The following is a 57,129-nucleotide window of genomic DNA, read 5'->3' as shown; positions in this document are numbered from 1 at the left end:
AGAGCAGATCCCTTTTGACCTGAATGATCTTTATCTCGATTTTCAGGCCGTTACATCGGGTGAAAAAAAGGCGAAAAGGGCAGAGGTCATGGTTGTGGCCACCAAGAAGAAGGTGGTCAACGATCTTGAGGCGGCCATTGGAGAAGGGGGGCTTTCCCTGGCTGTGGTCGATGTCGATGCCTTTGCTCTGAGCAATTGTTTCGGATTCAATTACCCCGAATACTCCGAACCCACCTATTTGTTAGACATAGGAGGAGCCCAGAGTATTCTCGGTGTGTATGAGCCGGGACATCCCTTTTATTTTCGGGAAATAGATTTTGGAGGACAGCAGATTACCCGGGTCATTGCTCGGTACCTCGACATCCCCATGAGCGAGGCCGAAGCGGTCAAGTTCAAGGGGGCGACGAGCCTTCCTCCCGACCAAAGTACGGATATCCAATCATCCATCCAGGAGGCATGCCGTAATTGGTGTAGGGAAATCAAACGGATGGAACACTTCTACCAGACATCCACCTCTATTTCGAGTATACCCAAACAGCTTTTTGTCTCGGGCGGAGCAAGCCTGTTGCCGGGAGTGCCGGAATTGCTTGGAGAGGGGCTGGGTATCACAGTCAGCTATCTCAACCCCTGGCGCAAGATCGAGGTGGATACCAACCAGTTCGATAGCCGCTATACCGAGGCCCTCGGACCCCAGTTCGTCGTGTCCACCGGATTGGCTTTGCGGGGTGGGGCATGATCACTATCAACCTTCTGCCCCAGAAGCGGCGGGCTAAAATTTCCAGGATCCACCTGGAGCTTTTCTGGTCAGGGACGTTTCTCGTCTGTCTTCTTGTGGGCATGGGCATTGGGTATTATTTCATACATTCCCATGTCGATTCCCTGCAGGCGACCAAGAAACAGCGTCAGTCCGTAAAAAGCAGACTCCTCGTACAGGCGGGCAGGGTCAATACGCTCAAGAAGGAGTTAAAGGAGCTGGAGGTAAAGATCTCCGCCATACGGGTGATCCGGATCCATCAGGGGTTGCCGGTCAGGTATGTGGACGAGATCGTTTCGCGTATGCCCAAAGAGAAGATATGGCTCGAGGCCTTCAGTCTCAATGGGCAGGGGAAAATGGAAATGAAGGGAGTGGCTTTGGATAACCAGGCTTTTGCCTCCTATGCCGACGGGCTCCGCCAATCGCCCTTCATCGCCCGGGTAACTACACGCCGGACCAAGCTGCGTACGGTCCAGGGTCTCGGTCTTATAGAATTCCAGTGTGCCGTATCGGGTCGGTCTCCCGGATCTGGGGAGGGGAACGATGAATAGATCCGCGTTGACCCAAAAGCTCGAGCAATTGACGGTCCTGCAAAAGATACTCATCCTGGCAGGACTGGTCATTCTTTTGGGGGGCGGCTATTGGTATTTTTTTCTCAGTCCCCAACTCGAGACCGTTGTCAAACTCCATAAGGATATCGGTAAGATAAATACCCAGATCGATAAGTACAGGGCTATTTCTCTACAATTGCCAAAACTCCGGAAGGAGGTCGGGGCCAAGAAGACCGAATTCCTTTTTGCCCAGACCCTGCTTCCCAAGGATGCCCAGGCCCTCGAGCGTTTGCTGGCCTCTTTTGAGATGCTCGCCCAGGAGATCGGGGTTGGGTTCATGGCCTTCACGCCAGGAAAGGAAACCGTTGGTGATCTTTATGCCTCACGCAGCGTGGGGTTGCGCATCCAAGGGACCTTCCATGATCTGATGCGTTTTTTCGACAAGCTTTCCCGCCTGGATAGACTTGTCCAGTTACAATCACTCCGTCTACAACCCACGGGTAAACAGGTCGGGAGTAGCTCGGCCCTTCTCTCCGCGGATAGCCGGCTGGTGGTGTTCAGGGCGTTGACACAGAAGGAGATGCGGGCAAAGGAAGCCACAAAGGGAAAAAAAGGCAAAAAGTGACGGACGGGTTGGGCTGGAATATATACATGCCGTGCTTTGCAAGGACATTCTACAGGGGCATAGGGAAGTCATGACCAAGACCAGATATCTGGGAAGTATGGTATGTTCGATAATGGCCATGTTATTCCTCACGTATGGATTGCCGGTGACTGGATATGCCGCGTCTACCGGACAGGATCCGGGATCCGGCGATGACCAATCGGCATCCAAGCCGGACTGGATGCTTCCCCCATCGTACCGCTACGATCCCAGCAGCACATCCGACCCCTTTGTCCCGTTCATCCGCAAGGAAGAACCAATCACCCTCAAGCCGGAAAAGCGGGAGCCCGGTCAACCACTGACCCCCTTGCAAAAGATCGAGGTCACCCAGCTCAAGGCTATTGGCATACTGTGGTATCCCGAGGGAACCAAGGAGACACTGGCCATGGTCCAACTTCCTGACGGCAAGGGGTTTGTTCTCCACAAGGGCATGCGGATCGGCAGGCATAACGGGATTGTCGACGAGATTACCCCGGAAGCGATTATCGTCAAGGAACGCGGGGTGGATATCCTTGGCAGAAAAAAGACCAGGGATGTACTCATTAAGCTCCATACTCAAAAAGGGGATCGCAATGATTGATAAACGGCGGAAGGGCTGGATAGTTTCCCTCTATGTTCTGCTTTTCGCTGTTGGCGCGGCGATGATGGGCTGTGGCAGTGTGCAGAACAAGCATGGGGTCTCCAGGAATGTTCGTCCCCAACAAACACCTCCCGAACAGACTGATCCCGGGGTACCGGCAGTGCCCCCGGTCCGGGCCGATGCATGGACCGATGGTGGTAAGACCTATATCCGCATCCCCGTTTCCTCTGGTACGGAGGCCGTCCCTTCATTGGATGGTACCCTGTTTTCTCTTTCTTTTTCCCCTCCCGTGCCCCAACTCTTGGACCCGGATGGACAACTGGGGGTTGTTCGAGAATGGGACGGACACAGGGACCAAACGGGAAACATAGACCGGGTGGATATGGAGCTCGACAAGCGGGTCCAATTTCTCATTTCCCGTCCCTCGCCAGAATCGCTGCTGGTCACGCTGGTCCCCAGGAAGATCCAGACCGCCCCTGCTGTTCAGGCCCTGACGGACGGGAATATCCAAGGGATCGATTTTGCCAGGAACAGGGCGGGCAATCTGTTCATCACTCTGGATGTTGCTCCCGGGGTACGTTTTGTCCCCCAAGATGGGAAACCCGGTAGCATGGTCTTTTTTCTTGCCAACGGGAAACTCCCCGCTCGTTTGGCTCGACTTTACCGCCTCGGGAAGTTTTCCACGGTCATTGATTCGGTTCTGTTCCGTAATGTGGACGATGGGGTCATGATGACAATGCTCACCGCCGAACGGGTGCCCTTCCAATTGGATACCGGCAAGAACCGGATGGCCCTGCAGTTCTTGACCCGGGAAATAGACCGTACAAAAAGGGATGAGGAGCTAAAATTGGCCGCCCGGCCCGAAGCCGCTCCCACGCAAAAAAAGGAAATGGCCGAGGAAGAATCCGGCTTGCTGGAGATGAATACGCTGTTTCCAGGCATGAAAAAGGAATATTCAGGGCAGAAGATCTCCATCAATCTTCAGGACGCCGATGTGGAACTCGTGCTCCGGCTCATTGCCCAGGTCAGTGGGCACAATTTGATTATCGATGATAACGTCAAGGGAACGATCTCCTTGAAACTCCAGGATATTCCTTGGGACCAGGCCCTGGATCTCGTCCTGCTCCAGAAGGGGCTCGGGATGGTCGTCAAGGGCAATATCATGCGTATAGCCACGACCAAACAATTGGAGGACGAACGGAATCAGTTGCGCCGCGCCAGGGAAGCGGCCCTGCAGGCCCGGGAGAGTTTGACGAATCTTGAACCCCTACAGACGAGGTACTTGCAGATCAACTACAGCACGGCCGCGGAGATAGAGCCAAAAATCCGTGAATTTCTTTCTTCCCGGGGCAAGATATCCCAGGACGCCAGGACGAATATGCTCATCATCCGCGATGCAGGTTCCCAGTTGGACAAGATCGGAGCGGTGATTGAAAAGTTGGACCGGCCGGAACGGCAGGTCCTTATCGAGGCCAGGATCGTCTATGCCACGGATAATTTCCAGCGCAGCCTGGGTATCAACTGGTCGGGAGCCTACAACCACAACGATCCGACTTCCAGGTACAGCCGTTCCTTCAATGTGAGCGGGGTTGCCTTGCCCGCGAGTGTCGGGGGAATGGATGCCGGTGTGGAATTTGCCAAAATGGCCGGTCTGGATCTGTTCACCCTGGACGCCAAACTCAGGCTGGGAGAACTCAAGAATGATGCCAAGACCATTTCTTCCCCCAGAGTGGTCACCCTGAACAACAACCGGGCCGAAATCAAGCAGGGGACAAAAATAGCCACCCAGGCGGAATCCGAAAGCGGCGGAACGACCACGGAGTACAAGGACGCTATTCTTTCTCTGTCCGTCCAGCCCCAGATAACCCCGGACGATAAGCTCATCCTTGATCTGGACATCAGTGACGACGCTCCTGTCGGGAGTGGGGCAAATACGGATATTTCAACCCGTTCCACCAAGACCAAGATGATCGTCAGCGACAACGAGACCATCGTTATCGGTGGGGTACAAAAATCCACCGAGAGCAAGGCCGAGGACCGTATACCCGGCTTGGCGTCCATTCCGGGCATGGGCTGGTTGTTCAAGAACCGGAGTAACCAGACCCAAAAGGAAGAGTTGTTGATTTTTATCCGTCCCAAAATTCTCAAATGACGGCGATGATCAAAGGACGCGGCATCCGCTCCCCTTAGAAGGACCATGTGCGGGGGGATTTCTATACACTGCAGACCGAGCATTGATCCATGCAACTCAAATGTAACGCACTCAAAGATTTTTCCTCCATCTGGAAAGAGGATTTTCTGGGCCAAAAGGGCTTTTTGCTCCCCGGACCCAAGTCCTACATCATGGGGGAAACCCTGCAGGTGGATGTACTTGTCAAGGGAGAACAATGGGGGAGTGTCGAGGTCATTCCCGTCTGGCACAATCTTTACGGGGTGGAATCGGATCTCGTACCCCGGGGGATTTTTCTGCGTATCGTCAAGAGCGACCAAACATTCGAGCGGAAACTCGCCGGATTGAGCTAGCCGGCAAGCGTATCTGTCTCCCGTGTCCACCCATATCCGTCATTCCGGATATGGGTTTCCTTGTTCTGCGTCTGGAACATACTTTGCTTTTGACGCATTTTTCCATCGTGCAGCAGCATGCGGAGGGAAGACGTCCACGGGGGATGTCCTGCACCAAACCAATGTCAAACGAGGAACCAACGAAAAATGAGTAAAAACGTCATCCGTTCCGATATCAGGGATTTTGAACCCTATGTGGCAGGCCGGTCCATTGAAGAAATCAAGAAACTCTACAAATTGACCTCGGTCATCAAAATGGCCAGTAACGAGAACCCGTTGGGGGTATCCCCGGTTGTTCAGGAGGTCATCAGTAAACATGCCGATCTGGTTTTCAGATACGCGCAGGCCGGTAACCCGGTCCTCCGTGCGGCCCTTGCGGAGTATTTGGGGGTCCCTGTTGGATGCATCGTCTGCGGGAACGGTTCCGACGAGATCATCGATCTGCTTATCCGCGTCGTGGTGCGTCCCGGAAAGGACAATGTCGTCGCCTTTGATCCCTGTTTCAGCATGTACAAGGTGCAATCGAAACTATGTGGGGCCGGATTCAGGCAGGTCCCCCTGCACCACGATTTTTCCTTCCCCTGGGATGGGATGCTCAGGATCATGGACGAGAAGACAAGACTCGTCTTTGTGACCAATCCGGACAATCCTTCCGGATACGCGGTCCCGGCACCGGAGATCCTGGATTTTGCCAAACGCATGCCGAAAGACAGTCTCTTGGTGGTTGATGAGGCGTACATCGATTTTGCGGATCCCCTGTCAACCTACTCCATGCTCCCGTCATTCGATCCGGGTGGAAAGATCATTCTTTTGCGGACCTTTTCCAAGCTGTTCGGTCTCGCCGGACTCCGCCTCGGTTATGGGGTCCTGCCCAGGGACGTGGCGGATTATCTCATGCGTACCCGCCCCCCCTTTAGCGTGAATATCCTGGCCGAAAAGGCGGGAATAGCCGCAGTGGGGGACCGGCCGTTCATCGATGCGACCCGGTCTACCGTTTGTAAGGGCAAGGCCGAGCTGACCAAGGGGATGGAAACATGCGGATGTACGGTGTACCCCTCACAGGCCAATTTTCTTCTTGTCAAACCGCCCATGGACCCGAGCGTATTATGCGACGCACTGCTCAAACAGGGGATCATTGTTCGGCCCCTTGGGAGTTATGGCCTGGATGATTGTTTCCGGGTTTCTGTGGGCAATGCCGAAGAGAATCGGATTTTTCTTCAGGCTCTCGAGGAGGTCATCCATGGACATTGAAACACCGGGCCAGGTGTTCGTGGTCACCCTCGACGGACCGGCCGGTGTGGGCAAGACCACCCAGGCACGTGGTGTGGCCGAGCAACTCGGTGTCGCCTATCTGGACACTGGGGCCATGTACCGCAGCGTAGCCTGGATCCTTGGCCATGGATCGTGGGACTGGGCGGATGAAACATTGGCCCAAGGGTTGGCCGGGATGCGTTTTTCCATCGAGGGTGCGGGCGCGGCGACCACCCTCTTTGTCAATGACAATAGGGTCGGCCGGGAGATCCGGACGGAAGCCGTGGGACTGTGGGCCTCCCATGTGGCCCAACTGCCTCTGGTCCGCAACCGTCTGACCGAGGTACAGCGATTCCTGGGCCAGAGCGTCTCTTTGGTGGCCGAAGGCCGGGACATGGGCACGGTGGTTTTCCCGAGCGCCCGGTTCAAGTTTTTTCTGGACGCTTCTCCCGAGGTTAGGGCCAAACGGCGGTGGCTCCAGCTTCAGGATGCGGGAATGACCGAGGATCTTGAGGAATTGACCCGGCGAATGCGCATCCGGGACGAGCAGGATAGAAACCGGGCCATAGCCCCCCTTAGACCTGCGGATGACGCGGTGATCATAGATACGGGGGTTCTTGGTCCCGAAGGGGTTCTCGAACGGATCATTCGGCATATTGACCAAAAGAGACCGCATGGATGACAGGTGGACGGGAAGGGGATGCACACGTCATCCCGGACGAGATCCGGGATCTCAAAGACGTTGGCTATGGCCTGACCCTGTTGCCGCTCTCGTGCCGCCCAAGACCCCGGCCCTCGCCGGAATGGCGGTGGAAGCTGATACCTGTGTATCAATACAAGCAAAAGAGGAAAGCCCGTGTTCCTTGTGGACCACCACAAAGAACACGGGCTTTTTGTATGACGAAAGACGGTCCGTGATTATCGATCGTCCGTTTTTTCCTCGACCAGGGGTTTGTGGCGGCTCAAATCGTACAACCCCCTGATGGGAAAGGGGAGGGGATAATTGGGAATCTTGTCCAATTGTATGGTGCCGATGGTCTTGCCCTGGGCGAAGGAGGAAAGGGGGGCCAGCCCTTGTGGAATGGGGAATCCGAGTGGGGCCGCAGTGATTTTTGTCAATCTGGATTCGTACCGTTCGGAAAGATAGGTGATGACCTGATCCCGTTCTTTCTCGGTAAAGGCCTCAAGAAGAACCTTTTTGCTCCCCTGTGGATCGATCGCCCCACCGTCTTTGCGTTCTATGGATCCACCTAGAAGATTTTTCCAGTCATACGTATCCATTTCATCATCGGACCATGCCGAGCGATAAAGGTGGACCTCCACATCGCGCCGTCCCTTGAACGAACGGATGACCATGGAGAGAACATATCCCCGGTCCACAGGAAGGGGCTGGTTCGGCTCGATCATATCTATCTGCATGGTGGATCTCCTGTATTGTTTGTCGTAGGGGGGGCTTTCAGCGGATCGGGCACGATCCCGATGACGTTGGGAATGGGCCATAGCCTCTGGTTGATGGTTCCTATGAGGGGGTTTTGGTATTGTCCCATCCAAGAACGTTGTGCCCCTGAGAGGTTGAGGTGCATGGCCGCCTCCGGGCCGCCTTCAACATACATAGCGTTGAACAGGCCGACGGGCAAGTCGAGTATGGCCTCGTTGAACGTGTGTACGGAGATAGGCGTTTGGCAATGCATGAAAAGCACCTTGCCATCCATGTCCATACCCACGGCCGCTATGCTGTGTACTTTGTCATTCTCCGGCCAGAGATTTTTTTGTTCGGCGCTGACCAGACGGAAATTTTGCACGACCGTGTCGTATTTGCGGATCAGGACCCGCCAATCCTGCAGGGCGCGGTCGACAATCTGGATCGTGGGCAGGGCCGGGTCTTTGGGATCGAAGACCAAAAAGGCACCGAAGCGTGGATTGATGTACCCGTTGTTCACCAGCCCACGGGTTTTCATGTAGCCGGTACTCTGTCGGCGGTCTTCCCGGTACATGCTTGCGTTGATCGCCAGGACCAACCCCTTTTCCTCACACCACTTTTTCAGTGTGGCGATTTTTTGGTGCGATGTGCCCTGGGTGATCAACCTGAAGCTGAAATATTCAGGATCGATCCGTATAAAAGAAACCGACCCGTCTTCCGGAATGGATGGGGGGAGGGCGAACGTCTGCTCCTCGATTCCGGGAAGGATCGTTTCCCATGCGTAAATCGGTGGGGCGGATAGGAGGATGACGAGGGCCAATGCTGCCCAACAGACCGGTCCAAGAGTCCAAACAAACAGCGGTTTTTTTCTCGGTGTGCAACGTTGGGGAATCATTGTGCCTCGATGCCGAGCCGGCGCATGTGGAGGGTCCGTTCTTGGGGCGAAAAACAGAAGGAGTGCCTGGGTGCGCATCCCCGCTGTTTGAGGTGGTCCTGGTAAAGCTGGTGGTAGCTGGCACCAACGGCCAGACAAGGATCCAAACCAAGGAGGGATGCAACCCGGCGGATATCTTCCGGCGGCCCTTCTATCTCGGCGAATGTCCCGAAACAGAGGATGTCCAGACAGACCTTGCAGCCCTTGACCAACCATTTGGAACGGAATTTTTCATAGGCAAGGGTCTGGCAGAATCCCAGGCCGTCCAGAATCTGTACGATGACCGCAGCGTCGCTGATCCGGCATTCAAGTTCTTCGAGCTGTTTGATCCCTTCGGTGTGGACCAGATCGGCCAGAGGACGTTTCAGTGTCAGTTTGGCCGTGTTGGCCTGCCTGACCCTGAGCAGTATGCCAGCGTTGCGTAGGGTGGCTTGGGCAGTATCAAGGACCCTGTTCCGTTCGAAATACCACGGCGCAACGTGACACCCCAGGCCGTTCAGGCGTCCGGTCAGTCCGGGAAGATCGTTGATCAGGAATTTGGATTCGGATTCGATGCTCATGGGGATTTATTCAACGTTCTTGGATAATGTGCCTTTTTCGTAGACCGATTAACAATCGGTTGCAAGTCTGCAAAACTGGGGGCTCGGCGGGGCGGCGGCCCCGTCTTTGGTGCGGCCCCGTTCATTCTTTCCTCCTTGTCTTTTGCCCTGACTGAGTATAAAAAACCCTTTTTTTTAGTGAGGAAAATATGGAAATTTTCAAAAATAGATACAGAAGAGAGGCTGTTGAGGTCGTTTGTCCCATTTGTAAACACTCCCAGATCGTCTATCTTCCGGAGGAGGAGATGCCCCGGTGTCCCCGGTGTAAGAAAAAGATGATCGTCAAGGAAGTGCTTACCGAAGGAAAGTATTGAGACCTGAGGGGTACTCTTTGGCACGGTGACCACCCGGTGGCACCGTGCCACATAAGCTGATGGCAATAGTTGTACGCGGGTGTCCGCGGTCAATGGTCATAAACATAACTGTTCCCTCAATCAATGGAGGAAGATCGTAATGTGGAAAAGAATTTCATGGCTTGTACTCGGTGTTTGCTTGTTTGTCGTCCCCGTGTCCGCCTTGGCCCAGACTTCGGCCCTGGATGCGATCCAGAAGAGTGGACAGCTACGGGTGGGTTTTGATTCGGGATACATCCCATTTGAAATGACGTCCAAAAAGGGCCGGTTCATCGGTTTTGACATAGATCTCGCCAAGGCCATGGCCAAGGCCATGAAGGTCAAGTTCGTCCCCGTGAACACCGATTTCGACGGGATCATCCCCGCGCTGCTGACCAATAAATTCGATATTATCATCAGCGGGATGACCGCCACCCAGGAGCGGAATCTCCAGATCAATTTTGCCGATCCCTATTTTTACGCCGGCCAGGCCGTGCTCATGAATAGCAAATATGCCGGTACGATCACTTCGTACAGGCAATTCAATGATCCCAAGTACAAGGTAGTGTCCAAACTCGGGACCACCGGTGAGATGGCGGTCAAACGACTACTCCCCAAGGCCGAGTACAAAAGTTTCGAGAAAGAGGCCGATGCCGCTCTCGAGGTCATGAACGGCAATGCCGACGCCTATGTCTATGATTATCCGGTTCTTAAGCAGATCATGCACAAGCAGGGTTCTAACAATATCGTCATGCTTGAGGAGCGTTTCACCTACGAGCCTCTCGCCTTTGGCATCAAACGCGGTGATCCCGATTTTTTGAACTGGCTGAACAATTTTATGCGCCAGGTCAGAAACGATGGGACCTATGACCGGATTTTCAAAAGATGGTTTGAAAGCAAGGCGTGGTATAAACAGGTCCAGTAACCCCGGAGTGGTTTCTCTCCGTTGGGCGTACCATGGATCCGGGGATGGGGCGTTCGTGCCCCATCCCTGCATCTGTTTGAGAGTGAAAACACAATCCCCATGATGATCAGGTGGTATCAATGACGGCATTTTCCGGACTCGATCGTCCCCATGGTCGGGCGTACCGTTATGGCTGGACGGGCGTTTTTCTCGTTCTACTCGTGGCAGGATGCTGGCTTTTGTATCTTGCCTCGGAATCCGTGGACTACACGTGGCGCTGGTACAGGGTGCCGCAGTATTTTTATTTTACCGAAACGATCGATGTCCGTTCTGGAATCGAGGGAGAAGTTTCCTCGATCACCCAAAAGGGCAACGACCTGACCATTGACGTCCAGGGCACCGATGGTTTCCAGGCCTACAGTCTTCCGGGGGGGGAATCCCTGATGTACGAGGGGGACTTCGTGGCCATAGGGGATGTACTCGGAACGTACCAGAAGGGGAGTCCCGGTATCTTGCTTACGGGGCTGTGGATGACCCTGAAGGTCAGTTTTCTCGCCATCATTTTGGGTATTGTTGTCGGGTTGTTGACCGGCCTTGCCCGGATCTCGGAAAACCCCGCCCTGCGTTGGTCGGCCATCACCTACATTGAATTGATCCGTGGGTCTCCGCTCCTGGTCCAGATCTTTCTTTGGTATTTTGTCATGGGGACCCTGATAAACACCCTGCTCGCTCAGCACGGGATTCCCCAGATCCCTTCCCTCTGGTTCGGGGTCCTCTCTCTGGCACTTTTTGCCGGCGCCTATATCGCAGAAATCGTCCGGGCCGGCATACAATCGGTCCACCATGGCCAGATGGAGGCCGCCCGTTCGTTGGGGATGGACTATGTCCAGGCCATGCGCAAGGTTATCCTGCCCCAGGCCTTCAAGAGGATCCTTCCACCCCTGGCCGGTCAGTTCATCAGTTTGATCAAGGATTCCTCCCTCTTGGGGGTCATTGCCATCAGGGAGTTGACCAAGGCGACCAGAGAGACGGTCTCCACGTCGCTCCAGCCCTTTGAGCTGTGGATCGTGTGTGCGATCTTGTATCTCATCTTGACCTTCACTCTGTCCATGTTTGTCCAATATCTCGAGCGTAAGGCGGTGTAAGATATGATCCATATCAAGGACTTGAACAAGTATTTCTACATTCCCCAGGAGATCCACGCTTTGCGGGATGTGGGCGCACACATCCACGAGGGGGAGGTCGTTGTGGTCATAGGCCCCTCGGGCTCGGGCAAGAGCACCTTTTTGCGCTGCCTCAACCGCCTCGAGTATCCTCAGTCAGGGAGTATCCTTGTCGATGGAGTGGATATCCTGGACAATAGGTGCAATATCAATCAGATCCGGGCCGAGGTAGGTATGGTCTTCCAATCCTTTAATCTTTTTCCGCACAGGACCGTTCTGGACAATCTGACCATGGCCCAGATCACGGTACGCAAGCGGAGCCGCAATCGGGCCGAGGAAAAGGCCATGGAACTCCTGGAAAAGGTCGGTATCGCGGAGAAATCCGATACCAAGCCGGACCAATTGTCAGGAGGACAGCAGCAGCGAGTGGCCATCGCCCGTTCCCTGTGCATGGACCCCAAGGTCATGCTTTTTGATGAACCCACGTCAGCCCTTGACCCTGAGATGGTCGGGGAGGTTCTGGACGTGATGAAGGCCTTGGCCAAGTCCGGAATGACCATGGTCGTGGTCACCCACGAGATGGGATTCGCCCGTGAGGTGGCCGACAGGGTTATTTTTATGGACGAGGGCAGTATCGTGGAGGAGGGGACCCCGGAGCATTTTTTCTCGGCCCCTGAAAACGACCGCGCCAAGGATTTTTTGCGGCAAATACTCTAATCCTAAGGGAACAGCCCATATGCGTTGAGCCGTTGTACAATCTGCCCGACCGTCCCGTTTTTTAGGGGAGGGTCGGGTTTTTTGCAAAGAGGGAGGCAGCCATGAAAAGCAGGATCCATGAACGTCTGGCAAAGTCCATTGAGGCCAAGAACCACGAAGCCAGGCACCTGGCCCTTGCCGAAATAAAAGAGCTGAAAAAGGATCTCCAGGAGATCGAAAAGGTACTCACCGGCAAAAAAAAGCGTTCGGATATAGCCCTGATGGACATTCCGTGCGGTGCCTTCGAGGTTTACAAAAACGCGGCCCAGATTTTCCAGAACCTGGACATGCTCGATGCCCTCCAGCAGGGACGCGAAGAAGCCAAGGTCATTGACTATCTTGATCGCCGGGGAGCCCGTTTGCTCAAAAAGCCGGAGGGCTGGCACTGGTTTTCCCCACAGGGCGAGATGGTTTTCCTGGCGGATGCCGACGAACCCCTGGCCGCGGGCGAAAAGCTCAAGTCCATTGTGGCAAGAAAACCAAAACAGGCAGGCGGGACGACCAAAAGCAAGACGCCTCGGCAGTCAGGGGGCGGTCCAAAGTCCGGGAGCGCAAAGACATCCTGAATGGGGGGACGGACAGATTGTCCGGAGCTTGTGCATAAAAGAACGATGTTTGTTCTTCCTCGATCTTGATCTATGCACGTATATCTTTTTATCCATGGAAAGTGTATCTAAAGTTTGACGTTTTTGTATATTTCAGGGTAGGAGCATCACCGTAAGAGTGCAATCAGGAGGTAGGACAAAACAAGGCCGATCTGCGAGAAGGATTCGTGGATCCATTACCTGGACCTATATTCAGAGATGTGTAGGAGGGAGAAGAAATGAAACGATTGGCTACGATGTTGCTGTGCTCGGCATTATTCGTTCTCGGTGCCGGGCAGATAGGGTTTGCCCAGGAGGAGGTCATCAGACTTGGTGTGGCGGGTGCCCATAGTGGCGACCTGGCTTCCTATGGCCTGCCAAGTCTCAATGCCGCCAAACTGGTGGCCAAGAAGTACAACGCCAAGGGTGGGGTGCTCGGCAAGAAGGTCGTGGTCATCGCCCAGGACGACCAGTGCAAGCCCGAGTTCGCCACCAATGCCGCGACCAAGCTGATTACCGACGGCGTCGATGTCGTTATGGGACATATCTGCAGTGGGGCGACCAAGGCCGCACTGGGTATCTACAACGATGCCAAGATCGTTGCCATGTCGCCTTCCGCAACAAATCCGCCCCTGACCCAGAGTGGCGACTATCCCAATTTTTTTAGAACCATAGCCTCGGACGACAACCAGGCCCGCGTGGAAACCGACTATGTCCTGAACGTTCTCGGTGCCAAGAAGATCGCCATCATCCATGACAAGGGCGACTACGGCAAGGGGTTCGCCACCTTTGTCAAACAGTTTATCGAGGAGAGCGGCAGGGCCGAGGTGGTCCTTTTCGAGGGGGTCACCCCCGGTGCGGTCGACTATTCCGCCGTTGTCCAGAAAATGAGACGCTCCCGTCCCGACGCCGTTGTTTTTGGCGGGTACCATCCAGAGGCTTCCAAGATCGTCTCCACTATGCGTAAAAAGCGGATCAAGAGCCCCTTTCTTTCCGAGGACGGGGTCAAGGACGAGACCTTCATCAAGGTGGCCGGCAAATATGCCGAGGGTGTCTATGCCACGGGTAACAAGGACGTCTCCAACAATCCCTTGTACAAGGAGGCCGTCGACGAGCATAAGGCCGAGTTCGGGTCGGATCCTGGAGCCTTTTTTCCCCAGGCCTATGCCGCATGCGTGGCATTGCTGAACGCCATCGAAACGGCCGGCTCCACGGACTACGGGGCCATCAAGAAGGCCCTGCAGACCTCATATGTCGAGACCCCTATTGGAAGGATCAAGTTCGACCAGCGCGGGGACGCGGAAGGGGTCGGCTTTTCAGTGTACCAGGTCAAAGACGGCACGTTTGTCGAGGTGACCAAGTAACATCTGAACATTCGTAGGTGCAAACCAATACGGGACGAACCGGGTTCGTCCCGTATTTTGGCATTCATACCACAGAGATCGCACACGGAAGAGATGTTTTTTCCGTATACGACTCCCCAAGACAACACGACCGGTACTTATGGACTATTTTTGGGCACTCTTTTTCGGTGGGCTTACCAGGGGGAGCATCTACGCCCTGATAGCTCTGGGCTATACCATGGTCTACGGCATTATAGAGCTGATCAATTTCGCCCATGGCGAAATATATATGATTGGCGCCTTTACCGGGCTCATTGTGGCCGGTGTCCTTGCCATGGCCGGATTCAGCGGACCGTCACTCCTTGTCTTGGCCGTTCTCGTTGCTGCCTTTTATGCGGCGGCCTATGGGTTCACCATCGAGAAGATCGCCTATAAGCCACTCCGCGGTGCAACCCGGTTGGCTCCCCTGATCAGTGCCATCGGGATGTCCATTTTCCTACAGAACTATGTCCTTTTGGCCCAGACTTCCGACTTTTTGCCCTTCCCGAGCCTGATACCCGAATTCGCCTTTATGGAACCCTATATCTGGTATCTGGGATCCTCGGATCTGGTAATCATCCTGACAACCATCGTGGTCATGATCGGTCTGACCTTCTTGATCAAATTCACCAAGATCGGCAAGGCGATGCGTGCCACGGCCCAGAACAAGAAAATGGCTATGCTTACGGGCGTGAACGTGGACCGGGTCATCTCCATGACCTTTATTATCGGCTCGGGGCTCGCCGCTACCGGCGGTGTCCTCATTGCCACACATATCGGTCAGATCAACTTCTACATAGGGTTCATCGCCGGGATCAAGGCGTTCACCGCAGCGGTTCTCGGAGGGATCGGCAGCATTCCCGGTGCCGTTTTGGGCAGTCTGGTGCTCGGGTGGACGGAAAGTTTCGCTACCGGGTATATCTCCAGTGACTACGAGGACGTGTTCGCCTTCTGTCTCTTGGTACTGATCCTGATCTTTAGACCGGCCGGTATTCTCGGGCGATCCACAACCCAGAAAGTCTGATGCGGCCTCACCGTCAAATCCTGAAGGAAGAAGTATGTCCGGTTTGAAAAAATCTCTGCTTGCAGCACTTTGGTTCATGTTCCTGACCTTTCCCCTCATGGTCATTCGGGTGGATACGATTGAGAAGACCATCCAGTGGCGTTGGATCAATCTGCTCTATGTCGGCATCGGGGGATTTGTCCTCTCGTTTGCCTGGCGGTTCATGATGGCCCGCAAAGAGTCCGGTGAGGCTTCCGCTGCCGATGGGCAGGGCAAGGAAACCTGGACCCGGCGTATTCTCACCGATCCGAAGATCTTCCGCCCGGCCATGTGCGCCCTGTTTGTTCTTGGAGTGGTCTTTCCCTTTATCGTGGATACCTACCAGACCAACATCATGATTTCGGCCCTCATCTACGTCGTTCTCGGGCTTGGTCTGAACATCGTCGTCGGTCTGGCCGGACTCCTGGACCTCGGGTACGTGGCCTTTTATGCGGTTGGGGCCTATTCCTACGCATTGCTCAACTACCATTTCGGTCTTGGTTTTTGGGCCGTACTGCCCCTGGGGGCCTGCTTCGGGGCCCTGTTCGGCATCGTTCTCGGTTTCCCTGTCCTGCGTCTGCGTGGTGACTATCTGGCCATCGTCACCCTCGGTTTTGGGGAAATCATCAGACTTGTCCTTGAGAACTGGAATGCATTTTCCTTTGGGCCCAGCGGGATCGCCAATATTCCCCGGCCCGGATTCTTTGGTGTGGACCTGACTATGCATTCTGCAACCCTGTATATCTATTACATAATGATAGGTATGGCCGTCTTTACCATCTTCGTGGTCAACCGCCTGCAGAATTCCCGTATCGGTCGGGCCTGGCTGGCCCTGCGTGAAGACGAGATCGCGTGCCAGGCCATGGGCATTGATCGGACCAAAACCAAGTTGACCGCTTTTGCCCTGGGTGCAACGTGGGCGGGTATGGTCGGTGTGGTTTTCGCGGCCAAGACCACATTCATCAATCCGGCCAGTTTCACCTTCATGGAATCGGCGATTATCCTTTCCGTTGTTGTTCTCGGCGGCATGGGGTCGATTGTCGGTGTCATGCTGGCCGCACTCATTCTCATTCTGTTGCCCGAATACCTGCGCGCCTTTTCCGAGTACCGGATGCTCATTTTTGGCGCATCCATGGTTCTGATGATGGTGTTCAGACCCCAGGGGCTCATTGCCAATGTGCGCAAGAAATATGCGTACAAACATTCGTGAATTCTTGACTTTTCAGATACACATGGACCCGGTTGGATGGGCTGGCATGCAACTTTATAATTAGGGATGGAAGAATGTAAGAAATTTTAGAAATTGTATACCCGCATCCCCGGGTTTTCGGATCTCTAAAATCTCTAAAATTTCTCAACTCTCTACAATCTCTAAAATTTCTAAATCTACCCGTATGAGCACTCAATCATATCCTTTACTCGACGTAACCGATCTCACCATGGATTTCGGCGGCTTGCGCGCCCTAAACAGCGTGGATCTCGCTGTGGGATCCGGGGAGATCGTCGCCCTGATCGGCCCCAACGGTGCCGGGAAAACCACGTTTTTCAACTGCATCACCGGGATCTATAGCCCCACGCAAGGGGATATCCATGTCTCGCGCAACGGGGTGGACCGTCGGCGTATCAACGGGATGAAACCGAACAAGGTTACAGAACTGGGCATGGCCCGGACCTTCCAAAATATTCGCCTTTTCCCGAACATGACTGTTTTGGAAAATGTCATTGTCGGCCGTCATTGCAGGACCTCTGCGGGAATTCTGGGCGCTGTTCTGCGGAACAAAAAGACCCGCAGGGAGGAGAAGGATACGGTTGACAGGAGTTACGAACTCCTGGAAAAGGTCGGCCTCCAGAAGGTTGCCGATGAGCTGGCTAAGAATCTGCCCTATGGTGCCCAGCGACGGTTGGAGATCGCCCGGGCCATGGCCACAGACCCCTTTTTGCTCCTGCTCGATGAGCCTGCCGCCGGAATGAATCCCCAGGAAACGGCCGCACTCGGAGAATTGGTTCTGCGGATCAGGGATCAGGAACGGATAGCCGTTCTTCTCATCGAGCATGACATGAAAGTGGTCATGAGTCTGTCCGATAGAGTATATGTCGTTGAGTATGGCCAGGGGATTGCCGCCGGTACTCCCAAAGAGGTGAGCAAGGACCCCAACGTGATCAAGGCGTATCTCGGGGAGGAACACGATGCTTAAGATCGAGGGGATCAATACATTTTACGGAAATATCCAGGCCCTCAAAGACGTGAGCATCGATATCGCCGAAGGGGAGATCATCACCCTTATCGGCGCTAACGGTGCCGGCAAGACCACAACCCTCATGTCCGTATGCGGCGTTGTCCCCCCCCGGTCCGGACAGATCCTGTTCAACGGGAGTCCCATACACAAGCTTTCGCCCGACCGCATCGTCCCTCTGGGGATCTGCCAGGTGCCTGAAGGACGTCTCATTTTCCCATACATGACGGTCATGGAAAATCTGGATATGGGGGCGTACCTCCGTAAGGACAAGGTGGGCGTGAAAAAAGATCTCGAGTATGTCTTTGAGCTTTTCCCTATCCTCTCCCAGCGTAAGAACCAGGCAGGCGGGACCCTGAGTGGAGGCGAGCAGCAGATGCTGGCCATTTCCCGGGCCCTGATGGCCCGGCCCAAATTGATGCTTTTGGATGAGCCTTCGTTGGGACTGGCCCCCCTGGTCATCAAACAGATCTTCAACATTGTTGAAAAGATCAATACCGAGAGCAACACCACCGTCTTTCTGGTCGAGCAGAACGCCAATCAGGCCCTCAAGGTCGCCCATCGGGGGTATGTCATGGAGAACGGTGCGATCACCCTGACGGATACCGCCCCTTCCCTGATGAACAATGAAGACGTGAAACGGGCCTATCTCGGACTCTAGACGCGAACCCGCCGTCTATTCTGTTTGTAGAATCCAAACCTCTGGAGGATTTGAATGTTTTTCAGATCCGTTGTCCCAGAGGTTTTTCATAATATGTTCCAAAGCCCACGGAGAATGTGACATGGAAAAGATCGTTGGAAGAGGACTCACCTTTGATGATGTCCTGCTCGTTCCAAATTATTCCGAAGTGCTTCCAGACCAGGTCAACCTGGCCTCCTATCTGACCCCCTCTCTTAAATTGAATATTCCCCTCATCAGCGCGGCCATGGACACTGTCACGGAGTCGCGTATGGCCATCTCCCTCGCCCGTGCCGGCGGGGTCGGCGTTGTCCACAAGAATATGTCCATCGAAGGACAGCGTCTGGAGGTGGAAAAGGTCAAGAAGTCCGAGAGCGGGATGATCGTCGATCCCATTGTCGTTCATCCCGATGACAAGGTCGGGCGGGTTCTCGATCTGATGGCGGAGTACCGTATCTCCGGGCTTCCTGTCGTCAGTGACGGCCAGCTCGTGGGGATTATCACCAACCGGGACGTCCGTTTCGTGACCGACGGGGCCATTAGGGTCAAGGAGGTCATGACCAGCGACAATCTGGTCACCGTCCCGGTCGGTATCACCCAAATAGAGGCCAAGAGACTCTTGCACAAAAACCGGATCGAGAAACTTTTGGTCGTGGATGGGGAGAATAAGCTCAAAGGGCTTTTGACCATCAAGGATATCGAAAAGGTCCGTAAGTATCCCAACGCCTGCAAGGACGACCTCGGGCGTCTGCGGGTCGGTGCCGCCATCGGGGTCGGGAGTGACCGGGACGACAGGGCGGCCGCCCTGATTGAGGCCGGAGTCGATGTTTTGATCCTGGACTCGGCACATGGCCATTCTGCAAATATACTCAAGTCCATAGAGAGCATCAAGACGAAATATCCTGATTGTCAGCTCGTGGGTGGAAATATTGCCACCAGGGACGGGGCCAAGGCGTTGATGGATGCGGGCGTGGATACCGTCAAGGTGGGGATCGGCCCCGGGTCCATTTGCACCACCCGTATGGTCGCTGGTGTGGGGGTGCCACAGATTACAGCTATCATGGATGCCGTTGAGGTCTGCCATGCCAACGGCAAGAGGGTCATTGCCGATGGTGGGATCAAGTTTTCCGGGGATCTGGTCAAGGCTATGGCCGCCGGCGCCGATTCCGTGATGATGGGAAGTTTGCTTGCCGGGACTGACGAAAGCCCGGGAGAGACCATCTTATACCAGGGACGTCGGTACAAGATCTATCGTGGCATGGGATCCATCGACGCCATGCGCGAAGGGAGCAGTGACCGCTATTTCCAGGATAATAAGGAATCGCATAAGCTGGTTCCCGAAGGGATCGTCGGTCGCGTTCCCTACAAAGGGTCGGTGATCGACAATATCGAGCAGATGCTCGGTGGGCTCAGGTCCGGAATGGGGTATCTCGGGGCCCAGACCGTTGCCGATCTCCACAACAAGTCCCGGTTCGTGCGCATTTCACCGGCAGGATTGCGGGAAAGCCATGTCCATGACGTGATCATCACCAAGGAAGCTCCCAATTACAGGACCGAATCATATTGATCTGCAAGCATCCACAGAAAACGGGGCTTTCCATGTAGGTTGTAATTCAGAGATAATCCAAGATATTGGAGGATTCCAGATGGTGAAGAGTTCTTTGCCAGTCGCCTTTACGTTCCTAACGGTCTACAATGTCTTGGATCCAGCATTCTGGTTTTCACAGGGTACCCCCGGGCAGTTCACTGACGTACAGGGCGCACCCTCCTGTGTACTACGTATACCAACAAGACACGGCTCTTTGGCCGCAATCAAAGGACATTAAGGTATGGAACGACCAGATACCGTCATCATACTGGATTTCGGTTCCCAGTACACGCAGCTCATCGCACGCAGGGTCCGTGAGGCCGGGGTATACTCGGAGATCCACCCGTGCACCATGGATCCGGACAAGATCCGTGATCTCGATCCGCAGGCGATCATTCTCTCCGGGGGACCGTCATCCGTGACCGACCCCGGTTCTCCGGGCATAGATCCGGAGATATTCACTTGGGGGATTCCCGTCCTGGGCATATGCTACGGCATGCAGCTCACGGCCAAACTGCTCGGTGGGGAGGTTGCTCCCGCCAAGGACCGGGAGTATGGACGGTCCGAGATTGAATTCTGCGGGGCCTCTCCGTTGTGGGAAAATCTCAATTCCGGAAAGAAACTCAAGGTCTGGATGTCCCATGGGGACAAGGTCCTCTCGCCACCGTCCGGATTTGCCGTCGTCGGAAAGACGGAGACGGTCGACGTGGCGGCCATGGCGGACGAAAAACGGGGTATCTATTGTCTCCAATTCCATCCCGAGGTCATGCATACCGAGCAGGGGGAGACCATCCTGGGGAATTTTCTCTTCCACATTGCCGGGCTCAAGGCCGGATGGTCCATGGCCTCTTTTGTGGACAGCGTCATCCCGGCACTGCGCGCCCAGGTAGGGGACGCCCAGGTGGTCTGCGGGCTGAGCGGAGGGATCGACTCCACGGTTGTAGCCGCCTTGCTCCATCAGGCCATCGGCAAACGCCTCCACTGTATTTTTGTGGACAATGGGTTGCTCCGTAAGAACGAGGCCGAGGAGGTCATTGGTTTCTTGCGCGAGCATTTCGATCTCAACCTGATCCATGTCAAGGCGGCAGATCTTTTCTTGAGTCGGCTCGACGGGGTCAGCGATCCGGAAGAAAAACGTAAGATCATCGGACACACCTTTATCGAGGTTTTCGACAAGGAGGCCAAGGCCCTCCCCGGGGTGTCTTTTCTCGCCCAGGGCACGTTGTACCCCGATGTCATTGAGAGCGAATCTTTCAAGGGCCCCTCGGCGGTCATCAAGAGCCATCACAACGTGGGCGGATTGCCCGAAAAGATGAGCCTCGCCCTGGTCGAACCCCTGCGGGAACTCTTCAAGGACGAGGTCCGCAAGGTCGCCCAGCAGCTTGGCATGCCCGATTCCATTGTCTGGCGGCATCCCTTTCCCGGTCCCGGCCTGGCCATTCGGATCATCGGCGAGATCACCAAAGAGCGGCTCGATATGCTCAAAGAAGCGGACAAGATCGTTACCTCGGAGCTCAAGGCCACCAATTGGTACTACAAGGTCTGGCAGGGGTTTGCCGTGCTGCTCCCCCTGAAGACCGTCGGGGTCATGGGCGATGAACGGACTTACGAGAGTGTGGTCGCCCTCCGCATCGTAGACAGTGTTGATGCCATGACAGCGGATTGGACGAGGGTTCCCTCCGAGGTCCTGGCCCGCATTTCCAACCGGATCATCAATGAGGTCCATGGGGTCAACCGGGTGGTCCTGGACATCTCCTCCAAGCCGCCGAGCACGATCGAATGGGAGTAGAAATCCTCCCAGGAAGGACTGGTTTTTTGACCGGTAATTTTGTACACACCAAAGCCGCAGGAGGTGTTGCATGTTCCACAGGGCGCAAGCACACGGCCTGCGGCTTTTTGATTGTGCGTCAAGGTACACACGCTAGGCCGTGTGGCAGGAAACCCTCCACCTCAGCAATGGTATAGACATGTTTGGAATAGGTACCACTGAAATTCTCATTATTCTGGTCGTGGCCCTCATCGTTATCGGTCCCAAAAAGCTGCCCGAGGTGGCCAGGACCCTGGGTAAGGCCCTCGGGGAATTCAAGAAGATGAGTTCGGATGTCAAGCGGACTATCGATCTGGAGGCCGAGCGGGCCGAGGAACAGGACAAGACCAGCAAGGCAGAAAAAGAATTGTTTTCCAAAAAAAAGGACCGGGCTGAAGAAACCGGGGGACCTGAGCCCGAGATCGTGGAGGAAGGCAAGGACGACGGGCAGTCCAAGACACCCTCGGGATCGGCCGGTATGCCCGGCAAGGAGGCCTGATCCGCCATGGCAGAAGAAAACACCGCAACGACAACGCCCGGATCGGACTCTGCCGGTGACGAGATGACTTTTACCGGCCATCTCGGAGAGTTCAGAAAGCGTCTCGTCCATTGTGCTATCGCATCCGTCGTCGGTTTTTTGGGGTGCTACGCCTTTGCCGAACGGTTGTTCAATCTTTTGATGGCTCCCCTGGTCAAGGTACTCCCCCCGGAGAGTACCCTTATTTTCACTTCCCTTCCCGAGGCCTTTTTCACCTATCTCAAGGTCGCTTTCGTGGCCGGTCTGTTCGTGGTCAGCCCATATATCTTCTATCAGATATGGCAATTCGTGGCCCCTGGATTGTATGCATCCGAGCGGAAGTTTTTTGTCCCCATGGCCTTTTGTTCGGCCCTTTTTTTTGTCAGCGGGGCCTTGTTTGGCTATTTCGTGGTCTTTCCCTTCGGTTTCGAGTTCTTTATGGGCTTTACCACGGATTTTATTCGGCCCATGCCGACCATTCGGGAGTATCTGGGATTCTCCCTGAAGCTGCTCATCGCCTTTGGTGTCATCTTCGAACTCCCGTTGTTCATATTCTTTCTGGCACGACTGGGCATGGTCACGGCCGATGGATTGCGGAAGAAGCGGAAGTACGCCATCCTGTGCTCCTTTTTGGTCTCTGCTGTACTCACCCCCCCTGATGTCGTTTCCCAGACGTTCATGGCCGGTCCCTTGATCATTCTCTATGAGCTCAGTATCTGGGTCGCCTTCTTTTTCGGGAAGAAGAAAACGCCCCCCGCAGAGGAAGAAACCAAGCAGGATGACGTTGCTGTCCGGGAATAGAACGATCCAAGACCCTTAATGAGGAAATCTCCATGACTACCAGACGGGCCCGGACCGAACGGGTCACCAATGAGACCAGCATAGACATCGACTGCACGCTCGATGGGAATGGAAAAACGTCCATCCGAACGGGATACGGGTTTGCCGACCATATGTTCGATTTGATGGGGTTTTGGGCCGGATTCGATATGGAGATCCACTGCAAGGGGGACTACCATATCGATGCCCACCACAGTGTCGAGGATATCGGACTCGCCTTGGGCGAAACCTTCCATGCCGCATTGGGGGACAAGTCCGGAATCGCCCGCGTGGGTTGGGCCAGGGTGCCCATGGACGAGGCCCTGGCTGAGGTCGTCGTGGATATCTCCGGGCGTCCCTACCTTGTGTATGAGGAAAGGGATCTGCCACCGATCATTGCCGGCCAGGAAAAGGATCTATGGAGGGAATTTTTCAAGTCCTTTGCCATGAAGGCCGGCATCAATCTGCATATCCACATCCTGTACGGAATGAACGGCCACCATATGCTCGAATCCGTGTTCAAGGGAGTGGGGCTGGCCCTGCGCCAGGGTCTTGTACGCAAGGGGGGCGGGGTATTCAGCACAAAGGGGGTATTGGATCAATGAAAAATCCGACGCGAATGCTCTGTGCCCTGGTTCTCTTGTCCCTTGTCTGTTCATGTGCCCCCAAGACGGGGGTCACTCCCATACCCCGGGATGTCCGTCTGGCTGTGGCCGGTTTTTTCCAGCCTACCCATTCCTGGGAACTCATGGCCGGTCATCTTCCGGAGGAATACGCACCCCTGCCCACCAATGTCCTTGGGTTCATGGACGGAGAACTTGCCGCCAAGCTGTCCGAACGGAACGGGGCTCCTTTTATCGGCCCCGGCGTGGTCAGACAGTGCCGGGAGATATTGCTCGCCAAGCAGAACCGGTCCAGGCCATCCGCCCTGGCCTTCTGGAGGGACGTGGCCGAGTGCGTGCCGGCCGATTATATTCTTGTCCCCTATATCTTCCAATGGCAGGAACGGAAGGGGAATGAATGGAGCGTCAATCAGCCGGCGGGTGTCGTTTTCGATCTCTATCTGATCGACGTGGACAACGACACCGTCAGGCGTGCCCATTACGAAGAGGTGCAGCATTCCTTAAGCGAGAATGTGCTCGATGCGGGGACTTTTTTCAAACGCAAGGGCAGGTGGGTCACTGCCGAACAGATGGCCGGGGAAGGGTTGGCCGATTGTCTTGAGGAGCTAGGATTATGATGTTGTTCCCTGCAGTGGATATCAAGGACGGACAATGCGTGCGTCTCAGACAGGGGGCCGAGGACCAGGTCACGGTGTTTGCCCCGGACCCGGCAAGCATGGCCCGGCAATGGGTGGATATGGGTGCCGAGTGGCTGCACGTCATCGATCTGGATGGGGCCTTCAGCGGACGGCCTAAAAATTTTGATCTCATCCAGGCCATGTGCGCATCCATAGATATACCCGTCCAATTGGGCGGAGGAATACGCGACACGGGTGTGGCCAAGGGGTATCTTGATGCGGGTGTGACCCGCTTGATCATCGGGACCATGGCCCTGGAAGATCCGGATATGTTTAGTCGCCTGTGTGATGCATTCCCCGGAAAGATAGGGGTTTCATTGGATGCTCGGGACGGCGTACTCAAGACTAGAGGGTGGGTCGAGGACGCGGGGGTCCGCGTTGCCGATGTTGTCCCGCGGCTGGAGCGTCAGGGGGCGTCTTTTTTCATCTATACGGATATCGCCCGTGACGGGATGCAGTCCGGAGTGAACATCCCGGCCATGGAGGAGCTCCTGGCCCTTTCCGGGGTGCCTGTGCTCGCGGCCGGGGGAATATCGACTATCGAGGATGTCAAGGAACTCCATCCCTTGTCCCGTCAGGGACTGCAGGGGGTGATCACCGGCAAGGCGATCTACTCGGGGACGCTTGATGTGCGGAAGACCCTGGCCTGGTTGAGGGCGCAGAGGTCCGAAGCCCAAAGCGGGTAAGGGACTGGCAAGGTTTCCGATCAGGTTCCGTGCGCACGGGGCCTGTGCGTGCACCCAAAAAACGATGGCCCCGGTCCGTCCGGCCAAGGAGGTTCTGTTGGAAGAGCATTCTCCGCTGATCCGTTTTTTAGGGGGTAATACGTTTACCTCGGCGCAGAAGTTCAAGCCGTTCGAATTGAAGATGGAGGCCCACGGCCTCCCTGATATCGTCATCAACGTCACCAAGTACTATTACCACCAATTGCTCCATGGGTCCCTGGGAAAATTGGGGGAAGCCGATATCCGGCCTGTCTCCCGTGATGGGATCACGTCCTTCGGGGATGTCCGGGAGTGCGCTGGGGCCGGTTCCGCTGCCCTGGACAGATTGGCGATCATCAAACTCAATGGCGGGTCCGGCACGTCCATGGGCCTCGAGAAGGCCAAGGCCCTTCTGCCGGTCCGGGGGGAGCTGACCTTCCTGGATATTATCGTCCGCCAGGTCCTTCGCATGCGGGAAAAGACCGGTCATGAGGTCCCGCTCGTTTTCATGAACAGTTTCCGGACCCACCTGGACACCATGCTGGCCATCGAGGGGTTTGACAATGGTTCGACCGGGGTACCCCTCGCCTTTATCCAACACAAGTCACCCAAGATCATGCAGGAGGACCTGTCGCCCGCTACCTGGCCAAAAAATCCCGAACTGGAATGGAATCCTCCCGGACACGGGGACATTTTTACCTCCCTGGTCACCTCCGGAACCCTGCAGAAGCTACTCGGGGCGGGCTTTGAGTACGCCTTTATCGCCAACTCGGACAATCTTGGGGCCGTGGTGGACACGACCATTTTCGGGTATATGGTCCAAAACGATCTTCCTTTTCTCATGGAGGTGGCCGACAGGACTCCGGCGGACAAGAAAGGAGGCCATCTGTGCCGATTGGAGGAAAACGGTCGACTGGCCCTGCGAGAAATCGCCCAATGTACCGATGACGAAATCGATCGGTTCCAGGATATCCGCAAGTATATTTTTTTCAACACGAATTCCATCTGGATCAATCTGAAGGTTCTGGAAAAGGTCTTTGTCTACCACGGGATGATGCCCCTCGATCTGATCGTCAATGAAAAGCATCTCGATCCGAGGGACAAAGCATCCCCGTGGATATTCCAGCTCGAAACCGCCATGGGATCGGCCATCTCTTCTTTCCGTGAGGCCCAGGTCCTGCGGGTTCCCCGGACCCGTTTCGCACCGGTCAAGAAGTGCAACGACCTGCTCAATATCATGTCCGACAATTTTTTCCTCTCCGACGACAATACCGTGGTCCCCAATCCCGGAAGGACCCTCGGGCCTATCCTCATCGATCTGGACCCCCACTATTACACGAAGATCGATGATTTTCTGGCCCGTTTTCCCTTTGGGCCGCCGTCCCTGTTGGAGTGTTCTTCGCTTCGGGTCGAGGGGGACATCGTCTTTTCAAAAGGGGTTGTCCTGCGCGGTGACGTGGTCATAAAAAACCAGACGGACAACCAGATAACGGTCCGCCAGGAGGAACTCGAGGACAAGGATTTCGACCTGTGTTTCAAGTCCAGGTATGTGACCACGTTCTAATTCTGTCCGTCGACTATGCTCTGTGTACAAAAAAGCCCCGCAGGAATACGGGGCTTTTTTTACCGATGTGCAGGAGATGTGGCCATCAGGGGATGGGGCAAACGTTATCCACTGCACTGATGGGGATCTTAAAGGGGTTGGGCGGCCCATAGGCGTGCAGTGGGTGGCGGATCCGTACAAGATCCCCCGGATCAGGTCCTGGATGACGTGTCGTGGGCCAACCGCTATTGCGTATTGCCGAGGATCTTGTGCGTGTCGTCCGGTTAGGGCTTGCTGGAAGAGGTCTCCTCCCCGGACGTACCGAATTGTTTGAGCCCCTCGGCCAGGTCGGTCAGCCTGGCGTCCACCGCGCCATTGATGCTTTTTGGGGGATAGGTGCCGTTCTTCAGCCGCTTTCCCGGGGGGGTGCCCGTGAGAATCCGCATTCCCTCATCCACATGGGAAATGGCCCAGATGTGGAAATCCCCTTTTTCAACCGCATTGACCACTTCATGGCGGAGCATGAGATCCTTTGTATTGGTTGTAGGGATGACCACACCCTGCTCGCCGGTCAGCCCCATATGTTTGCAGCAGGAAAAGAATCCTTCGATTTTCTGGTTCACCCCGCCAATGGCCTGGATCTCTCCCTTTTGATTGATCGATCCGGTCACGGCCACCCCTTGTTTTACCGGGAGTCCAGCCAAACTCGAGAGGAGCGCGTAGACCTCCGCTGACGAGGCGCTGTCGCCGTCCACTCCGCTGTAACTCTGTTCAAAGGCGAGGGACGCGCTCATGGCCAAGGGTTTGTCCTGAGCGTATTTGTTCCGCAGGTAGCCCGCCAGGATGAGGACCCCCTTGTTGTGGGTCGCACCGGAAAGATCGGCCTCCCGCTCGATATTGATGATTCCTGCCCTGCCCATGGATGTGGTCGCGGTGATCCGGCTCGGTTTGCCGAACATGTAGTCTCCAAGGGCATAGACGGCCAATCCATTGACCTGGCCGACAACCTCTCCCTGGGTGTCGATCTTGATCGATCCCCGGTCGATCATCTCCTGGATTTTTTCTTCGATCAGGTTCGAGCGGGATATTCGGGCCCCGACGGCCTTGTCCACATGGTCCTGACTGACGGTTTTGGCCCCCTCCTGCTTGGCGAAGTAATCGCATTCCAGGACAAGATCGCTGAGCAGGGGGAATGTCGTGGCGATTTTTTCCTGCCTTCCGGCCATGCGCACGGCCTGTTCCACCAGTCCGCAGACCCCGGTTCTGTCGAAAGGGAGCAGACCGTGTTCGTCCGTTTGGGATCTGATGAACGAGGCCAGGGACAGGATGGATGCCGTTGTCTTGTCCATACTTTGGTCGAACTCGGCCCGGACCTTGAATATCTTTGCCGTGTCTTCGTCAAAGGACCGGAGCAAGGTGTACAGCCGGTGGTTGGCCAGTACGACCACCTTCACGTCCATGCCGATGGGTTGTGGCTTGAGACCGGTCGTGGTGAAGAGATAAAAGGGGTCGTAGGTTTCGATCTCCATCTTGCGGCTTTTGAGTGCCCGTTTGAGGGCCGGCCAGACTCCCGGCTCCACAAGGGCGTCCATGAGGTTGAAGATGAGGTAGCCACCATTGGCCTTGATAAAGGATCCCGCCTTGATCTTGCTGAAGTCTGTCCGCCACATGCCGCTGCGGTCAACGACACGCTCGATCGACCCGAAAAGGTTCCTGTATGTGGGATAGTTCTCCACGATGACCGGAACCCCCTTCTGATCGCTGTGGTCCGTGAGCACATTGACCGTGTACTGGGTGAATGGATCGCCCATGGGCATCATGGCCTGGGCGACCATGGACTCCTTGGACGGGGCCTGGAAAATACGCATGTTCTCGAGCATATCCTCGATCATGTCCGCAAGATAATCCTTGAGGACCGTTGATCCGTATGCCTGGTCGAGCCGTTCGATATGTTCCTGGACAAGATTGGTGAACATGAGCCGATCGATCTGTTTGTTTTTCTCCTGGATTTCTTTTTGCAACTCCCTGATTTCCATGAATGTCGAATCGATCTGTTCCCGGATTTTCTGGTAATTTTTTTGTAGCCTGGCCAGCTCGTCTTTGGGGAACCGTCCTTTCTCGGCCATCTGTTCGACCTTTGCCAGGGGCACGGGCTCACCATCGACCAGGGGCATGACATCAGGCGGGTGTCCCTGTTTGCCCTGGATGGTCACCAGGGCGAATCCCGCCTCCTTGACCTTTTTTTCCAGGGCCAGGAAAAAACTGGTGGTCTTTTTTTCATACGCATTGGCGATCTCGTTCTTCCTGTTGATGTATTCCTGGCTCTCAAAGAGTTGGGGGACCTCCTTCTTCAGGGTTTCAAGCAGGTTGTGCATGTCTTTTTTGAGCCGTTGTCCCTTCCCCGGAGAAAGTCGCAAAAGAAGAGGGATCTCGGGATGCTTGAAATTATGGAGATAGCACAGGTCGTCCGGGACCTTGGCTTCCCCGGCTGCGACGTCCTCGATGAGGTGCTTGACCACCCCCAGCCGGCCGGTTCCGGCCTTGCCGGTGACGAAAATATTGTATCCCGGTCGGCGCATTCCTATGCCGAAATAAAGGGACTCGATGGCCCTGTCCTGTCCAAGGATCGTCGTCAGGGGGGCAATTCCGCTGGTGTCGGCAAAGGGAAGAGATGCGGGATCCATACGCCATCTCAGTTCCGGGACCGGTATTTCCTTGTTTTTTTTGCTAGTTGCCATGATCGCGCTCCTTGCCGTTTATCTGGTGGATGGGGGCCGGGGGTCATGATGCAAAGGTCACGTCGATCTTGCGTGGGCCGGGAGGGACCTTTTTTTTCAGGGTGACCATGAGGATTCCATCCCGGTATGTGGCCGAGATGGTCTCTTCCTCAACCGGCCCGGGGAGGGGGACCTTGGTGGCAAAGGTCCGCTGCGAGACAAAGGGACTCCGGCCGTTGGGGCGGAGATCCTGCTGGGTGCCCTTGATGGACAGGTCGTGGTTGACCAGATTGACCTCCAGGCTTTGGGGAACCACATAGGGGAACTCCATCTTGACGATAAACGATGTTTCGCTCTCAAAGGTGGTTATCCTCGGTTGGTCCTTGAGCATGCCGAGATAGAACGGTGAACTGAAATCGTCCATGAAACAGGTCATCAACTCGTCCATATCCTCTTTGATCTTCCGGATCTCTTGATTTTTCCACAGGATCAGGTCAGACATGATATTCCTCCAGGATAGACACTGGCAAACGGTTCGGGGATTGGTCGAGACATACGACAGAACCTGGGATTTGGCCATAGTTTTGTCTGATTGAGAAGGAACGTAGTGGAATGACTGGAAAGCAACCTCGGCGCGGTCCGTAGGATGGATAGTTTTGTCTGGTTGAGAAGGAACGTAGTGGAATGTATGCAAGCTGATGCCCCGTTCGTCCCCGTGTTCCAAGACCGCTTGGTGGGTTCGCACATGCCCATCACCGGTGGATTGGCCAACGCCCTGGACCGGATCTCCTCGGTGGGTGGTACGGCGCTGCAGATTTTTTCCCGCAACCAGCGGCAGTGGAAGGCGGTCCCCCTTAACGAAGAAGACATCCGCGCCTTTTCCGGCGCGTGGCGCACGTGGGGGCCGTATCCGATTTGCATCCATGATTCCTATCTGGTCAACCTGGCCGGTACCGACCGGGCCAAGGCCGAGAAATCCGTGGATGCGTTCGCACGCGAACTGCGGCGTGCCCACGCACTGGGGATAGACCGTTTGGTTACCCATCCGGGATCCCATTTGGGGGCAGGGGTGGATGCCGGACTGGCGAGGTATGTCCGGAACCTGGACCGGAGTATTGACCAAAGCGGGGTGGACGACGTGACCATCCTATTGGAAACCACGGCCGGGCAGGGAACCAATCTGGGGGCCTGTTTCGAGGAGTTGGCCTATATCCTGGAGCACTCTGGCCATTCTTCCGGATTGGGGGTGTGCGTCGATACCTGCCATGTCTTTGCCGCAGGGTATGATCTGTCCACTCCCAAGGGCTATAGGACCACCTTCGATCGATTCGAACGGTTGATCGGCCTGGACCGTCTCGGGTGTTTCCATGCCAATGACTCGAAACTTCCCTGCGGCTCCCGCCGCGACCGTCATGAACATATCGGCAGGGGGGAGATCGGTCTCTCCGGCTTCAGCTTGTTGATGCGTGATGAACGGTTCGTGTCCATCCCCATGATCCTGGAGACGCCAAAGGACAAGGATCTGGTTATGGACCGTGAAAATCTCGCTGTTTTGAAACGGTTGGCTGAGGGCTGATCCATGCGGAATAAGAGCTGGCCGTTATTTATTTTAGTAGTGCTTCTTGGAGGGTGGTGCGACCACCCCTGATCGTCCTGTTTCCTTTGTGGAGGATGTATGCGTTTGAATTTTTATCAGAAAATCATCGTTGGTATTGTTGTGGCCATGGTTGCTCTCGTTGTCGGCATCTGTACGGTCAACTACGTACAGTCCAAGGAGACCTTGCATACCCTGGCAAAGGGTTCCCTGAACACGGTGTCAAATACCCTGCACAATGTTCTGACCATGCAGAACAAGGCATTGCTCAAACAGTTCAACGGGCCGCTGGCGGTAATGATGGGCGATATCACCCGGGATGGGGGGATTTTCATCAATAATGACCAATTGATGGACATAACGGTGAAAAATCAGAATACCCTCGAGCCCGAGGACCTCTCCATCCCGACCATGTATGTGGGGCTGGGCAAGGGCCATGGGGCCACCACCCTGGTAGACAAGATCCACGATGCCTCTTCCACCGCTGCAACCATATTTCAGGTTCTGCCCGGAAAACTCCTGAGGGTGAGTACGAATATCAAGAACGAGCAGGGGGAACGGGTTGTTGGAACCTATATCCCGGCGACCAGCCCGGTGTACAAGACGGTGATGAAGGGGCAAGATTACAGGGGGATAGCCACTGTTGTCGGAGAAAAATACCTCACCTTGTACCATCCCGTGAAGGACCCCGACGGCAACCCGGTTGCCGTGATTTTTGTGGGTAACAAGATCATGACCCCCGAATTCAGAGGATTCGTGGATTCGGTCGATGTGGCCGGAAAGGGGTATGCTTTTTTGGTAGACGGAAATGGCAATCTCTTGGTCCATCCTTCGCGTGTGGGACACAACCTGGAATCGGTTGTCCCGGGGATGTGGGAAAAGATCCGCGGGACCAAGGAAACGACCCTCCTCTATGAGCGTGATGGCCAGGCCCGGTTTGCCGATCTCCGTCTGTTCGCTCCTTGGGGGTGGTACATCGGGGTCTCCATCGACCAGGACGAGATGCTTTTCGGTATGGACAAAAAGGCCCTGATGACCGGGATCGTGGTCGTCATCGTTTCGAGCATCCTTTTCACCCTGATCGTTTTTGTCATGCTCAGGTTGTTTATGCGGCCGCTCCTGGCGCTCGCTGAAACGGCAAAGAAGATCGCGGGGGGGGATCTTGACGCACGGGCCGAATACGACCGTAAGGACGCCATCGGTGATACTACCCGGGCCGTGAACATCATGGCCGCGGAGATCAAGAAAAAACTCGGGTTTGCCTCCGGTGTTCTTGAAGGGATCACCCTGCCCGCAGCGGTCATCGACCACAGGAATGAATTCACCTTTATCAACCAGCCCATGATCGATGTCCTGGGCACGGATCTGTCCAGAGAGGAGTGTTTGGGCAAGTCCACGAGCCAGGTGGTCCACGGTGGGGGCAGCAGGGAGACCATTGCCGAACGGTGCCTGGCGTCCAGGGAACAGATCCGGGAAGAAGTGGCCTACACCGCTGCGGGTGGCCAGACCAAAAACGTCTCCATCTCCGCGACGCCGGTCTTCGATCTGGACAAAAATCTGTTGGGGGTGCTTTCTTTATGGGTGGATTTGACGGAGATCAGAACCCAGCAGGAACGCATCGAGAGGCAAAACAGGGAGATCGCCGGAGTAGCGCAGACAACCGAGGTGATCGCCGAACAGGTCTCGACGGCCGCCGAGGAACTGGCGGCCCAGGTGGAGGAATCCAGCCGGGGAGCGGATTCGCAGTTGGCCCAGGCCGGTGAAACCCAGGTGGCCATCGAGCAGTTGAGCACAACGGCCATCGATGTCGCCCGCAACGCCGCGGTGGCCTCGAATCTGGCCGATGAAACCAAGACAAAGGCCGAGGAAGGGGTTGTCGTTGTCAGCGAGATGGTCGGGTTGATCGAGACCCTGGCCGGTGTCTCTGCGGAAATGCAGCAGGACATGGGAGAACTCGGCAAACAGGCCCAGGGGATCGGGGATATACTTGGGGTCATCACGGATATCGCCGACCAGACCAATCTCCTTGCCCTGAACGCGGCCATTGAGGCCGCCCGGGCCGGCGACGCCGGACGTGGTTTTGCGGTCGTGGCCGACGAGGTCCGCAAGCTGGCGGAAAAGACCATGGTTGCCACCAAGGAGGTCAGCTCGTCCATCGGTTCCATCCAGAAGAGCGCTAAGGCGTCCATCGAGGAGAGCCGGCGCTCGGGTGAGCTGATCAAGGAAACCACCGTGTTGGCGGATAGCTCCGGAAAGGCCCTGGAAACGATGGTCCAGAAGATCCAGGAAAACGCGGACCAGGTCATGCGGATCGCTGCTGCGGCCGAGGAACAGTCTGCGGCCAACGAGGAAATCCGTGAGGCCATTGATGGGATCCGGCGTATCTCCGAGGAAACAGCCAACGCGATGACCGAATCGGCCCGGGCCATCACCGAGCTGGCCCAATTGTCCCTGGAACTCAAGACCGGAGTTCAGGATATGGTGACAGAAGAGGACAGTCTGCCGGATACCGACCAGAGGGCCATCAAGGCCTGATCCATAACGGAAGCAACCACGAAAAAACGGGACCGCATGGTAATGCGGTCCCGTTTTTTCGTGGTTGCGGATGTATCTGGATCGTTCATTCTCGAGTATCCCAATCAGTATGCTTTCCCATGGCGTTGACGGGAAGTTCCGTTCCGAAGGCCAGGGCCTTGGGGATTTCAGCCGAAGTGAGCCGGTCTGCCAGCCAGGAACGCAGCTCGCGGCGTTCCCCCCCGCTCGGCGTGCCTGATTTTGGAACGATAAAGGCCTTGAGGCGGTGCCCTTCTTCCGGACGCATGAGGCGGACCACGCAATCGTCGATCTCGGGATGCGTCTTGATGATCTCGGCTATTCTGTCGGGGTATACGTTGATGCCCGCCACTTGAACCGCCTTGTCCGTCCGTTTGATGGGACGGAAGGTCCGGGCGTCTTCCCACTGGACGACATCCGGCATGGCATAGGACCTAACCGCACTCCCATTCGGGAGGATACGGGTAATTTGCACGGAGTCTGGATCGTGGTCCGGGGGTATCTGCCAGAAAGGGAGGAGGGTATAGGGAGCTTCCGGATGGTTGCGGGTTCCCAGCCCCCCGGTCTCTGACGATCCGTACACTTCCGTCATCAAGGCCAGGCCGTGGTCGAGAAGCTGATGGATGATCGTGGCGGGGCAGGGGCCGGTGGACGTGACACCGCGTACCCCTTCCGGGAAGGTCACGTTGAGCTGGGAAAGAGCTTTCCAGAATAGGGGAAAGGCAATGACAAGATCTCCCCTGGCCATTTTTTCCAATAGCCCGGTCGAAGCCACGGGGGGAAGGTCGAGAACCGGAACGCGCAAAACCTTGGGCAGCAGAACGGAAAAGAGAAATCCGTATATGTGATGCCGGGGAACAAAGGTCAGAATCCGTGTGCATCCTTTGAAAATTTCGGCCTGAGCCAGGATCTCCTGCTCGAGAAGGGCCATGGTCTGCGGACAGGCCGTGGGTGTTCCCGTACTGCCCGAGGTGTTGAAAAAGAGGGTGCCGTTGTCCGTTTGCCAACGGGAAAACGCTCGGTGAGCCCATTCTCCCAGGGGTGGTGGTGCTGTACGAGAAATGACGGAGCAAGAGAGGCCGAACATGGACGTAAACTGCGTGGCAACGTCCAAGAGTCCTGCCTCATCCAGGCCCAGGTGATCCGTGGACAGGGGCGTATAGTCACCGATCTCCATGGGGGCGGTGGGGAAATAGCTTGATCCGGCCCGGGAGGACAAGGTGCTGCGTATCATGCTCGCCAGGATGGCCGTCATGTCAGCGGGGGTGATGGTCAATTCGTGCATGGTGATTTTTCCGGGGGTGAAACCTGCAGGTGGCCCGTTGTGTCCGAGTGATGGCGACTCAGGCAGGAGATCCGGGTCGACGGGCTGATATGAGGGCGCAAGCCATTATTGTGTGCCAGCAAGGCGATGGCAATATCAAAGGCCATGGCGATGGGGATGTTGCCGTACACCGGGGTGAAATCGAAGACGTCGTCACGAGTGCTCGATGCCGCGCGGCGGAACGGGCCCGGAGCGCCGGAAAAAAAGAGAGGCCCCCTAGCAATGCCGGTTGGACCGCCACGCGTTACCGCGACATGATCCACGGATCCAAGCTCTGCCCTGCCCGGGTCACCATGGAGACAGAAGAAGGCCGCTCCTTCGCCCAAGGGGGTTGAGCGACGCCGTCCGGGAGCTGAATTGTCGGATTCCGCTACGATGCGATCCGTTGTGTGCTGGAGCAGGCCCGTTTGTTCGTCCACAGCCCCGACCAGAACACGCTCCACCCTGCCTTCGTCGAGCCAGGACCGGGCGGTGAGGAAGGCAGCCCCGACCGATGTCTCGAATTGGGTCACCGTGGAGCAGGGGCCGTTGACGTGCATGTTCAGGGCGATGGTGGCCGCGGGGATATTGTGCACCGAGTGGGAAAAGGCCATGGGGGACGAAAGGGGCGCTCCGTGGTCGATAATGGAGTCCAGAAAATCAAAGGTCAGTTTGCTGGGACCGTATCCCGTGGCCAGCACGATCCCGGTATCGTGGAGGTTTTCCGCGGACAGGCCCGCATTCTCCACCGCTTTGAAGGCGGCCAGCAGACCCATGCGCGTGAAGTGATCCACCCTGCGTAATGCGCGGGCTGGGAGATGATCGGCAAGGGGCTTGGTATCGGCTGTACCTCCGGACCACGGTTCGGGGCTACCGGCAAGAACCGCCCGAGTGACGCGCTGGAGATCGTCCACATGGGTACCGAAGGGGCCCACGACCCCCATACCCTCAATACCTATGCGCATGGTCCTCTCCTCCTTTTTGGATAACGAGCACCGAGTTGTTTCCCCCAAAGGCCAGAGACTGGGAGAGGGCAATATTTCCATATATTTCGGTTGCATGCGTGGTGGGGACTACCTTGAGGTCCGGATCGGGCTGTGTGAACCCGGGACTTGCCGGCAGTTGGCCCGATGCCAGATGCGCCATGGTGAATACCGCCTCGATGCCTCCGGCCGCGCCCAGGGTATGGCCGGTCACCCCCTTGGTGGCGATGACCGGGGTGGTCGGGAAAAGTTCGTTGAAAACGGCCGCCTCGGCCATGTCGTTGTTTGATGTGGCTGTGCCGTGGGCGTTGATGAAGGTGATATCCCGGTGATCGACACCGGCCTGCTCCAATGCATGGTGGATCGCCTTTTTAAGACCCCGCCCCTCAGGGTGGGGGGCCGTGGGGTGGTAGGCATCGGCCACGGTTCCGTACCCGCAAATACCGGCGAGTTCCCTTGCCTCTCTTTGTTCCCGGAAATCTTCCGACTCCAGAACAATCATCCCTGCCCCTTCCCCGAGATTGAGGCCCTTCCGTGAACGGTCGAAAGGGCGGCAGGGTCCATTGTCCACGTTCATGAGCCGGATGAATCCGTTATAGGTCACTTCGGAGAGTTCATCGGCTCCACCGGCAATGACCACATCGCAGAGCCCCATGCGGATCCACGCGGCCCCCTGACCGATGGCGTCCGTACCGGAGGAACAGGCGTTGACGACCGTTTGGACAGGGCCGGTTGTTCCGAGTTCCAGGGCCAACGCCAGGGCCGGGTTGGAATCCAGATAGCGGTGGATGGGGGCGAGATCCTGCCGGGTGTTGCGGCGGTGCTCGCGGTAGAAATCCAGAAAGTTGAGGGCAGCGCCCACCGAGGTCCCGATGCACACCCCGACCCGTGCCGGGGCCAGCTCTTCTGCCCCCAGCCCCGCCTGTTCCAATGCCTCGAGGGCCGCATGGCGGGCAAAGCGGACCGTGAGGGTTCGGTCGTGGACCGGCAGGTGGTCATCGGCAAGACGATGCTCGGGAACCTCAAAAACCGGGAAGGGCTGAGAGTGCTCATTGTGGAACCGGCCTGGTTCCTGGGGATCCCGCCTGCCTGTTGCCAGGGACGCCAGACACTCGTCCACATGCAAACCGGCCGCACAGATGCATCCCATGCCCGTGACGCTGACGTGTGGCTGCTTGCGCATGTTAGTGCCGATGTTCCTGGATGAAGGCTGCAAGGGTGTCGATGGACGCAAAGGCTTTTTTGTTCTCTTCCATCTCTTCGATGACCACCCCGAAAAGCCGTTCGATGAGCACGACGATTTCCACGGCGTCCAGGGAATCGAGTCCGAGTCCGTCATCCCCAAAAAGGGGAGCGCTGTCCCCGATCGATTCTGGGGTGATGTCTTCGAGGTGGAGTTCCTTGACCAGGGCTTGCTTGAGTTGGGTTTTTATGTCCATGTCAGGTGCTCTCGATGTTCCACATGTCGTAGAAGTTGAAGAATTGATAGGGGTGGTTGCGACAGATTGTTTCCAGTTCGTGTGCAAAGGACTGGGCGTATTCTTGGTATGCCCGGGACGAGGGCCCCAGTCCCGTGGGGACCTGCATGACCTTGGTGATGACCTGTCGAGCCCTGCCTGGGCCTGTACGCAGGGAAAAGGTGACCACGACGGAGGCCCCTGTTGCCGAGGCCAGACGGTACGGGCTGACAGGGACGCGGATGGGGTCGCCAAGAAAATTTACTCGAACGGTATTCTTGTCCGTACCGAGCATGCGGTCTCCCATGGTGCAGAGTATTTCACCCCGTTTGAGCAGGGCCGTCATCTCAAGAGTTCCTCCCAGATATCCGTGGGGATCGATGGTAGTGGTGCGCTGAGCATGCCCCCGGTAATCATGGAAATGGCGGTCCACGTCTCCTTGTTCCCGGTGCAGAAGGATGTGGATGCGGGAATCGAGGGTGTCGAGACCGGCCGTTGCCATCTGCCAGCATCCTATGTGGCCGGACAAGAGGATGATCCCCCGGTCCCGGGCGTGCAGCCGTGCGAGGGTCGCGACATCCTCGGGAGACGGGGCCATCTCGAATTGGTCCATGATCCCCGCAACGGCCCGGTCCACAAGACTCTTGCCCAGTTCCCATTGCAGGCGGAAGCAATGATAGATTTTTTTCCAGCCGCGTGCCCCGGGAAAACGGCGGGCAATATACGGACCCGACCGGGCTCGGATATCAGGACGGATGGTATACCAGAGAACCACGAAAACCAGCAGGCCATAGGCAGCGTTGCGCCCTCCGATCCTGATGAGTCCGTAAAAAATATGGTGCTGCAGCCGGGAGCCCACGCTTTTGCTGGACCATCTTTGTGGATTCGTCATGGCGGCCTCGTCACCGGGCCGCATTGCGTGCGGCATGTTTTATCCCGTGGGCCAGGATTCTTGAGAGGACATAAACAATGACGAGGGTGGCCACCGCAAACAGGGGCGCAAGGACCAGGGAGCCGAGAATCCATTCGTACAATCTTTGGAACGCTTCATACCCCAGGGTTTGCAAGGATATCTCCGTGAGAAACCGTCCATGCCGCATGAAAAATCCCGCCTCGATACACAAGGCCGGAACAATGGGCGGGATGCAGACCTGACTGGCGGCCAAGGCCGCAAATTTGTTCAGCCTGAGCCATCCTGCAGCCAGCAGAATGGCGATGCTGTGCATGGCCACAAGGGGCAGGGTTCCCAGGAATACGCCCAGTGCGCAGGCAAGGGCCAGATCGCGCGGGGTTGCATCGTCGGCCAGCAGACGTTGCAACGAGCGGATGGGATGGATGGGCGTTGGCGCGCCCGCCGATCCGGTATCAAAGGTCGTGTGCGGTATGGGCAGGATGGAGCGTATGGTCAACCGCGTATTGAGCAGGGAGATGCGCACGTTGTCCTTGAAGGCCTTGAAATGGGAAATGCGTTGTTCTTTTTTCGGATAAAACACGGCGACATCCACTTCTTCCAGCCGAAACCCGGCCCAGGCTGCTTTGACCAGGACTTCCACCTCGAAACTGTAGTGGTTCTCCGTGAGGGAGAGATGGTTGAAAATGGTGACCGGATAGGCGCGGAATCCGCTTTGGACATCCGAAATAACGGCTCCGGTCTGGACCCGGAGCCAAAAATTGGAAAAGTGTCGTCCGAACCGTGAGGATTGGGGAATATTGGAACCGCTGAAGTCGCGTGCTCCCACAATGATGGCGTTTACATCTTTTGCAATGGCCGCAATGAACAGAGGAATGTCGGCCGGATCATGCTGCCCGTCGGCATCGATGGTGATGATATGGGTCATGCCCATGTGTCGAGCCGTTTCAGCTCCTGTTCTGATGGCAGCTCCCTTTCCCTGATTTTTTGCGTGGCAGACGGAGGGCACCCCCAGTTCTTCAAGCCGGTCTTGACTCAGATCGGTGCTCCCGTCATCCACCACCAGAACATGGTCGTGGACCGCTCTGGTTCGGGTGACGACCTCCTGCAATGTACCTGCATGGTTGTACACGGGTATGACAACCAGAATGCGGGACCGGAGGGATTCTCCCGGATTGCACCGGGGCTTTCGGGAATCCTGGCTGGGGGGACATGGAATGGACATATCAGACCTTTCCCCGGGCCCATTGGCGACAGAAATCGGCATAGAAATCAGGTGGGGCCATGAGCAGACACCCCTCGAGGTCCAGAAACAACTGTACGCTGCATCCCGTTGTGGTCACCTTGCCCTCCTGGTTGCGGATTTCAAACCCGAAGTTCATGCGCGCCGCCCGGGTCCAATACAGGACGGCAGTGATGGAGCATGTTTCGCCGAATTCCAGGGGCAGTTCGTAATCCACCTGCATCCGTTTGATGGGGGTGACAATCCCCTGATCGTTGAAATCCAGATAGCCGATCCCGTACGTGTCCCCGAGAGCGGTCCTGGCATCCTCGAAATAACTGGGATAGCGACCGTGCCAGACGATGCCCAGGGGATCGACTTCCTCGAACCGGATGCGGCGTTCCACAGTGAGGGTCAGCGGAGCCGGATCGTCCGGGGCTGTCTTGAAATAGGGATGTCTCATAGAGCGGACTCCGGGGGTTCCAGAAACAGGGGAAAGGACGCGCAGGGTTCGTCACCGATGCTCAATCGCACATCGGCCCGGACCGTGTCGTCCTGCAGGCTGATACGGGCAACGGCGGTCATGGTTTCACCCGGTTGGACGATCCGCATGAATTTGGTCCGCCCCATCCGGAGCAGTTTCATGGGAGAACCGTTCCCCGCCGTGAGGATGCCGGCCATGATCTGGACCATGGCCGGAAGAATGGGCCGGTCCGGGAAATGGCCGTTGAACCCGGAAAAAGAGGGGGGGAAAACAAAGGACATTTCCCGAGTGTCCGTATCGGTGGATTGCTGTGGAGCCGTGGCACAGGCTCGCACTTCGTTCATAAGATGGCTCACGGTCATCCTCCCGGATAGGTGTCCACAAGTCGGATGGAAAGGGAATAGTCGGCAGCAGCATTCTGGAACGTGATCGTCTGGGGCATGCCGGTTGGCGGCTCTCTTGTGCCAAAGAGGATTCGCCATGATTCATGTGGTCCCCGGGCGGTGGTCGCCGTCAATATGTCCCCGGAAAAATTGTGAATGAGATGAACCCCGTTATGTATCCCCTGCAGGGATACGGCCCCGGCGTTTTCCTCGACCGTATCCTTTCCGGTGGGGTCGTAACCGAGCCAGATCCGCCGGATGCAGAATGCGATATGTTCGTCCACGTGGCGGATACGGCACAGACTCGGGTGGAGGAAATGCGTGGTTATGCTCTCCGGAAAGACCGTCAGGTCGAACAGCTTCAGCCCGAACCCGCCCATGCCCACGACCCGTGCTTCCCGTGCCACGGGGTCGAGGCGCATCATCCCCCGTATGTTCATGTCCAAATCCCGGTCCGGAATACGCAGCCGGACCAGGTGCCGCATGACGACGGGCGTTGGGGGGAGACGGTTTGCAAGGACCAGTCTGCGTGCTTCGGGAGACGGAGGCTTGGTTGATCCGACCCCGCTCGGGGTCCTGGGCGCGCAGGCCAATGTCAGCACCAGCAGCAGGGGCAGAACACATCTGATCATCGCCTGCCTCCCTGGAGTAGGGGGATGACGCAGAGGGCCATGATCAAGGCCGTGGAGATCCCGGTGAGCACCGTCAGACCCATGGAAAAAAGCGCAGGATGCCGGGCCAGGGTGAGTGCCCCAAAACCGGCCAGGGTGCTCAGTGCCGAGAACAGCACGGCCTTGAGGGTGCCATGGTGCAAGCTCGCATGCTTTCTGCAGACCATGAAAATGCCGTAATCCGCCCCCAGCCCCATGACCAGGGGGATGGCAACGATGTGGAAGAGGTTCAGGCTCTGTCCGGCAAGATGCATGATCGTCAGCACGGCCGTCACTCCCCCGGCAACGGGAAGAAGGGCCAGGCCCGTCTGGTACAGGTTGCGGAACAGAAGTACCGTGAAGAGTGCAATGGCTACAAAGGCGGTCGTTCCGGAACAAAGCACATCCGTTGTCATGGCCCGGCCGAGCATGTTCCTGAACCGTCCGGCAGATACGAACCGGGCATTCAGGCCATCTTCGATCCGGGGAGGAAAAAGCGAACTTGCCCGTGGTGTGTCCGGGAGCAGGGTGAGTACGGCGAATCCGGTCTTGGTGTGAACCATGAGCATGTCCAGGATGCCCGATAGGCCCAGTGTACGCAGGGTCTGCTCGGTGATGTTTTCCGGAGGCGTCTTGATGAACGCTGCGAATCTCTCAAAGGCCGTGGGTGCAAACCCCATGGCGCGGCTCGCGTTGTCCACGGATGCAAGGGTGGTCGATGCGCGGGGTTTCCAGAAACCGTTCCACCCCGTGATATTCTCGGTCTGTGTCTTTTTCGAGGGAAGAATGGGGGCGATGGATATGCTCTGCGTAGCCATATCCTTGGCGCGCATATGTTCCCAGACCCTGTCATTGGATTCCAGTGCCTGTTCCCGGGTCCTGCCCATGGCAAAGACCATGGCGGTGTCCCGCATGCCTCCCCATATATCGCGCGTGGCATCTTCCTCGGCTTTGACTGCTCCAGGCACATACCCCAGTTCCCGGAGATCGCCATTGATCCGTGTGTGTACTGCCGCCCAGATGCCGATTGTGAGGATCAGTGCCCAGACAGCCAGGATTTTCCACGCTTTCCCCGTGGGCCCATGGGCGAGGGGGCGGGACCGTTTTCCGGACCGGGACGCGGGAGTGATGACATGCGGCAGGACCACAAGGGAAAGAAACAGGGAGACCCCAATGCCTGTTATGGAGAACACGGCGAGCTGGCGGATGCCCGGGATGTCCGAGACAAACAGGGAGGCAAAGGCCACGCATGAGGTCAGGGCGCCAAAGATGACCGGCCGCGCCACCTCGGTCAAAACCTGTCCGGGGGACTGGTCCGGTTGCCGCAGGGCGTGGAAGACATGGACGGCAAAATCAACGGATATTCCCAGCAGTACCGCCCCAAAGCCGAGGACGATCCCGGAGATACCGCCGTACAGCATGGAGGTGACAACGCCGGAAACACAGATGACCGCAACCGGCACCAGAAACACGAAGAGGCCTTCCCGGGAACGCATGGAGCAGGCAAAAAGCACGGCGAGCAGTGCCAGGGAGACCGGCAGGATGATCCGCAGATCCTTTTTGATGGTTTGGGCATTGGCCAGGGTATGGCGGTGTCCGGATGCGAGGATGGTTGTGGCTCCAGGCGGGAGGCCGCGGCATGCCTTGCGGTACGTGGCCATGACTTTTGCCGCGCCAAGGGAGTCGGTCATGGGGATTTCGGTTTCGGCAATGACCAGGGCGTGTTTGCCGTCGTTGCTGACGAACACGCCGTTTTCCACGCGGACGTTGAAGAGTCTGCCGGATGCCGCCAGCTTGGGGAGTACCAGGTTGCGTATGCCGATGGGATCCAAGGAGAAAATCTGTTTAAAGGCCATGCCGCTGGGGGAGACAAGGACCCTGAACATGGTTTTAAGAGAGTCATGGATATGGGCGGGAGTGCGTATGTCTTCAAGCTCCGTCAGGTCCTTTTCCGTCAGCAGGGCCGGGGCGGCGCGGATGAACCCGGCCAGGGACTGGGGGGAGAGACCCGTTCCCGGACCGCAGACCACCCGGGGAAAAACCGGTCCCTGAAGTGCCTTGGCCAGGTTTTTTGCGGCCTTGGCGGGATTCCCGCCGGGATGGCTCACCGTAATGGTCATCCGCCGGGTAAAAGGGGCGTTTTGCAGCAGTTCGAAATCCGCAACGACCCGGGTCTTGCCGTCGGGAAGCATGGTCCGGATATCTTCCCGGACCACGAGACCTGCAACGCGGAATCCGCAGGCGAGGATCGCGAGTAGGGTCAGGGCAAGGAGAAGGTTTTTTTTCGGTGTGAGAGCCGTGTACATGCGGCCGATGATCTCGAACATGAATGGATGGTTACCTGAAAATGGCGTTGGATATGGGCTGGTTGAGTACGGTGTTCACAAAGGTGATGCGGGTGAAATCGCCACCTTTTTCATGCAACTCAATCCGGTGGACCGAATCGCGGGTCTCGGAAAATTCGATCACGATATCGTCCATGAAATGTTTGGCCGTGTTGTTTTTGGGGGACAGGCGTAATTGCAACGGCTGCATGGCCACAAGCCGGATGTCGAATCGATCGCGCAGCCACTCCTGATCAAAGGAGGCCCAGGCCATGAGCTGGGTGGCCACCCCGTGCATGATGGGATCGTCACGGAGCACAAAGGGGTTTCGGTCAGCTCCAGCATCGCTCCACCGGACCCCGGTGTCGCCGTCCAGGGCAAACCCCTCTGTAAAGGGAGATGTGTATTCCCACCGCAATTTATCCTTGGCCTTGAAGGTGAAGTGGCCTTTGGAGACAATGAGGTTTTCGAACATGGCCAACCGTTTTTCCTGCACGAAATCGCACGAAATGGTGGTGACGCGTGACGATTTGGCCTCTACCTCCTCGAGGACTTTTTCCAGATCGGGGGCCTGAGCGCAAACCAGGGACGGGACAACGAGGGTGCAGACAATGAGAGCAAAAAGGATCGAACGGGATTTCATGGGCGCTCCGGAGCATCATCCATGTTTTCGGTAGGCGGAACGTACAGCTTGATTTTGCCCCGTGCCAGAACGGTCGAATTCCGAGAAATGACCGCCTGGACAACCCCAAACCCTTCAAATGTGCCCAGGCAGGTGGTGGCGATGGTCAGCCTGTCTCCCTCGCGGGCATCTTCCCGGCATTCAAACCCCTGGATGCCCACGAGATATCCGATGGGAAAGGGGAGCCCCCGGCGGGTGAACTCATACCCCTTGTGGGCGGCAAAGGTTTGGGCCCCCAATTCGACAAACCCGGCACGTTCCATGCGACCGGCTCCATCCAGAAGCATGTGCCCGGGAGCGAGGGTCGTTCCACAGACCCCCTCATCGCCCTCGGCCGCAATAAGGGTGTCGATATAGACCATGGGAGGCTGGTGGGGGAGAAATTGGTCCGCTGGAGCCGGAAGGGGCGGGAGAGTCATAGGGTATTTTTCCTGAAGGCTGTATGGCCGGTGGAACAATCGTCCGGAACTCGCATGGGGCTCGGAGAGAGGCCATGCCGATATCCAAGGACTGTGATTATTTTACACCAAAGCCCGTTTGGACAGCACCGTTTTCTGAACGGATTGCAGTTTCACTGTAGGGCAATCAAATTGTAGGGACGGACCTGTGTGTCCGCCCCTACGGATCGTCTTTAAAATCAGTGGTTCGATAGACATCCAATGTGGTGAGACTGTTTTGATTTAGTTTTCCTTGAGCATCTCTGTTCTGATGGCCCGGTCGAGATTCTGGATCCAGCCGTTGTAGTTTTTGTGGATCTTGGTGCCGTCATATTTGAGATTGTAGCTGTTCTTGTACATGATGCTGTAATCCTGGGCCGAATAGACGATGTCCACGACCGCCTTGTGGGAGCGAAGAAGTAATGTGCCCACGATATGGCCGGGTGTTGTCGGCGTCATCGTCCAGCCAAGGGAGGTGCCGGCTACCATGATGGCTTTCTTCACCTGGGGTGCTTCAATGGGGTGTGCGCCCGTTTCCAGAACCGGGGCATCGACAATATTATAGACGGGTGCTGTCCGACAACCGCTCAGGCAGAACAGGGCAACAAGGGCAACAAGTGAGATGGTCAGGCCGATCCGTTGTGCAGAAAGCATGGGGCATTCTCCTTGGGTTGGGGGTGTGTCGGGTTATTGAGACGTTTGCTGCGTGCGTGGTGCAAGCATGGTCTGGCCGGCGATCATGCTTTTGACCTGTCGTCCCATCTTGAGATGGGCCAAGGGATCATGTTGGTCGAAGTTTTCGGGATGCACAAGGGGGAGCATATGCACACCTATGGAGTGGCGCCGTACTCTGAACTTTCCCTTGGGCAGAAACCTGCCGGTTCCCGTGATGCACACCGGTAAGATCGGGAATCCCGTAGCTATGGCCAGCTTGAAGGCCCCGGAATGGAAACGACCCATCTGCCCGGATGCGCTCCGGGTGCCTTCGGGAAAAATGATCAGGGTCATGTCGTTTTCCAGACGTTCCCGCGCCTGGCTGAGAAACTCTTCGTAACACATCCGCTCGGTATTCAGATATTTTGCCGTGTGCATGTACGGGCCGTAAAAAGGGATCCTGAAGGGCCATGAACGGACGGCGAACACGAGATTGTACATGGGCAGGATACCCAGACAGAACGCATCGAAAAACGAGAGATGGTTGGCAACGACAATGCATGTTCCAGGCAGGGGCTCCCCTGGCCCATGGGTAATCTGGAACGGGACGAAAAGCGAGACCAGTCGGACCCAGCCTTTGCCGTAGAACCAGATGATGCGGCGAACCGCCTGGCCGGGATCATGTCTCCCGCCCAGGCGCAGGATGATGTACACGGGCGGCGAGCAAACAATCGTCAACCCCGTGAGCAGGATGAATCCCGTGTAAAAAAGGAGGTTCATGGCAAGGTTGCCCACGGTTCGGGAAAAGGATGGCGGCGCGGTCATTGTTCCTACAAGCGGACCCTCAGGCCGCGGTCAGTTCGTCGCGTTTTGTGGTGATGAAGGTATACAGATCGGCCATGGTGGCTATCTGGGCGATTTGAGGGTCCTTGCCGATCTTGATGCCGAATTCCTGCTCCAGAACGATGACCATGTCCACGGCATCGAGACTGTCCAACCCGAGATCCTCCTTGAAGGATGCTTCCGGAGTCATCAGGGAAGGGTCCAGTTCGAATTCTTCGGCAAGGGCCGCGTTGGTGCGTTGGATGAGTTCTTTGTTAGTCATGCGAGTATCTCCTTAAGGCGATCGTGCAGTTGACCCCGCCCAGGGCAAAATTGTTTTTCAGTATGACCCTTGCATCGCATGGTTCCATCTTCTGCAGAAGATGGACACCGGTGCATTCGGGTGAGGGATGGTCCAGATTGAGGGTGGGAATGAGCATCCCCGTTCGGAGCATGTGTACACAGGCCGCAAGCTCCAGGCTTCCGCTGGCAGCCATGGTGTGTCCCAGATGTCCCTTGAGGCTTGATACGGGGATGGATGGACCGAAGACTTCATGGATGGCCCGGATTTCTGCCCCGTCGCCCCGAACCGTGCCTGTTGCATGGGCGTTGACATAATCCACGTCACCGGTTGCAAGACCGCCCTGCTCAAGGGACGCGCGCATGCACGCGGCCAGGGGGGCCGGCTCGGGATTGACGATGCTCGAACTGTCGGACGAGGTCGCGAACCCGACGATTTCCGCCAGAATAGGGGCGTTCCGCGCCAGGGCCGAATCAAGGGATTCCAGGAGCAATATACCCGCGCCTTCCGAACAGACAATGCCGTCCCGGTCCCTGTCAAAGGGGCGCGGGGTTTTTTCGGGCGTCTCGTTATAGCCCGTGGAGGCCGCGTACATGATATCGAAGGTGCCGATGGCCAGGGGATGGAATTCATCCGCCCCCCCGCAGAGCATGAGATCCTGCCGGCCAAGGGCTATGGTTTCATAGCCGAGACCCACTGCCTGGCATCCGGTCGAGCATGCGGCGGAAGGAGCCAGGGTTCTGCCTGTGATGCCGAGGGTTTGTGCCACATTGGCTGCGCAGGAATGCCCCATGATGCGGAAGAAAAGCATGGATTTGATCCGTTCGATGCTTTTGGTGCCGAGATATTCCTTGAAGAACGACTCCATGGTGTCCACGCTTCCCACCGTGGAACCAAGGGCGATGCCGAGCCGACCTCCGGTGACCGTTGGTCCATCAACATTCCCCCGCCCCAGAGCCTCCCATGCGGCAAGCAGTGCGTGGATGGACATGCGGGACATGGAACGACGGTACTTGCGGGGGACTTCCTTGGGGTCCACGCCTTGTACGTGCCCGGCGATCCTGGGACCCAGGCCGCCGATATCCTCAAGTTCGGTACACGCAGAGATACCGCTTTTTCCTGCTTCCAGCGCGGCGAACATGGTGCCGAGACCCTTGCCGAACGGCGAGACGCCTCCCATCCCGGTGATGACGACCCTTTTTAGGCGCATGCGATGAGTTCCTCTCTGAGGGTGTTGTGGCCGACAATGAAACCGCAGGTGAGAAATGCGGAGATGATGGCTCCGAGAATGCCCGGGGCCACAATGGATTGTCCTGCCAGTAAAAGACCCTGGAGCCGGGTTGCGGGCACCGGGTTGAATTGGTGGATGGAGTGGCGCGCTCCATACAGGCTGCCCGTGGGCGAATGGGTGTAATCGCGGACCGTCAGGGGCGTGGCTCCGTCCACAATGCGGATTCCGGACAACTCCGGGCACAGGGTTACGAGTTCCTCCCACATGGCATCCAGACAGCGTTTCTTCCGGTCCCTGTAGCCTGGGGGCCGTTTTCCGGTACGAGAATCCTTCCAGGGCGCAAAGTCCTGCATGCTGCCGGGTGCGATGGCCACGACTCCCCGTGGCCCGGCCGGATCGGACGGCGTTGAGGAGGCGATATAAAAAGGCCCTTGTTCGGGACGACGGTGCGTATCGAAAAACGAGGGAACATCCGTGTCGTGGCAGGCGAACATATTCCGATGTTCAAGAGAGCCGATGGGCTGGTCGGCAATGCCGAAGAGCATGCATGCCGAGGGGGTGTCCTCGAGGGTTGCCAGCCGTCGTCTGTAAATGGGGCGGAAGACGTCTGGAGGAACGAGATCCAGGAGCATCTTGGGGTGGGCCGTGCAGATGATTTGCGAAGTTTCCAGGACTCCACCCCGTTCCAATCGGACCGCCTGGATATCCCCGGCGGGAGAGAGAATGATCTCTCGTGCCCCATTGCCGCACATGAGTTCGACACCGGCTTTTTTCAGAGCTTTTTCAAAACCACGGACCAGGGTGATTCCTCCGCCCCGGATTCCGTGGACGGATTGATAGTAGGACCCCACGATTTTTGCGTGGTTGGAAAAGGGTGTTTCCTGTGGGGATACCCCGTACAGCAGGGAGTGCATGGACAGGATGGCCCCAAGGAGTGGATCGGTTGTCAGCGGATCCAGAACTTCGGCAAGGGATCTGTCGCTGGGGATGGACGTCAGCGATTCCAGAGAAAAGGAATGTTCCGGATTCAGAAACGGGGAAGAGGCAAAATCTTCGCGGACCGCATCCAGATAGGAGGCTATACCGGCAGCCTCTTTGGGAAAACATTCGGTCAGATAGGTCCGGAGACGTTCGTACCCAAAGGGGAGGTCGAAAGTGCGGCCCGTATCGGCGAACCGCAGACGGTCGAATCCCTGGTTGTCGTAGGGTACTCGGTCGATATCCTTGATTCCCAGATAGTTGAAATAGGTATCCAGGATCTCGTGTTCACCGTAACTTCCCAGGTAATGCAGACCGGTATCGAAGAACACCCCTTCTCGCATGAATCCGCGCAGCGTGGGCGCCGGTTTGGGGAATGATTCCACCAGAGCGACCCGGTACCCGTGCCGGGCCAGAATGAGCGATGCACTCATGCCGGAAATGCCCGCCCCTATGAGGACAAAATCATAGCGCATGCCTAGAACCTTAGTACCAGTGAGGCGTTGGTGCCGCCGAATCCGGCCGCGTTGCACAGGACGTTGCGCGGGGATCGGTGCACGGTTTCGGTAAGGATGTTCAGATGCACGGAGGCCGTGTCTGGTGTCTTGAAATTGATGTTCGGGGCGACGAATCCGTCCCTGGCCATGATGGTCGTGTACACGACCTCGGAGGCACCGGACATCCATAGTTCATGCCCGGTCATTGATTTCGTGGATGAGACCAGGGGGCCGTCATTCCCGAAGACATCCAGGATATTGTGGGCCTCCACATCATCCCCGGCAGGGGTCGAGGTGGCGTGGGCGCAGATATAATCGATATCCGAAGGGGGGAGATCCGCGGTGTCCAGGGCCGCGCGCATGGACCGGGCAAGCCCGCCGCGACTGGGCACGGAAAGATTCGCGCCATCGGATGAAAAGCCGTATCCGGCGACCGTGCCGAGGATTTTAGCTCCCCGTCTGACCGCCATATCATAGTTTTCCAACATGGCGATGGCCGCCCCGCCGCTGGGGATGAGGCCGTCGCGGTCCGCATCAAAAGGCCGACTCGCTGTGGCCGGATTTTCGGTGCGGGTGGAAAAAGCGTTCAAGCCGTCGAAACTGCACATGGACTGCCAATTGATTTCCTGGGCTCCGCCGCAGACCATCCTGTCCTGTCGACCCATGGCAATGAGATCCGCGGCCTGTCCCACGGCATGGGCACCGCTGGAGCAGGCCGAACTGAGGGTCCAGCAGGCTCCCTGGGCTTTGAGCAGGGTGCCCAGATTCATGCTCACGCAGGAAGTCATGGAGCGGAACACATGTCCGCTGCCGATGAGCGCGGTTTCACCCCGTTCCTGCAAACGGTTGACCTGGTCGATGGCCGCCATTGAGCTCGAGTCATTGCCGATAATGATCCCTGTCCGGTCGTTCCTAAGATCGTCCAGGGAGAGTCCGGAGATCTCGATGGCCTCCATGGCGGCGGCATAGGTCCACATGGCAAAATCGGGCATGGTCTTGCGCTGCTTCCGATTGAGCCATTTTTTTTCGTCAAATCCGTGTATCTGCCCCGTTAAGGATGAGGCAAAGCCAAGGGAGGTACGTTCCGGATCGACCACTACACCGGACCTGCCCCGGCAGAGGGCCTGGGAAACCGTGTCGACGTCATTGCCGATGCTTGAGATGATACCGATTCCGGTAATGGCGACCTTGTTCATCAGGTATGGATGCCTCCGTTGACGGCAAAAACCTGCCCCGTGATGTAGGACGCCTCGGGAGAGCAGAGAAAGGCCACCACACCGGCCACTTCGTCGGGAGTCCCCACGCGCCCCATGGGGATCTGGGGGGTGATTGTATCCAGGGGAAGACCGTCGATCATGCCGGTATCGATGAACCCGGGAGCCACCGCATTGACCAGGATGTCGCGCTTGGCGATTTCCACGGCCAGGGACCGGGTCGCCCCGATGAGTCCCGCCTTGGCAGCCGAATAATTGACCTGCCCGGCCACACCGGTCTCTCCGGAGGTGGAGGCTATATTGACAATACGTCCCCGGCGTTTGCGCAGCATACGGGGAAGAACGGTATGGGTGACGTTGAAAAAACCATTGAGGTGAACGGCCAGGACCTTTTGCCAATCCTCATTTTTCATCCACACCATGAGATTGTCGGCAGCATATCCGGCATTGTTGATGACCGCATAGGGAACGGTGTGTTCGAGCAGGGGGGCAAGGGCCTCGCTACAGGCCTTTTGGTCGGATACGTCAAAGGGAAGAAGGGTACACGAGCGTCCGGCATCCTGGATCGATTTTTCGATGTCCCGAGCACCTTGATGGTCGCTCCGATAATTGAGCCAGATATCGAACCCCTTGCTCGCAAGACACAGGGCAATGGCTTTGCCGATGCCCTTGGACGCGCCCGTGACCAGGGCTGTTTTTGGTGTTTGCATGGGAAGTTCCCGTGTCCGTCACGATCATGAAATAGGGAAAGCCTATAGATGACAACGGGTTGGTTTTGGATCGGTTACAGAAGATGACGCGGAATGTCGTTCAAATTTTACAAGCCGATTTGTCTAAAAAAGAAGGGGAGATTAAGTCAAGAAGGAACTCGTCATGATTTGGCCAACCATGGGGGCTGCCGTTATTCTCATCGGCAGATGAAGGTTACCTATTCCCGGTTTCCAACAGAAAGGCAGCGAGCTCTCCTTGTTTGATCCCCTTGTAGTCATTGCCAAATAGGGAGGCTATGCTCGAGAACGTGAGAAAATCTGTTTGATGAGGACGATGGTTTTCGGGTTTTTATTGTTGCTATTTTGTATATCCAACAGATTGGCAATCTGACGGGCGGGGACACAAGGCTGGGGACGGGAGACAGGCAACGGGAGACGGATGGCATCGGCAAGTAGCAAAATTCAGTCTAAAAGTAATAGCTGGCAGTCCGTAAACGCATCGCCGGGCAGAGGCCCGGCGTTCACGGAACTAGGCACGGCCTCATGCCGGGTTGTCGTGGTGGATAGTTGTTTTTTCCCAAGGCCCCGGTTTTTCCGGGGCCTTGGGGGTTATTGCGTGGGGGCGTTTGCTCCGGATGCTTCCTTGAAATCCTTGGTCAGGACCCTCCGAACGGCGTCGGCGAATTTGTCGAGTTCCTTGGGGAGGAGGTTGGTTTCGATCTCCTCGGCAGATCCAATGGCGGAAAACGGGCGGTTCAGTGAGCACAGCAGGCCCACGGAGACCGCCTTGCCGTTTTGCTCGACAATGGAGAGTATGTTTGATTGCTTGAAGCGCTGCGTGAGTTCTTTGGGAAACCACCCCATGTCCAGCAGTTCCTTTTTTGGGAAAAAAAGATAGCGGATGGCCATTGTCGGGGTTGAGATCGGTTGGTTTTGGAATCCCGCGTCCAGGTCGAGTCCCTGTTCTCTGGAGGCGTTGATCATGGTAAAGATATCTGAGGCAACGCTCTGGGCGTAGGTTTTTGAGCCGTTCGTCTGGTCCATGCTGCAGTTCCTTGTATTCCTGTGGTTGTTCAAAGATGTGGGCCCTGGCGGATGCACCCTGTGGTGCCTTTGGGTGCCATGGGGAACGTTGTGGGTCCGGTTTGGAAGCGGACCGGATTTTTTTGTCGGCGGTGGTATGGTCCCGCCGATGGAAAAGGGACATTGTCCTTGATTCTTGTGTAGGTCAAGTGCTACACATCACAGTATGAGTGCACTCCAGGCGGGATCGAAGACCATGATACATCGCAGCATTGCGGTTGCTCAATAAATCCCTGGGGGGATTGCCCGAATAGCTGGAGGAAGAAAACCGTGCGTTGTGCTATTTTCTGGAACGCGGACCCGGTAGATGAATCCTTGCTCCCCCCAATGCTACCGGCCGGCTTCCCGTCCGGTAGCTCCACCGGTGTCGTTGGGAGAACTGGGCCAAAAAGGATACTGGATACATAATCGAACCCTCGAAGGAGGTAGGAATGACACATAGACTCAATCTGGCCATGCGCAAGTTCGTGGCCCCGGAATTCGTTTTTGGACAGGGGGCTTCCGGACTTGTGGGACAGTATGCCCTGAACCATGGGGCGAACAGGGTTTTTGTCGTTACCGACAGTGTGGTCCGGGAGCAAGCCTGGTATGCGGGGGTCATCGACTCCCTTGACCGGAGTAAATTGGGGCATGATGAATTTTTTGGGATCAGCCCCAATCCCCGGGCCCTTGAAGTCATGGAAGGGACCACGGCCTATGACGCGTCCAATTGTGATCTGCTGGTGGCCATCGGGGGCGGGAGTGTCATGGACTGTGCCAAAGGGATCGCTATCGCCAGTGCCAACAACCAGCCTATCACCGGATTCGAGGGAGTGGACAAGATCCCGCAACCCGGTCCTCCCCTGATCTGTATCCCCACGACATCGGGCAGTGCCGCGGATGTGTCCCAATTCGCGATCATTAACGACAGCACCCGCAGGGTCAAGATCGCCATTGTCAGCAAGCTGCTCGTTCCCGATGTCTCCCTGCTCGATCCCGATCTGACCGTGACCATGGACAGGGATCTGACCGTGCACACCGGATTGGATGCCCTGACCCATGCCTTTGAGGCCTATACGTCCAAGGCCAGGTCGCCGGTGACCGATGTTCATGCCCTCGAGGCGGTCAAACGGGTGGTTGGGTTCCTGGGTATCGCTCGGGACCACCCCGAGGATATCGAGGCCCGCGGCGAGGTCATGCTGGGGAGTCTTTTCGCCGGCCTGGCCTTTTCCAATGCCATTTTGGGCAATGTCCACGCCATGGCCCATAGTTTGGGCGGGTTTCTCGATCTCCCGCATGGGCTATGCAACGCCGTCCTCCTCGACTATGTGGTCGACTACAATTTCGACGTTCTCCCCGGGCGCTATGTTGAACTTGCAGCGGCCATGGGTGCCGAAGGAGTGCGTCCCGACCGCCCCGCAGCGGAGCAGAAAGACGCGGTCGTACGTTCCATCAGGAAGCTCAAGGCCGATCTCGGGGTGTGTTCCTGCCTCAAAGAGATAGGTGTCAGTCCCAAGGATATTCCGGAATTGGCGGCCAAGGCCGTCCAGGATGCCTGTGCATTGACCAATCCCAAGGAAACCAGTCTCGATGGGATGACCGCTATTTTTCAGGCGGCTTTGGAGGGCCATGACTAATATGTCGAACGATCTTGAAAAGCTCATGGGGCTTGGGGAGCGGTCCACGCGCAAGTCCTATTATCCGGAGCTACAGACGAAGATCCGTGAGTTGGAACGGTTCAACATGATCCTCAACCGGAGCCATGACATTTTGATCATGGCCGATTGTGGGGATGACCGGATCGTCGACTGCAACCGAACGGCCTACAAGACCTTGGGCTATCGGCGCAAGGAACTCATTGGGTTGGCCATTGACCGGGTCTTCTCTTCGAGAGTCATGGACATGGCCCGGAAGATGGGCAGACCCCAAGGAGTCCGTTTTGCGGAAGTGACCGGGGAGTTGTCCTCGGCCTCTGGAGAAACCATTCCGGTCGAGGTTGGTCTGCAACGGATAAAATATGAAGAAACCTGCTACCTGGTTTTTGTCATGAGGGACATCTCCAAACGTGTCCAGGCCCAGGAGGACAGGCACCGGCTGGAACAGCAACTGCTGCAGTCCCAGCGTATGGAGACCATCGGGACATTCGCCGGTGGGATCGCCCATGATTTTAACAACCTGCTCCAGATCATCTCGGGCAATGTCCAGATGCTCGGGATGAAAAACAGGGACGAAAATCTCAAACGGCATATCCAGGCCATTGACCAGACCACGCTCAAGGCGAGCAATCTGGTCCGACGACTCCTGACCATCAGCCGCAGGGTCGAGAGCAGCAAGCGCAGGCTCTGTTTGAACGATACCATTCGCGAAGCCATGGCCCTGAGCGAACGGCTCATCCCGCGGATGATCGCCATGGATATCCAGCTTGAGCCGGATCTTCCGTCTGTCCTGGCCGATGCGGTACAGATGGAACAGATCATTTTAAACCTTTCGAGCAACGCCTTTGATGCCCTGGCCGGTGAGGGCAAGATCACCATTTCCACCCGCTTGATCCATCTGCATCCGGATGATGCGGACAAGTATCTCGATTTGACACCCGGTGAATATGTCCAGTTTTCCTTTTCCGACAATGGTCCCGGTATCTCCGCTGATGTTCGGGCCAAGATATTTGACCCCTTTTTCACCACCAAAACGGTGGGCAAGGGAACGGGCCTCGGACTGTCCACGGTGTACGCCATCGCCAAGGAGCATGGGGGGCATATATCCTGTTATTCCGCCCCCGGTCAGGGGACAACGTTCAGGATTTATCTCCCTGTGGCCCCGGAGGAGAATGGCGCCAATGAGCCGGTACGTTCAACGGTTCCGGCCGGGGAGATGCCCGATCTGGAGGGGACCACGATACTGGTTATCGATGACGAGGAGATGATCGCCGATCTGACCAGGGAAGTCCTCGAGTCCCTGGGGAGCAGTGTCATCTCCGCCTCCAGCGGCGAGGAAGGGGTCGGGATTTTTGAGAGGCGGCATGCCGAGATCGATCTCGTGCTTCTCGATCTGGGTATGCCGGGCATGGGCGGGGAACGCTGTCTACAGCGATTGCAGGAGCTGAATCCAACAGGACGATATATTGTCGCCAGCGGATATCTCGGGCACGATATCGCCAGGGATCCCCATCGATTCGGAGCGGCGGCCTTCCTGGAAAAACCCTTCCAATCGAAGAGCCTTGTGGCCAGTATCCAGGAGGTTTTGAGCGTATAGATCCGAGAACGGGGACATGATCGTGCGACCATGCCAACAGTCAGCCAAGGAGGACATGATGACAAAGATTATGTATATCAAGGCATCACCCCGTGGTAACCGTTCCCATTCAATGCATGTGGCGGATTTTTTTGTCGAGGAATGTCTTCGGCTCAGGCCGGGGACCGAGGTATTGGCCAGGGATCTCTTTGCCATGGATCTTCCCCGGTTGGACGACCGCATGCTCGGGGCGAAGTACAACATCATGCATGGGCGCGAGCACTCCTCCGAACAGCTTGACCGTTGGCGGGAAGTGGAGCGGGTGATCGATGATTTCAAGAGTGCGGACCGGTATGTGTTTGCCGTGCCCATGTGGAATTTTTCCCTGCCCTATCCCCTGAAACATTTTATCGATGTCGTTGCCCAGCCCACCTACACCTTCAGCGCCGGTCCCCGGGGGTACGAGGGGCTTCTCAAGAACAAAAAGGGGTTTGTGGCCTATGCGCGGGGCGGGGATTATCCGGTAGGTACGGAGCGTGAAGCCCTTAATTTTCAGTCAGCCTACCTCGAATTCATGCTCGGATTTCTGGGTATAGCCGATGTGGCCAGCGTGGCCGTGGAACCAACCCTCGGGGGCATCGGCCTGCGGGATGCGTCCAGAGACAGGGCCCTGGAAAAGGCCCGGGGGATCGCTGCCGGCTTTTGAGGTGGGGGTGAAAAAACCTGTGGAGCGGTTGTTTACCGTTGTCTGAACGCCATGCCGGGTGTGATCCGGGATGGCGTTTTTTGTGTCAGGGCGGGGCATGTCTCGTCTCTACGGTGTGCCGTGATCCTGTGGGCCGTATCGATCGGGGTGACGTTGCAGGGCCTGGTGGTATGAGTGACGCCGGAGACCGGCAAGCGACCTATCCCCTAACATGGACAACTATCATGTTCAGTGCAATTTCTCTTGACCCTGATCCGTTCCAAAGATATTCGGTTATCTCTATATCAGCATATCTTGATATTTAATTTTTAGCATCTACTCGATATTTATGGATATTCTTGCCTGCTGCAAGGCCTTTGCGGATATCACCAGGGCCCGTTTGGTCAATGTGCTCCACCACTATGAACTCAACGTGGGGGAACTCGTTGCCGTCATGGGCATGGGGCAGTCCCGTATCTCCCGGCATCTGAAGATCCTGAGCGATTGTGGACTGCTCATCTCCCGCCGGGACGGATTGTGCATGTTCTATCGGACAGCCTCCGAAGGCCCGGCCGGGACGTTTTTGGGCTGCGTGCTTCCGCTCATGGAGCAGGAAGATGTGCTTGGCAGTGATCTGGTCCAGGCGGCAGAGGTGGTCCGCGATCGGATCAACAAGACCCGGCATTTTTTCGACTCCATTGCCATCTCCTGGGACCGGTTGAGCAGCGAGGTTTTCGGGGAGATGGACATTGCCCGGGAGATTTTTGGAAGGATACCGGAATGTATGACCATTGCCGATCTGGGGTGCGGTTCGGGGAGCCTCTTGTCCGGTCTTGGGCAGAAGGCGGACAATGTCATTGGCGTGGACTGTTCTTCCAAGATGCTCGAACTGGCCGACCAGCGTGTTGTCACTGGTGATGGGGTCAGTCTGCGTATCGGGGAGCTGGAGCATCTTCCCCTCCGGGATGGGGAGACTGATTTCGGGATCATGTCCATGGTTCTGCACCACATCGTCAATCCGGAGGCCGCTATTGGCGAGGCCGCACGCATTCTCCGTCCGGGTGGCGGTTTCTTGCTTGTGGATTTCATGCTCCACGGCAATGAGTCCATGCGCACGGACTATGGGGACCGCTGGCTCGGGTTTGCCGAAGATGAGGTCAGGGCCTGGCTGGATCGAGCGGGGTTTTCCCTGCTCGCACTGGATGCCTTCCCCGTGAACAAGGGGCTGGTGGTTAATATTTTCAAGGCAAAGAAGGTGTAAGGCGGTTTTAGGTTTTATGTGTTAGGTGTTAGGTAACAGCCCGCTGTATCAATTTAAATGCGTATGTTTTTACTTAAAACCTAAAACGTAACACCTAAAACCAAACCACGGAGAT

General features: G+C 56.6%; 57 protein-coding genes (1 of these 57 only partly in view). 32 read left to right on the top strand and 25 right to left on the bottom strand.

Going from position 1 to position 57,129, the window contains the following annotated elements:
- From pilM to cmk, 8 genes are all read left to right on the top strand, one after another.
- Positions 1-736, top strand: partial view of a type IV pilus assembly protein PilM gene (pilM, locus tag ACY692_RS03030; RefSeq protein ID WP_462323857.1) — the 3' portion only. 308 nt of this gene lie to the left of the window's left edge; 736 of the gene's 1,044 nt are visible here — the last part of the coding sequence; its start codon lies beyond the left edge, outside the window; the stop codon is at positions 734-736.
- Positions 733-1,305: a PilN domain-containing protein gene (locus ACY692_RS03025; protein ID WP_462323856.1), complete on the top strand. Its 573-nt coding sequence runs from the start codon at positions 733-735 to the stop codon at positions 1,303-1,305. The genes pilM and ACY692_RS03025 overlap by 4 nt, the downstream gene beginning before the upstream one ends.
- Entirely contained in the window at positions 1,298-1,930 is a 633-nt protein-coding gene (locus ACY692_RS03020; RefSeq protein ID WP_462323855.1) for a type IV pilus inner membrane component PilO, read from the top strand. Before ACY692_RS03025 ends, ACY692_RS03020 begins: the two co-directional genes overlap by 8 nt.
- 70 nt (positions 1,931-2,000) lie before the next feature.
- Positions 2,001-2,549 carry a pilus assembly protein PilP gene (locus ACY692_RS03015; protein ID WP_462323854.1) on the top strand — a complete coding sequence of 183 codons (549 nt, stop codon included), beginning with the start codon at positions 2,001-2,003 and terminating at the stop codon, positions 2,547-2,549.
- Entirely contained in the window at positions 2,542-4,701 is a 2,160-nt protein-coding gene (locus tag ACY692_RS03010; protein WP_462323853.1) for a type IV pilus secretin PilQ, read from the top strand. The genes ACY692_RS03015 and ACY692_RS03010 overlap by 8 nt, the downstream gene beginning before the upstream one ends.
- Positions 4,702-4,790: 89 nt before the next feature.
- Positions 4,791-5,072 (top strand): hypothetical protein, encoded by a 282-nt coding sequence (locus tag ACY692_RS03005; protein ID WP_462323852.1) that lies wholly within the window; start codon positions 4,791-4,793, stop codon positions 5,070-5,072.
- A gap of 186 nt (positions 5,073-5,258) precedes the next feature.
- Entirely contained in the window at positions 5,259-6,362 is a 1,104-nt protein-coding gene (gene hisC / locus ACY692_RS03000) for a histidinol-phosphate transaminase (protein WP_462323851.1), read from the top strand.
- Positions 6,352-7,044, top strand: coding sequence for a (d)CMP kinase (gene cmk / locus ACY692_RS02995; RefSeq protein ID WP_462323850.1), 693 nt, complete (start codon positions 6,352-6,354; stop codon positions 7,042-7,044). Before hisC ends, cmk begins: the two co-directional genes overlap by 11 nt.
- Before the next feature lie 236 nt (positions 7,045-7,280).
- Here the strand turns inward: cmk and ACY692_RS02990 are convergent, their stop codons facing one another.
- From ACY692_RS02990 to ACY692_RS02980, 3 genes are all read right to left on the bottom strand, one after another.
- Entirely contained in the window at positions 7,281-7,781 is a 501-nt protein-coding gene (locus tag ACY692_RS02990; protein ID WP_462323849.1) for a hypothetical protein, read from the bottom strand.
- Positions 7,772-8,602, bottom strand: coding sequence for a phosphodiester glycosidase family protein (locus tag ACY692_RS02985; RefSeq protein ID WP_462323848.1), 831 nt, complete (start codon positions 8,600-8,602; stop codon positions 7,772-7,774). Before ACY692_RS02985 ends, ACY692_RS02990 begins: the two co-directional genes overlap by 10 nt.
- Before the next feature lie 71 nt (positions 8,603-8,673).
- Positions 8,674-9,276: a class IV adenylate cyclase gene (locus ACY692_RS02980; RefSeq protein WP_462323847.1), complete on the bottom strand. Its 603-nt coding sequence runs from the start codon at positions 9,274-9,276 to the stop codon at positions 8,674-8,676.
- A 188-nt stretch (positions 9,277-9,464) separates the two neighbouring features.
- On the opposite strand from ACY692_RS02980, the gene ACY692_RS02975 reads away from it, so the two are divergent.
- The 18 genes from ACY692_RS02975 to ACY692_RS02890 all read left to right on the top strand — a co-directional run bounded on the left by ACY692_RS02975 (position 9,465) and on the right by ACY692_RS02890 (position 26,690).
- Positions 9,465-9,629, top strand: a complete 165-nt coding sequence (locus ACY692_RS02975; protein WP_462323846.1) for a hypothetical protein — start codon at positions 9,465-9,467, stop codon at positions 9,627-9,629.
- Between the two features lie 133 nt (positions 9,630-9,762).
- Positions 9,763-10,572: a transporter substrate-binding domain-containing protein gene (locus ACY692_RS02970; RefSeq protein ID WP_462323867.1), complete on the top strand. Its 810-nt coding sequence runs from the start codon at positions 9,763-9,765 to the stop codon at positions 10,570-10,572.
- A 119-nt stretch (positions 10,573-10,691) separates the two neighbouring features.
- Positions 10,692-11,696 carry an amino acid ABC transporter permease gene (locus ACY692_RS02965; RefSeq protein WP_462323845.1) on the top strand — a complete coding sequence of 335 codons (1,005 nt, stop codon included), beginning with the start codon at positions 10,692-10,694 and terminating at the stop codon, positions 11,694-11,696.
- Between the two features lie 3 nt (positions 11,697-11,699).
- On the top strand, positions 11,700-12,431 hold the full coding sequence (locus ACY692_RS02960) for an amino acid ABC transporter ATP-binding protein (RefSeq protein ID WP_462323844.1): 732 nt from the start codon (positions 11,700-11,702) through the stop codon (positions 12,429-12,431).
- A gap of 101 nt (positions 12,432-12,532) precedes the next feature.
- Entirely contained in the window at positions 12,533-13,036 is a 504-nt protein-coding gene (locus tag ACY692_RS02955; protein WP_462323843.1) for a hypothetical protein, read from the top strand.
- A 257-nt stretch (positions 13,037-13,293) separates the two neighbouring features.
- Positions 13,294-14,418 carry a branched-chain amino acid ABC transporter substrate-binding protein gene (locus tag ACY692_RS02950; RefSeq protein ID WP_462323842.1) on the top strand — a complete coding sequence of 375 codons (1,125 nt, stop codon included), beginning with the start codon at positions 13,294-13,296 and terminating at the stop codon, positions 14,416-14,418.
- A 139-nt stretch (positions 14,419-14,557) separates the two neighbouring features.
- Entirely contained in the window at positions 14,558-15,460 is a 903-nt protein-coding gene (locus tag ACY692_RS02945; protein ID WP_462323841.1) for a branched-chain amino acid ABC transporter permease, read from the top strand.
- Positions 15,461-15,494: 34 nt separating this feature from the next.
- Positions 15,495-16,688, top strand: a complete 1,194-nt coding sequence (locus tag ACY692_RS02940; RefSeq protein ID WP_462323840.1) for an ABC transporter permease subunit — start codon at positions 15,495-15,497, stop codon at positions 16,686-16,688.
- A gap of 184 nt (positions 16,689-16,872) precedes the next feature.
- The gene (locus ACY692_RS02935) at positions 16,873-17,673 is read left to right on the top strand and encodes an ABC transporter ATP-binding protein (RefSeq protein WP_462323839.1); all 801 of its coding nucleotides are present in this window, start codon (positions 16,873-16,875) and stop codon (positions 17,671-17,673) included.
- Positions 17,666-18,373 carry an ABC transporter ATP-binding protein gene (locus ACY692_RS02930; RefSeq protein WP_462323838.1) on the top strand — a complete coding sequence of 236 codons (708 nt, stop codon included), beginning with the start codon at positions 17,666-17,668 and terminating at the stop codon, positions 18,371-18,373. Before ACY692_RS02935 ends, ACY692_RS02930 begins: the two co-directional genes overlap by 8 nt.
- A gap of 121 nt (positions 18,374-18,494) precedes the next feature.
- Entirely contained in the window at positions 18,495-19,958 is a 1,464-nt protein-coding gene (gene guaB / locus ACY692_RS02925) for an IMP dehydrogenase (RefSeq protein WP_462323837.1), read from the top strand.
- A gap of 262 nt (positions 19,959-20,220) precedes the next feature.
- Positions 20,221-21,768 (top strand): glutamine-hydrolyzing GMP synthase, encoded by a 1,548-nt coding sequence (gene guaA / locus ACY692_RS02920; RefSeq protein WP_462323836.1) that lies wholly within the window; start codon positions 20,221-20,223, stop codon positions 21,766-21,768.
- Between the two features lie 178 nt (positions 21,769-21,946).
- Positions 21,947-22,285 (top strand): Sec-independent protein translocase protein TatB, encoded by a 339-nt coding sequence (gene tatB / locus ACY692_RS02915; protein WP_462323835.1) that lies wholly within the window; start codon positions 21,947-21,949, stop codon positions 22,283-22,285.
- 63 nt (positions 22,286-22,348) lie between these two features.
- Entirely contained in the window at positions 22,349-23,104 is a 756-nt protein-coding gene (tatC, locus tag ACY692_RS02910; RefSeq protein ID WP_462323866.1) for a twin-arginine translocase subunit TatC, read from the top strand.
- 32 nt (positions 23,105-23,136) lie between these two features.
- Entirely contained in the window at positions 23,137-23,727 is a 591-nt protein-coding gene (gene hisB / locus ACY692_RS02905; RefSeq protein ID WP_462323834.1) for an imidazoleglycerol-phosphate dehydratase HisB, read from the top strand.
- Positions 23,724-24,362 (top strand): hypothetical protein, encoded by a 639-nt coding sequence (locus tag ACY692_RS02900; protein ID WP_462323833.1) that lies wholly within the window; start codon positions 23,724-23,726, stop codon positions 24,360-24,362. The genes hisB and ACY692_RS02900 overlap by 4 nt, the downstream gene beginning before the upstream one ends.
- Entirely contained in the window at positions 24,359-25,108 is a 750-nt protein-coding gene (gene hisA / locus ACY692_RS02895) for a 1-(5-phosphoribosyl)-5-[(5-phosphoribosylamino)methylideneamino]imidazole-4-carboxamide isomerase (RefSeq protein WP_462323832.1), read from the top strand. Before ACY692_RS02900 ends, hisA begins: the two co-directional genes overlap by 4 nt.
- A gap of 97 nt (positions 25,109-25,205) precedes the next feature.
- A complete protein-coding gene (locus tag ACY692_RS02890; protein ID WP_462323831.1) occupies positions 25,206-26,690 on the top strand; it encodes a UTP--glucose-1-phosphate uridylyltransferase in 1,485 nt (494 codons plus the stop codon).
- Between the two features lie 263 nt (positions 26,691-26,953).
- On the opposite strand, the gene ACY692_RS02885 is transcribed toward ACY692_RS02890, so the two are convergent.
- On the bottom strand, positions 26,954-29,407 hold the full coding sequence (locus ACY692_RS02885) for a Lon protease family protein (RefSeq protein WP_462323830.1): 2,454 nt from the start codon (positions 29,405-29,407) through the stop codon (positions 26,954-26,956).
- A gap of 43 nt (positions 29,408-29,450) precedes the next feature.
- A complete protein-coding gene (locus ACY692_RS02880; RefSeq protein WP_462323829.1) occupies positions 29,451-29,888 on the bottom strand; it encodes an Hsp20/alpha crystallin family protein in 438 nt (145 codons plus the stop codon).
- A 186-nt stretch (positions 29,889-30,074) separates the two neighbouring features.
- Between ACY692_RS02880 and ACY692_RS02875 the strand changes: the two genes are divergently transcribed.
- Both ACY692_RS02875 and ACY692_RS02870 read left to right on the top strand, forming a co-directional pair.
- Positions 30,075-30,962, top strand: coding sequence for a deoxyribonuclease IV (locus tag ACY692_RS02875; RefSeq protein ID WP_462323828.1), 888 nt, complete (start codon positions 30,075-30,077; stop codon positions 30,960-30,962).
- 99 nt (positions 30,963-31,061) lie between these two features.
- Positions 31,062-33,515 (top strand): methyl-accepting chemotaxis protein, encoded by a 2,454-nt coding sequence (locus tag ACY692_RS02870; RefSeq protein ID WP_462323827.1) that lies wholly within the window; start codon positions 31,062-31,064, stop codon positions 33,513-33,515.
- A gap of 85 nt (positions 33,516-33,600) precedes the next feature.
- On the opposite strand, the gene ACY692_RS02865 is transcribed toward ACY692_RS02870, so the two are convergent.
- The 20 genes from ACY692_RS02865 to ACY692_RS02770 all read right to left on the bottom strand — a co-directional run bounded on the left by ACY692_RS02865 (position 33,601) and on the right by ACY692_RS02770 (position 51,819).
- Entirely contained in the window at positions 33,601-34,818 is a 1,218-nt protein-coding gene (locus ACY692_RS02865) for an AMP-binding enzyme (RefSeq protein ID WP_462323826.1), read from the bottom strand.
- A complete protein-coding gene (locus ACY692_RS02860) occupies positions 34,806-35,801 on the bottom strand; it encodes a beta-ketoacyl synthase N-terminal-like domain-containing protein (protein WP_462323825.1) in 996 nt (331 codons plus the stop codon). Before ACY692_RS02860 ends, ACY692_RS02865 begins: the two co-directional genes overlap by 13 nt.
- Positions 35,785-37,002: a beta-ketoacyl-[acyl-carrier-protein] synthase family protein gene (locus ACY692_RS02855; protein WP_462323824.1), complete on the bottom strand. Its 1,218-nt coding sequence runs from the start codon at positions 37,000-37,002 to the stop codon at positions 35,785-35,787. Before ACY692_RS02855 ends, ACY692_RS02860 begins: the two co-directional genes overlap by 17 nt.
- A gap of 1 nt (position 37,003) precedes the next feature.
- Entirely contained in the window at positions 37,004-37,258 is a 255-nt protein-coding gene (locus ACY692_RS02850) for a phosphopantetheine-binding protein (protein ID WP_462323823.1), read from the bottom strand.
- 1 nt (position 37,259) lies between these two features.
- Positions 37,260-38,204 (bottom strand): LpxL/LpxP family acyltransferase, encoded by a 945-nt coding sequence (locus ACY692_RS02845; RefSeq protein WP_462323822.1) that lies wholly within the window; start codon positions 38,202-38,204, stop codon positions 37,260-37,262.
- Positions 38,179-39,411 (bottom strand): DUF2062 domain-containing protein, encoded by a 1,233-nt coding sequence (locus tag ACY692_RS02840; RefSeq protein ID WP_462323821.1) that lies wholly within the window; start codon positions 39,409-39,411, stop codon positions 38,179-38,181. Before ACY692_RS02840 ends, ACY692_RS02845 begins: the two co-directional genes overlap by 26 nt.
- 1 nt (position 39,412) lies before the next feature.
- Complete coding sequence (locus tag ACY692_RS02835; protein WP_462323820.1) at positions 39,413-39,871, bottom strand: acyl-CoA thioesterase; 459 nt, start codon at positions 39,869-39,871, stop codon at positions 39,413-39,415.
- Entirely contained in the window at positions 39,868-40,236 is a 369-nt protein-coding gene (locus ACY692_RS02830; protein ID WP_462323819.1) for a hypothetical protein, read from the bottom strand. The genes ACY692_RS02835 and ACY692_RS02830 overlap by 4 nt, the downstream gene beginning before the upstream one ends.
- 14 nt (positions 40,237-40,250) lie before the next feature.
- Entirely contained in the window at positions 40,251-40,907 is a 657-nt protein-coding gene (locus ACY692_RS02825) for a hypothetical protein (protein ID WP_462323818.1), read from the bottom strand.
- Positions 40,904-43,252: an MMPL family transporter gene (locus ACY692_RS02820; protein WP_462323817.1), complete on the bottom strand. Its 2,349-nt coding sequence runs from the start codon at positions 43,250-43,252 to the stop codon at positions 40,904-40,906. Before ACY692_RS02820 ends, ACY692_RS02825 begins: the two co-directional genes overlap by 4 nt.
- Before the next feature lie 10 nt (positions 43,253-43,262).
- On the bottom strand, positions 43,263-43,892 hold the full coding sequence (locus ACY692_RS02815; protein ID WP_462323816.1) for a LolA family protein: 630 nt from the start codon (positions 43,890-43,892) through the stop codon (positions 43,263-43,265).
- Positions 43,889-44,350, bottom strand: coding sequence for an ApeP family dehydratase (locus ACY692_RS02810; RefSeq protein WP_462323815.1), 462 nt, complete (start codon positions 44,348-44,350; stop codon positions 43,889-43,891). Before ACY692_RS02810 ends, ACY692_RS02815 begins: the two co-directional genes overlap by 4 nt.
- Positions 44,351-44,611: 261 nt before the next feature.
- Positions 44,612-45,022 carry a hypothetical protein gene (locus ACY692_RS02805; RefSeq protein WP_462323814.1) on the bottom strand — a complete coding sequence of 137 codons (411 nt, stop codon included), beginning with the start codon at positions 45,020-45,022 and terminating at the stop codon, positions 44,612-44,614.
- Positions 45,023-45,055: 33 nt separating this feature from the next.
- Positions 45,056-45,847, bottom strand: coding sequence for a lysophospholipid acyltransferase family protein (locus ACY692_RS02800; RefSeq protein WP_462323813.1), 792 nt, complete (start codon positions 45,845-45,847; stop codon positions 45,056-45,058).
- A gap of 19 nt (positions 45,848-45,866) precedes the next feature.
- The gene (locus ACY692_RS02795; protein WP_462323812.1) at positions 45,867-46,127 is read right to left on the bottom strand and encodes an acyl carrier protein; all 261 of its coding nucleotides are present in this window, start codon (positions 46,125-46,127) and stop codon (positions 45,867-45,869) included.
- A complete protein-coding gene (locus ACY692_RS02790) occupies positions 46,120-47,355 on the bottom strand; it encodes a beta-ketoacyl-[acyl-carrier-protein] synthase family protein (RefSeq protein WP_462323811.1) in 1,236 nt (411 codons plus the stop codon). The genes ACY692_RS02795 and ACY692_RS02790 overlap by 8 nt, the downstream gene beginning before the upstream one ends.
- The gene (locus tag ACY692_RS02785) at positions 47,346-48,830 is read right to left on the bottom strand and encodes a phytoene desaturase family protein (protein WP_462323810.1); all 1,485 of its coding nucleotides are present in this window, start codon (positions 48,828-48,830) and stop codon (positions 47,346-47,348) included. The genes ACY692_RS02790 and ACY692_RS02785 overlap by 10 nt, the downstream gene beginning before the upstream one ends.
- Positions 48,831-48,832: 2 nt before the next feature.
- Positions 48,833-50,047: a beta-ketoacyl-[acyl-carrier-protein] synthase family protein gene (locus ACY692_RS02780; RefSeq protein WP_462323809.1), complete on the bottom strand. Its 1,215-nt coding sequence runs from the start codon at positions 50,045-50,047 to the stop codon at positions 48,833-48,835.
- Complete coding sequence (fabG, locus tag ACY692_RS02775) at positions 50,047-50,775, bottom strand: 3-oxoacyl-ACP reductase FabG (protein ID WP_462323808.1); 729 nt, start codon at positions 50,773-50,775, stop codon at positions 50,047-50,049. The genes ACY692_RS02780 and fabG overlap by 1 nt, the downstream gene beginning before the upstream one ends.
- 609 nt (positions 50,776-51,384) lie before the next feature.
- Positions 51,385-51,819 (bottom strand): hypothetical protein, encoded by a 435-nt coding sequence (locus ACY692_RS02770; RefSeq protein WP_462323807.1) that lies wholly within the window; start codon positions 51,817-51,819, stop codon positions 51,385-51,387.
- 470 nt (positions 51,820-52,289) lie between these two features.
- On the opposite strand from ACY692_RS02770, the gene ACY692_RS02765 reads away from it, so the two are divergent.
- The 4 genes from ACY692_RS02765 (at position 52,290) to ACY692_RS02750 (ending at position 57,014) form a co-directional block, all read left to right on the top strand.
- Positions 52,290-53,474: an iron-containing alcohol dehydrogenase gene (locus tag ACY692_RS02765; protein WP_462323806.1), complete on the top strand. Its 1,185-nt coding sequence runs from the start codon at positions 52,290-52,292 to the stop codon at positions 53,472-53,474.
- Complete coding sequence (locus ACY692_RS02760; protein ID WP_462323805.1) at positions 53,467-55,089, top strand: hybrid sensor histidine kinase/response regulator; 1,623 nt, start codon at positions 53,467-53,469, stop codon at positions 55,087-55,089. The genes ACY692_RS02765 and ACY692_RS02760 overlap by 8 nt, the downstream gene beginning before the upstream one ends.
- 55 nt (positions 55,090-55,144) lie before the next feature.
- Positions 55,145-55,774, top strand: coding sequence for an FMN-dependent NADH-azoreductase (locus ACY692_RS02755; protein ID WP_462323804.1), 630 nt, complete (start codon positions 55,145-55,147; stop codon positions 55,772-55,774).
- A 328-nt stretch (positions 55,775-56,102) separates the two neighbouring features.
- Positions 56,103-57,014 (top strand): ArsR/SmtB family transcription factor, encoded by a 912-nt coding sequence (locus ACY692_RS02750; protein WP_462323803.1) that lies wholly within the window; start codon positions 56,103-56,105, stop codon positions 57,012-57,014.
- Positions 57,015-57,129 lie beyond the last annotated feature (115 nt).

The organism is Desulfoplanes sp., from assembly GCF_054921335.1.
This window is presented reverse-complemented; position numbering and strand designations above follow the sequence as displayed.

Bases quoted from the DNA above. Each gene is read 5' to 3' on its own strand.
- ACY692_RS03025 (WP_462323856.1), top strand. From the start codon at position 733: ATGATCACTATCAACCTTCTGCCCCAGAAGCGGCGGGCTAAAATTTCC.
- ACY692_RS03020 (WP_462323855.1), top strand. From the start codon at position 1,298: ATGAATAGATCCGCGTTGACCCAAAAGCTCGAGCAATTGACGGTCCTG.
- ACY692_RS03015 (WP_462323854.1), top strand. From the start codon at position 2,001: ATGACCAAGACCAGATATCTGGGAAGTATGGTATGTTCGATAATGGCC.
- ACY692_RS03010 (WP_462323853.1), top strand. From the start codon at position 2,542: ATGATTGATAAACGGCGGAAGGGCTGGATAGTTTCCCTCTATGTTCTG.
- ACY692_RS03005 (WP_462323852.1), top strand. From the start codon at position 4,791: ATGCAACTCAAATGTAACGCACTCAAAGATTTTTCCTCCATCTGGAAA.
- hisC (WP_462323851.1), top strand. From the start codon at position 5,259: ATGAGTAAAAACGTCATCCGTTCCGATATCAGGGATTTTGAACCCTAT.
- cmk (WP_462323850.1), top strand. From the start codon at position 6,352: ATGGACATTGAAACACCGGGCCAGGTGTTCGTGGTCACCCTCGACGGA.
- ACY692_RS02990 (WP_462323849.1), bottom strand. From the start codon at position 7,781: ATGCAGATAGATATGATCGAGCCGAACCAGCCCCTTCCTGTGGACCGG.
- ACY692_RS02980 (WP_462323847.1), bottom strand. From the start codon at position 9,276: ATGAGCATCGAATCCGAATCCAAATTCCTGATCAACGATCTTCCCGGA.
- ACY692_RS02975 (WP_462323846.1), top strand. From the start codon at position 9,465: ATGGAAATTTTCAAAAATAGATACAGAAGAGAGGCTGTTGAGGTCGTT.
- ACY692_RS02965 (WP_462323845.1), top strand. From the start codon at position 10,692: ATGACGGCATTTTCCGGACTCGATCGTCCCCATGGTCGGGCGTACCGT.
- ACY692_RS02960 (WP_462323844.1), top strand. From the start codon at position 11,700: ATGATCCATATCAAGGACTTGAACAAGTATTTCTACATTCCCCAGGAG.
- ACY692_RS02955 (WP_462323843.1), top strand. From the start codon at position 12,533: ATGAAAAGCAGGATCCATGAACGTCTGGCAAAGTCCATTGAGGCCAAG.
- ACY692_RS02950 (WP_462323842.1), top strand. From the start codon at position 13,294: ATGAAACGATTGGCTACGATGTTGCTGTGCTCGGCATTATTCGTTCTC.
- ACY692_RS02945 (WP_462323841.1), top strand. From the start codon at position 14,558: ATGGACTATTTTTGGGCACTCTTTTTCGGTGGGCTTACCAGGGGGAGC.
- ACY692_RS02940 (WP_462323840.1), top strand. From the start codon at position 15,495: ATGTCCGGTTTGAAAAAATCTCTGCTTGCAGCACTTTGGTTCATGTTC.
- ACY692_RS02935 (WP_462323839.1), top strand. From the start codon at position 16,873: ATGAGCACTCAATCATATCCTTTACTCGACGTAACCGATCTCACCATG.
- ACY692_RS02930 (WP_462323838.1), top strand. From the start codon at position 17,666: ATGCTTAAGATCGAGGGGATCAATACATTTTACGGAAATATCCAGGCC.
- guaB (WP_462323837.1), top strand. From the start codon at position 18,495: ATGGAAAAGATCGTTGGAAGAGGACTCACCTTTGATGATGTCCTGCTC.
- guaA (WP_462323836.1), top strand. From the start codon at position 20,221: ATGGAACGACCAGATACCGTCATCATACTGGATTTCGGTTCCCAGTAC.
- tatB (WP_462323835.1), top strand. From the start codon at position 21,947: ATGTTTGGAATAGGTACCACTGAAATTCTCATTATTCTGGTCGTGGCC.
- tatC (WP_462323866.1), top strand. From the start codon at position 22,349: ATGACTTTTACCGGCCATCTCGGAGAGTTCAGAAAGCGTCTCGTCCAT.
- hisB (WP_462323834.1), top strand. From the start codon at position 23,137: ATGACTACCAGACGGGCCCGGACCGAACGGGTCACCAATGAGACCAGC.
- ACY692_RS02900 (WP_462323833.1), top strand. From the start codon at position 23,724: ATGAAAAATCCGACGCGAATGCTCTGTGCCCTGGTTCTCTTGTCCCTT.
- hisA (WP_462323832.1), top strand. From the start codon at position 24,359: ATGATGTTGTTCCCTGCAGTGGATATCAAGGACGGACAATGCGTGCGT.
- ACY692_RS02885 (WP_462323830.1), bottom strand. From the start codon at position 29,407: ATGGCAACTAGCAAAAAAAACAAGGAAATACCGGTCCCGGAACTGAGA.
- ACY692_RS02880 (WP_462323829.1), bottom strand. From the start codon at position 29,888: ATGTCTGACCTGATCCTGTGGAAAAATCAAGAGATCCGGAAGATCAAA.
- ACY692_RS02875 (WP_462323828.1), top strand. From the start codon at position 30,075: ATGCAAGCTGATGCCCCGTTCGTCCCCGTGTTCCAAGACCGCTTGGTG.
- ACY692_RS02870 (WP_462323827.1), top strand. From the start codon at position 31,062: ATGCGTTTGAATTTTTATCAGAAAATCATCGTTGGTATTGTTGTGGCC.
- ACY692_RS02865 (WP_462323826.1), bottom strand. From the start codon at position 34,818: ATGCACGAATTGACCATCACCCCCGCTGACATGACGGCCATCCTGGCG.
- ACY692_RS02860 (WP_462323825.1), bottom strand. From the start codon at position 35,801: ATGCGCATAGGTATTGAGGGTATGGGGGTCGTGGGCCCCTTCGGTACC.
- ACY692_RS02855 (WP_462323824.1), bottom strand. From the start codon at position 37,002: ATGCGCAAGCAGCCACACGTCAGCGTCACGGGCATGGGATGCATCTGT.
- ACY692_RS02850 (WP_462323823.1), bottom strand. From the start codon at position 37,258: ATGGACATAAAAACCCAACTCAAGCAAGCCCTGGTCAAGGAACTCCAC.
- ACY692_RS02845 (WP_462323822.1), bottom strand. From the start codon at position 38,204: ATGCCGCACGCAATGCGGCCCGGTGACGAGGCCGCCATGACGAATCCA.
- ACY692_RS02840 (WP_462323821.1), bottom strand. From the start codon at position 39,411: ATGTCCATTCCATGTCCCCCCAGCCAGGATTCCCGAAAGCCCCGGTGC.
- ACY692_RS02835 (WP_462323820.1), bottom strand. From the start codon at position 39,871: ATGAGACATCCCTATTTCAAGACAGCCCCGGACGATCCGGCTCCGCTG.
- ACY692_RS02830 (WP_462323819.1), bottom strand. From the start codon at position 40,236: ATGAACGAAGTGCGAGCCTGTGCCACGGCTCCACAGCAATCCACCGAT.
- ACY692_RS02825 (WP_462323818.1), bottom strand. From the start codon at position 40,907: ATGATCAGATGTGTTCTGCCCCTGCTGCTGGTGCTGACATTGGCCTGC.
- ACY692_RS02820 (WP_462323817.1), bottom strand. From the start codon at position 43,252: ATGTTCGAGATCATCGGCCGCATGTACACGGCTCTCACACCGAAAAAA.
- ACY692_RS02815 (WP_462323816.1), bottom strand. From the start codon at position 43,892: ATGAAATCCCGTTCGATCCTTTTTGCTCTCATTGTCTGCACCCTCGTT.
- ACY692_RS02810 (WP_462323815.1), bottom strand. From the start codon at position 44,350: ATGACTCTCCCGCCCCTTCCGGCTCCAGCGGACCAATTTCTCCCCCAC.
- ACY692_RS02805 (WP_462323814.1), bottom strand. From the start codon at position 45,022: ATGCTTTCTGCACAACGGATCGGCCTGACCATCTCACTTGTTGCCCTT.
- ACY692_RS02800 (WP_462323813.1), bottom strand. From the start codon at position 45,847: ATGACCGCGCCGCCATCCTTTTCCCGAACCGTGGGCAACCTTGCCATG.
- ACY692_RS02795 (WP_462323812.1), bottom strand. From the start codon at position 46,127: ATGACTAACAAAGAACTCATCCAACGCACCAACGCGGCCCTTGCCGAA.
- ACY692_RS02790 (WP_462323811.1), bottom strand. From the start codon at position 47,355: ATGCGCCTAAAAAGGGTCGTCATCACCGGGATGGGAGGCGTCTCGCCG.
- ACY692_RS02785 (WP_462323810.1), bottom strand. From the start codon at position 48,830: ATGCGCTATGATTTTGTCCTCATAGGGGCGGGCATTTCCGGCATGAGT.
- ACY692_RS02780 (WP_462323809.1), bottom strand. From the start codon at position 50,047: ATGAACAAGGTCGCCATTACCGGAATCGGTATCATCTCAAGCATCGGC.
- fabG (WP_462323808.1), bottom strand. From the start codon at position 50,775: ATGCAAACACCAAAAACAGCCCTGGTCACGGGCGCGTCCAAGGGCATC.
- ACY692_RS02770 (WP_462323807.1), bottom strand. From the start codon at position 51,819: ATGGACCAGACGAACGGCTCAAAAACCTACGCCCAGAGCGTTGCCTCA.
- ACY692_RS02765 (WP_462323806.1), top strand. From the start codon at position 52,290: ATGACACATAGACTCAATCTGGCCATGCGCAAGTTCGTGGCCCCGGAA.
- ACY692_RS02760 (WP_462323805.1), top strand. From the start codon at position 53,467: ATGACTAATATGTCGAACGATCTTGAAAAGCTCATGGGGCTTGGGGAG.
- ACY692_RS02755 (WP_462323804.1), top strand. From the start codon at position 55,145: ATGATGACAAAGATTATGTATATCAAGGCATCACCCCGTGGTAACCGT.
- ACY692_RS02750 (WP_462323803.1), top strand. From the start codon at position 56,103: ATGGATATTCTTGCCTGCTGCAAGGCCTTTGCGGATATCACCAGGGCC.